This is a genomic window from Pantoea sp. S62, assembly GCF_016658625.1.
Taxonomy (GTDB): domain Bacteria; phylum Pseudomonadota; class Gammaproteobacteria; order Enterobacterales; family Enterobacteriaceae; genus Pantoea; species Pantoea vagans.
Window position 1 is genome coordinate 115343 of sequence record NZ_JACVVI010000013.1, and the last position, 46141, is coordinate 161483.

The window sequence follows — 46141 nt, forward strand, 5'->3', positions numbered from 1 at the left end:
GCGTCTGACTGAGAAAGGCCCGCACGAAGGAAAAATGGCACCGCCAGCAGAACCGGCTGAATAACCTTAATTAAGCCAACGGTCTGAGACCGCCGACGCTGTCCACTGAAATGAGTGGGCAGCATCGGCGGTTTTTTTATAGCGGAAGAATAGGGTAGGCACCCGACAGAATCGGGCGGCAGAGAATTTTGTAGCCGTCGTGGTCAAAACCGCCTTTGGGCCGCTGCAGTTTTCTGGCTTCATCCATGCTGCTGACCGAACCGAGATAGAACCAGTGGTCGATGACGTGGATCTGCGTCATCTCTTTGCCTTCCTCCACCAGACCTACGGCACCCTGCCACGGCCAGCAAAAGACCCGCACATTTTCCAGCGCTTCCAGCAGACGATCCTGATGATCGCTGACCGGCTCTTTACCGCAGCAGGCACCGGCGCAGCGGCGCAGTGCCGAACGGAAGCAGCCTCGTCCCGCACTCAGCGCTTCCAGACCCAGCAGGCCATGACAAAGCTGATACTCATCCGCAAGCTGCTTCAGTCGTTCAAGGGCGGCAAAGCGACTGCGATAGAGGCCAAAAAGGTTGGGAGACTGGCTGAAATCAAGATCTTTTGCGTAAACCACGTTTGGTTTGCCATCGGTAATCTGCAGCGAACAGAGCTGCCGGTTTTTGCGCAGTCGCTTATTAAACAGCGGTTGCTGGGTTTTGATCATCTGCGCTTCCAGCAGCAGTGCGCCGAGATCGCCTGCGGTAGGGATCCAGCTGACTCGCCGCGACTGACGCAGCATTTTCGCCTCATCAGGAGTGCGAAAATGGGACATTACCCGCGAACGCAGATTCACGCTTTTACCGATATAGAGCGGCAGCGACTCACTCTCGCCGTGAAAGGTATAGACGCCAGGGTGATTCGGCAGACCTTCCAGCCATTCACGCAGGTGTTCAGGATATTGATAAATTGTATTCGCGTCGGGTTCGGGGCGAAGAATGGCAGCACGTCTGGCCAAAATGGACTCCACTTACTGGTTGTCCATACAGCATAACAGGCAGGCGAAATGATCGCCAGCCGTCTGGTTAAAGACGCCGTGTCGCCAGCCAGCAGATCAGCGAACCCAACGTAATCATCGCGACCCCCTGCCAGAAGGCCAGCGGTGGCGTCAGGCCGAGCCATAGCGATCCCAGCAGGGCCGACAGCACCGGCGTAAAGTAGGAGGCAGTGGCCAGCAGCGTCAGGTTGCCCTGCTGAATCCCGTGGTTCCAGGCGGAGTAGGCGATGGCGGTAGAGAGGCCGACAAACAGCACCTCCAGCAGCGGGACCAGCGCAAAGGTCATCGGCGCAGAACGATCGCTGATGGCATATTTTATCCACAGTGCCAGCGCGGTCAGGATAAAAAACAGCGTAACGCCGTTCGAACCCCGGGCAAAGCGGCGGGTAACGTTGTTGTAGAGCGCCCAGGTCAGGGCGGCGATAAAGGCGAGTGCATAGGCGTCAGGATTGCGCAGCATGTTCTGCCATAGCAGCGCAGGCGAGCTGTTGCCGCTGCCTTTCATCACCCAGACGATACCCAGCAGCGACAGCAGCAGTCCGGGCCAGAGCCAGACGCGGAAACGTTGCTGATTAAATGGGATCGCCAGCACAATGGTGAGGCAGGGCCAGAGATAGTTAATCATCCCCAGCTCCAGCGACTGACTGCGATCACTGGCCAGCCCGATAGCCAGCGCCAGAGAAATTTCGTAGCCCACGAAGAGGATGCCGCCCAGCCATAAATAGATTGCAGGCATTGCGCCGGGCTTTGGCAGGCCGCGGGTCAGGCAGAGCAGCATGGCGGTAGTGCTGTAGATCAGCGCCGCGCCGCCGGTAGCGCCAAAGGCTTCACTGACGCTGCGCAGCAGGCCAACGGTGGTGCTCCAGAGCAGAATGGCGATAAGCCCGATAAGGGTGGCGCGCGAAACGGTGGCAGGCATACAGCGATCAACAAGGTGAGTGAGAGAAGCCTCCCTTGCCGGGGCAAAGGAGGCGCGGGATTACTTCCAGAAGTCGTCAAATACCGTGATCGGCGGGCGACGTTTGTGCTCGGTTTTCAGATACCAGCCTTCGATAATGCGGGCGTTATCAGGATTGATGGTTTTCCCTTCCAGATAATCATCGATCATCTCGTAGGTGACACCCAGCGCCACTTCATCCTGCAGGCCTGGACGATCATCTTCCAGATCGGCAGTCGGCTTCTTCAGGTAGAGATGTTCCGGGCAGCCAAGATGCTTCAGCAGCTGTTTGCCCTGACGCTTGTTCAGGCGGAACAGCGGGTTGATGTCAGTGCCGCCATCGCCATACTTGGTGAAGAATCCGGTGACCGCTTCCGCCGCGTGATCGGTGCCGACCACTACCCCTTTGGTCATGCCGGCAATGCTGTATTGCGCTTTCATTCGCTCGCGCGCTTTTTCATTGCCGCGCACGAAGTCGGAAAGCGTGATACCCGCGTCTTTCAGCGCGCGCTCACTGGCCAGCACCGACTCTTTGATATTGACCACCAGCGAACGGTCAGGCTTGATGAAAGCCAGCGCGTCCTGGCAATCCTGCTCATCCGCCTGCACACCATAGGGCAGACGCACGGCAATGAAGGTATAGTCGTTGTCACCGCTCTCCTGACGCAACTCGCTGATTGCCGTTTGCGCCAGCTTACCCGCCAGTGTTGAATCCTGACCGCCGCTGATCCCCAGCACCAGCGTTTTCAGTCCGCTGTGACGTTTCAGGTAGGCTTTCAGAAAATCGACGCTGACGCGCACTTCCTGGTCGGCGTCGATAGCGGGTTTCACACCCAATGCTTCAATAATTTCCTGCTGCAGTGACATGAACTTCTCCTCAGGTCAGTGGCCTGTCGGCTCGATGCGAACGTTTTAATAAAGCTAACGTGCCTTCGCCAAAACAACAAGCTTAAGCGGCAACTGATTACGCCTTAACATTGCGAAATCAGTGAGTTTTTACCTGCGGCAGCGGTTTTTTCGCCAGCACGCTGAACATCAGAATTGCCATCATAAAGCAGCCGAAAATGGTGGCACACATGCTCAGTACCGAGGTGCCGCCGATGCCGGTGATCGGCACAGTAATTGCGCCCAGCGTGAACATGGTGACGCCAATCACGGCAGAGGCGCTGCCCGCGCGGTGGCCCTGACTCTGCATCGCCAGTGATGAGGCGGTGGTGGCGATCACGCCATTACTGGCGATGGTAAAGAACAGTGCGACCAGCAGCAGTGCCAGCGGTGCATGGAGCAGCGCAGTCAACAGCAGCAGGCTGGAGGCGACAAAGGCCAGCGTCAGCCCGCCTTTCAGCACCCGATACTCGCCCCAAAGCGGACAGAGACGGGCGCTGGTCTGCGAGGCAATGATCAGACCAAAACCGTTGGCCGCAAAGCAAAAGCTGAAGGCCTGAGGCGACAGGCCATAAATCTGCTGCAGCACAAACGGTGAGGCACCAATGTAGGCGAACATCCCGGACATCATAAAGCCCTGCGTCAGGCAGAAGCCCATAAAGGGGCGATGGGTTATCACCTGACCCAGCGCGGCGTAAGCGGAGAAAATCGATCCTTTACTGCGCCGTTCTTCTGGCAGTGTTTCATGCAGCTTCCAGCGTGCCAGCAGGATCAGCAGAATGGCAATGCCGCCCAGCACCATAAAGATGCCGCGCCAGTTGACTATCGTCATTAGCACACCGCCCAGTACCGGTGCACCAATCGGCGCCAGACCGTTGACCAGCATCAGCAGCGCGAAGAAGCGCGTCAGCTCATGACCGCTATACATGTCACGCGCAATCGCCCGTGACAGCACGGCGCCGCCCGCACCTGCTAACCCTTCGAACAGTCGTGCCAGCAGCAGCTGGTTAATATCCTGCGCCAGCGCACAGCCCATCGAGGCGATAAATAGCAGCACCAGTGACAGGGTCAGCGGGCGCAGGCGACCAAACTTATCGCTCATCGGGCCAAACAGCAGCTGGCCAACGCCCAGACCCAGCAGGCCGGCGGTCAGACTCAGCTGCGCGGTTGCGGTTTCAGTGTGCAAATCCTGCGCCATTTGTGGCAGTGCGGGCAGATAGAGGTCAATGCAGAGCGGGCCAAGTGCGGCCAGCAGGCCGAGCGTAATGGCGTAAACCAGGCGGTTAGAATGTACAGGGGTCATTTATCCTCGGAGTCGTCAGCGGTGGGGTGAACAGAAAGCGGGCAAGGCAGTAAATTGCAGATACCCGTAACGCCGCTACCACACTGATCAACGCCCTCACTGATGATGGCCGATGAGTCTGAAAATGAATCGTTACAGGGTGTCTGTTTTGCGGGGAAGTATACGTCTGCGTTGACAGCAAAACAGCCTTCTTTACGATATCCTGACATTTGCTATGCGATGAATTGTTGCTCATAAACTTGATAAATCAGCATTTATGTTCCAGGCTTGTTTCCACATGGACAATCAATGAGGAACAACAAGATGAATAAAGTGATGGGATGTATCGCTGCGGCGCTGACGCTGGCTGCACTGTCTGGTTGTACGACTTACGATCGTGCTGAAAGCTACGTGACTAAGCCAGTCGTTAAGGATGTTAAAAAAGGTATGACCCGCGATCAGGTTCGTCAGATCGCTGGTACGCCGTCTACTGAAATCACCATGGTTCACGCGCGCGGCACCTGCCAGACTTACGTATTGGGTCAGCGCGACGGTAAAGCACAGACTTACTTCGTGAGCTATAACGACACTGGCCGTGTGATGAACTACGGCTTCCAGAGCTGCGCGGAATATGACACCGATCCGCAGGTTCAGCAGTAATACGTAGCACCCCTGAATAGCAAACGGCCCGTCGTCATGACGGGCCGTTTTTCGTTGCGGCGCGGACTACAATCCCGCCGGCCGCGGCACCTCAACATAATCACCGTCTATCTGCCGCTGGTAGTAGTGGCCGTCCTGCACATAGAAACGTTTACCATTAAAGTCGAGTACCCGCATTTCACTGCTGACCCGCGACTCTGCTGGCGGCTCGACCACCACATACTCTTCGCCATGACGCTGATAATAACTGCCGTTCAGCAGGTAGTAGGTCAGTCCGCCAATCAGCACCGCGGTAGCGGCTTCAGGTAAAAAACGCACCGGGCCAGGACCGCCCCAGTGGGGGCCAGGACCGCCCCAGTGGGGGCCGGGTCCGCCATGTCGGCCCCATCCACCCGGGCCCCAGTCGCCAGGGTGGGCGAAAGCCAGCGCGGGCGTCAACAGCGCCAGCGTCAGAAGCGAGGCAATAATTTTTTTCATCGGATGTCCTCCTCATAAGACTGGATGCAGAATTCGCTTTTTACCGGGTAAAGACAAGCACTAAAGCGGCGATTTTTCGCCTGTTTACCATGCTTAACGCTTTCTTAACGGCGTCGCCATCAATGGGGAGGATTATGGAGAGGAAGGGCAGAAATAACCTGGCGCGGGCGCGCCAGGCTTACAGCAGATTAACGGTGCGCCAGCTCGGCGTTGTCGTCACTTTCCAGTACGCGCTTATCGGTCAGACCTAACCAGCGGCTGGTCAGGGAACCCGCGGTCATCGAACCATTGACGTTCAGTGCCGTACGACCCATATCAATCAGCGGCTCAATGGAGATTAGCAGCGCCACCAGGGTGACAGGCAGGCCCATCGCAGGCAGAACAATCAGGGCGGCAAAGGTGGCACCGCCGCCGACGCCCGCCACACCTGCAGAGCTCAGCGTGACGATCCCGACCAGGGTTGCAATCCACAGCGGGTCAAACGGGTTGATCCCGACAGTTGGCGCAACCATTACGGCCAGCATGGTCGGATAGAGACCGGCACAGCCGTTCTGGCCGATAGTGGCACCGAAGGATGCCGCGAAGCTGGCAATCGACTCCGGCACGCCAAGACGACGGGTCTGCGTCTCTACGCTCAGCGGAATGCTCGCTGCGCTGGAGCGGCTGGTGAAGGCGAAGGTGATCACCGGCCACACTTTACGGAAGAAGCGCAGCGGGTTGATGCCATTCACCGACAGCAGCAGAGCATGAACACCAAACATGATGGCCAGACCGAGGTAAGAGGCGACCACAAAGCTGCCCAGCTTGATGATGTCCTGCAGGTTTGAACCGGCAACCACTTTGGTCATCAGCGCCAGCACACCATATGGCGTCAGTTTCATCACTAAACGCACCAGCTTCATAACCCATGACTGCAGCGTGTCGATTGCGACCAGCACGCGCTGACCTTTCACTTCATCATCTTTCAGCAACTGCAGGGCAGCCACACCCAGGAATGCGGCAAAGATGACGACGCTGATAATTGACGTTGGATTAGCGCCGGTCAGATCGGCAAACGGGTTTTTCGGGATAAAGGAAAGCACCAGCTGTGGCACGCTCAGGTCAGAGACTTTGCCGACATAGTTGCTCTGGATCGCACTCAGCCGCGCGGTTTCCTGCACACCCTGTACCAGACCTTCTGCGCTCAGACCAAACAGGCCGGTGACGAAGACGCCGACCAGCGCCGAAATCGCGGTGGTAAACAGCAGTACGCCAATGGTCAGTACGCTGATTTTCCCCAGCGACGAGGCGTTATGCAGACGGGCCACCGCACTCAGAATAGAAACGAACACCAGCGGCATCACCACCATCTGCAGCAACTGGACATAGCCATTACCGACGATGTTAAACCAGCTGATAGACTCTTTTACCACTGCGCTGTTTTCGCCGTAGATCAACTGCAAAACCAGGCCGAACAGCACGCCGATCACCAGACCGGTCAGCACTTTTTTCGACAGGCTCCAGTTCTGACGGCTGAAGCGGGAGAGCAATACCAGCAGCACCACAAAGGCCACGATATTGAGCGTAAGAGGAAGGTCCATACTGAAACTCCAGAGTAATGCGGCTTTCCCACCCGGGAAAGCCGCATAATGTTAATCACGAATTAAGACAGCGGGAATGGTAACAGCAGGCGGAGAGGGCACCTTATATCCAAATGGCATGGTTTATAACTTAATGACGTTTTGTGCGGCTTTATTGCGCAGTATGACTGGAAATTAACCGTCCGACGCCATTTTGTAGCGTATCAAACAGCTGAGCCGGCCAGCCGTTTGCACCAAAAGATGGCATGCCGACCGGGAACCACAGCGCATAGCCTACCAGTCCCAGACATAACGCCCGCTCAAGCTGATTTCCTTTCTGACTGCGCAGAATCGGCAGACGGAAGCGCCAGCGGCAGGGCCACAGCAGCGGAACCCCGGCGGGCGTCAGCATATCAGCCACAATATGGCTGAGGTAGCCCAGCGTCAGACCCTGTAGTACGTCTGCCGGTATCGGCGACGACTGGGGCAGGTTTATCTGAAAAAGCCATAAACCGGCCGCCACCGCCAGCAAACTATGGGTAAAGCCCCGATGGCCGAACGCGCGCGCAATAGGATGAGAAAGCCAGCGTAGTCGCTGTCCCAGCAGAGATTTGGGGTGATCGATATCGGGCAGGAGGCATGTCAGCAGGGCTGAAGGAACGAGATGCCACCAGTCGGCCTGCGCCAGTACGGGTGTCAGCTCAGCACGTTTGGCAAAAATAGCGCTGGCAATGGCAAAAATGATGTGGCCTTCGCCCGTCATGATAGAACCTGGTTGCAAAGAAAGCTGTCGATGCATCCAGTATAGGGATTTATCCAGTAAATGAGAACATGTGACGCTGTAACGAAGCATGAATATTTTTAACAAGGCGGACAGTGATGAAACACTGTCCGCCCGCTCTGCCAGAAAGATTAACGAGCCAGCCAGCCGCCATCTACCGCCAGTGTATAGCCATTAACGTAGTCAGACGCGGAAGAGGCCAGGAAAACTACCGGGCCCATCATGTCATCAGGCACGCCCCAGCGTCCTGCCGGGATACGCCCCAGAATCTCATCGCTTCGGGCCTGGTCTTTACGCAGCTGTTCAGTGTTATCGGTAGCCATATAGCCTGGGGCAATCGCATTAACATTAACGCCATGCTTCGCCCACTCGTTCGCCATCAGACGCGTTAAACCCATGACTGCGCTTTTCGACGCTGTATAGGAAGGCACGCGGATGCCGCCCTGGAACGACAGCATAGAGGCGATATTGATAATCTTGCCGCCGCTACCCTGAGCAATAAACTGCCGGGCTACCTGCTGTGACAGGAAAAAGACCGTTTTACTGTTGATGTTCATCACATCATCCCAGTCCTGCTCGCTGAAGTTCAGTGCATCTTCACGACGGATAATCCCGGCGTTGTTGACCAGAATATCAATTCTGCCCGCGGCTGCGACCGCCTGCTCAACAACCTGCGACGCAACATCAGATTTCATCAGGTCAGCCGATATCGACCAGAAACGGCGGCCAAGTGCTTCAACTTTACGCTGCGTTTCGTCAGGTTCGAAACGGTTAACGCCGACAATGTCGCAGCCAGCCTGAGCCAGCCCCAGAGCCATACCCTGACCCAGACCGGTATTACAACCGGTCACCATTGCCACTTTGCCTTTTAAATCAAACGTATTCAGTACCATTTATGCTTCTCCTCTGCTTAACGCAGTTCGCTGATTTTGACGTGGTCCATGTCATCAAAGACCTGATTCTCACCCACCATGCCCCAGATAAATGTGTAACGCTGGGTGCCGACGCCGGCATGAATTGACCAACTGGGTGAGATGACCGCCTGCTCGTTATGTACCAGCAGATGGCGGGTTTGCCGGGGTTCTCCCATCATGTGGAAGACCGCGCTCTCTTCGCTCATATCGAAGTAGAAATAGGCTTCCATGCGCCGTTCATGGGTGTGACAGGGCATGGTGTTCCACAGGCTGCCTTCATCCAGTCGGGTTAAGCCCATGGTGAGCTGGCAGGTGGGCAGCACATCCGGCACGATAAATTTGTTAATGGTGCGACGATTGGCAGTAGCAGCATCACCCAGCGTGGCAGTTGCGGCTTCCTGTAACGTTATCTTCTTATCCGGGAAGGTGCAGTGTGCGGGTGCGCTGTTGTAATAAAATTTAGCGGGCTGGGCCGGGTTCAGGCTGCGGAACAGCAGGTTGCGCGCACCTTTACCAATGTAAAGCGCCTCTTCATGACCGATCTCCCAGGCTTTACCGTCGACCTCAACCAGACCCGGGCCGCCAATGTTGATCATGCCCAGCTCGCGGCGCTCAAGAAAGTAACTGACGCCCAGCTGCTTTCCCATCTCATCACCGATAGTGACTGGCTTGTTAACCGGCATCACGCCGCCAATGATGATGCGGTCGATGTGACTGTAGGTCAGGGTGTAATTGTCAGCGGAAAAAATCGTCTCAATCAGAAACTCGCGGCGCAGCGCGTCAGTGTCGAGCTGTTTAGCGTGATCGCTGTGAATGCTTTGGCGAACGTCCATCTCAGGCCTCTCTGCAGGTCAGGTTATTCATGCCCCGAATGGGGACGCTTCGGGCATCTTAGGCAGAGCGAGATGGGAATTCAATAAAAATGAAACGTTGTTTTATTTTTTTGCGGAGCAGATCAACCGGCAGGCGCAGCGGGCAAAAAAAAGCCCGCTATGCGCGGGCTGTTTATCATCCCTGCAGATGCTGCAGGCTAAGCTGGGTCAGATTGTCCAGCCGGACATCCGCCAGCGCCCAGCGCGGGTCATTGCGGTGTTCAGCGGCAGGCACCACAATCGACCGCATGCGGGCCGCTTTGGTGGCGATCATGCCATTGAACGAGTCTTCCAGCGTGACGCAGTTGAGTGGATCAATTGCCAGGCTGGCGGCGGCGTTAAGGTAGACCTGCGGATGGGGCTTGCTGTAGGGCAGTGCTTCTGCTGAAGCCAGCACATCGAAATAGTGGCGCAGGTTGAAGATCTCCAGTACCTGTTCCAGCATCATGAGCGGCGATGCTGAGGCCAGGCCGATTTTCATTCCCTGCTCCTGGCACAGCTGCAGCGCCGTTTCCACGCCAGGCAGAAGCGGCCGCGTCTGATCCACCAGCGTCATGGCGCGCGCAATAATACGGTCAGTAACCTCCTGCTGAGAGGGGCCCTGCCAGGGCAGCGTTTCGTACCACATCCGCACAGTCTGGTCGATACGCAGGCCAAGGGTATCGGGCATTTCACTGCGTCGTGACAGGTCGACGTCCAGCGTTGAAAAGATATCCAGTTCAGCCTGATCCCACAGCGGTTCAGAATCGATCAGTAAGCCATCCATATCAAACAGGGCAGCAAGGACAGGGCGGTGCCAGGTCATCAGCGGTCTCCTTATAAATAAAGTCGGTTTAACCATAACATCATTCTCTGCTGACGCATGCTTCATCCGATTGACCACGCTTTATTTGGGAAATTTCTTCGTTGGCAGGTAGACTGACGGCAAATTGGATTCCAGGTTCAGGAGATATTATGACCTATCAACAGGCTGGCCGTATCGCCATCCTTAAGCGCGTGGTGGGCTGGGTGCTCTTTTTAGTGGCACTGTTGTCGACCATTATTTCGGTATTGAGCTTTATGTTTAAGCACAGCGAGAAGCAGCCGGGCATTGACGCCGTTATGCTTGATTTCGTCCATGTCATTGTCGATATGCTGCGCTTCAACACGCCATTCCTGAACGTTTTCTGGCATAACTCGCCGGTACCGGAATTTAACGGTCAGATGAATCTGGGTTTCTGGCTGATCTACATTCTGATTTTTGTCGGGCTGGCGCTGGAATCATCAGGCGCGCGGATGGGACGGCAGGCACGTCACGTCAAAGAGGGCATTGAAGATCAGATGATTCTGGAGCAGGCAAAGGGCAGTGAAGGACGCAGCCGTCAGCAACTGGAAGAGAAGGTGCGCGTTCCTCGTCACACCATCTTCCTGCAGATCTTCCCGCTTTATATCCTGCCAGTGGTGATTGCGATAGCCGGATATTTTGCGCTGTCGCTGCTGGGCTTTATCTGACCGTGAACGCCGTCAGGCCGGTCTGGCCTGACGGGTGCCGAGCGCATCCTCATCCAGCAACTGGCCAATGGCGAACTGCGCATCGCCAGGCCAGTGCCCGCCAAACACGTTAGCCCGGTTCAGCAGATAGTAGAGCTGGTAGACCGGCAGACGCTGCGAAAAACCATCCGGCAGGGGCCACACAGCCTGATAACCGTCATAAATCTGGCGGGGCAGGTCAGGGTACCAGCTCAGCATGGCTAAATCGCACTCACGGTCGCCCCAGTAGCAGGCGGGATCGAACAGCCAGGGGCCATTGCCGCTGCTGGCGCAGTTAGCAGGCCAGAGATCGCCATGCAGCAGCGACGGCTGCGGATGATGTGACGCAAGCACCCGCTGCACGGAGGCGATAATCAGCTCGGTATCCCCGTACTGAATTCCCTTTTCGGCCGCCAGTTGCAGCTGCCAGCCAATGCGCTGTTCGGCAAAAAAGACCGACCAACGCCGCAGCCAGCTATTGGGCTGGGGCGTGGTGGTGATGTTGTTGTCGAAATCGAGGCCGAACTGCGTCTGTTCGCTCCACTGGTGCAGGTGCGCCAGCTGCTGACCCAGCTGATATGCACTCTGCTCATCAAGCGGCTGTGGCCTGATGTATTCCAGCAACAGAAAGCTCTCCTCGCGATGATGACCCACACCATACACTTCTGGCACCCGAACCGTGCCGGTGCGCGCCAGCAAGGCAAGCTGGTCGGCTTCCCAGGTAAAAAGCGACAGCATCTCGCGGCTGTTACTTTTGACAAAGACATCGTGATCACCGTAGCGAATATGCCAGGTGGGATGGATATCACCACCCGCAAGGGCGTGACGTTGAGTGATTTCGGCGTTGCCTAACTGCTCGCTTAACAGACGACTGATGGCTGACCACATAGGGCTATCCTCGTTGTTCGCTGCGTAAGTCCGATGCTGATGCCTGAATATTCACCAAAACCAGCGTGATTGCACCTTTTTATTCCGGCGCTGAGGTGGCGGGGCGATGACTGGCAGTGTCCCGCAGATACTCTTCAAAGGTAATGACAGTCACATCCGGTTTCTGACCCAGGGCGTTTTCACCGGCAGCCGCAACCTGCTGTCGCAGATCCTCAGCGTCCAGCGTACTGACAATGCCATAACTGTTCGTGCCCAGCTCATGGGGATGGCCATTTTCATCGGCCAGTGTGGTGGTGAAACCGGCGGCGGTCATCGCGCTGGTCAGCTCCAGGATGTCACTTAATCCCGACTCCTGATAATGAAAGGTCACGATATAGCGGGTCAGGGCAGTGTTGCTCATAAGGCACCTCCGGGAAAGAGAAACTGAACTGAGCGTAGACTATGGTGAAAATTCAGGCGAATTATGAAAGAGATGCTGGGTGTCTGTCGTGACGCATAGCGTAAATCAGTGTCAGGAGTACTGCCCATGACGTAAAAATCTTTCTGCCGTTACGTCTGGCTTTTCATTTGGGCAGCACTATAATGCGCGACGTTAATAAGATGAGTCCCAATTAACATGGGTTGTCAGGGTGATTCCAGGCATTTTGTGTAAGTTAATAATTTTTTACAAAACTTACCGTAAATTGCATTGAATGCCCGGCAAAACGCTTCAGACTCTCCGTTTTTTAAACAGTCGCACGGATCACATTTAATGAAAGCCTATAACAAGCTGTCTGCTGTTCTTTTGCTCTCCGCCGGAGCGTTTTGTCACCAGGCACTGGCCGATAACGCCGTATTCACCTCAATGGATGACCCTTCCACGGCTAAAAAGCCATTTGAAGGTTCTGCTTCTGCGGGATACCTGGCGCAAACCGGTAACACCACCAGTTCATCGCTGACTGCTCAGACCAATATGACCTGGTATCAGTCATCTATGGCCTACAGCTTGTGGGGTAACGCAGCGAACACCTCGTCAAATGATGAACGCTCTTCAGAGACGTACAACATCGGTGGTCGTTCACGCTATAACCTCAACTCCTATGACTACCTGTTTGGCCAGGCGAGCTGGTTAAGCGATCGTTTCAATGGTTACGATTCACGTGACGTGCTGACTGCCGGTTACGGTCGTCAGATCCTGAACGGTCCAGTGCACTCGCTGCGTGCGGAATTTGGTCCGGGTGTACGTTATGACGATTACCACGCTGGCGGTCATCAGACCAAGGCGCTGGGCTATGGCGCTGTGAGCTATCAGTGGCAGCTGACCGATACCACCAAATTTATTCAGGGCGTATCCGTGCTGAGCAGCTTCGGTGAAGACACCACGGTGAACTCTGAAACCGGCCTGCAGGTCGCTATCAATAGCCACTTCGCGCTGAAGCTGGCTTACAACGTCACCTGGAACAACAATCCGGCTGAGTCTGCGCCAGATCGCACCGACACCAAAACCTCAATCATGCTCTCTTACGCGATGTAAGCGCATTTTTGCCTGCGGCAAGCCCGGCGGTCTGACACTGTGTGTCAGGCCGCTTTTTTTTTTCGCTCCATGGCTTAGCGAAAAGGGGATGGTTTTTCTCGTCGGCGAAAACTGCTATCATCTGCTCCGCACTGCAATCCTGGCGACATTCCGACAATGTGGGTCTGATATCACGCCAGGTCACTCATTTTACATTACGTTGCATGTAAGCTTTCGTGTGGCTTACCACTGCAAATAAGGACATGAAATGCCTGTAATTACGCTTCCTGATGGCAGCCAGCGCGTGTTTGACCGCCCTGTCAGTGTCATGGATATTGCGCTGGACATCGGTCCAGGTCTGGCGAAAGCCTGTATCGCTGGCCGCGTTAACGGTGAACTGGTTGATGCTGCTGATCCCATCACCGACGATGCCGCTGTTGCGATCATTACCGCAAAAGATGAAGCGGGTCTGGAAATTATCCGTCACTCCTGTGCGCACCTGTTAGGGCACGCAATTAAACAGCTGTGGCCGGATACCAAAATGGCGATCGGCCCGGTCATTGATAACGGCTTCTATTATGATGTCGACATCGATCGTACCCTGACCCAGGAAGATATCGACCTGCTGGAAAAACGCATGCATCAGTTGGCTGAAACCAACTACGATGTGGTGAAGAAAAAGGTCAGCTGGCAGGAAGCACGCGACGTCTTTGCGGCGCGCGGCGAAATCTACAAGACCACTATTCTTGATGAAAACATCAGCCATGACGATAAGCCTGGCCTGTATCATCACGAAGAATATGTCGACATGTGCCGCGGTCCGCACGTGCCGAACATGCGGTTCTGCCATCATTTTAAACTGCAGAAGATCTCCGGTGCCTACTGGCGCGGCGACAGCAGCAACAAAATGCTGCAGCGTATTTATGGCACCGCATGGGCAGACAAAAAGCAGCTGGCAGCCTATCTGCAGCGTCTGGAAGAGGCGGCGAAGCGTGACCATCGTAAGATTGGTAAGCAGCTGGATCTCTACCACATGCAGGAAGAAGCACCCGGTATGGTCTTCTGGCATAATGACGGCTGGACCATCTTCCGCGAGCTGGAAGTGTTTGTCCGCAGCAAATTAAAAGAGTACCAGTACCAGGAAGTGAAAGGTCCGTTCATGATGGACCGCGTCCTGTGGGAAAAAACCGGGCACTGGGAAAACTATAAAGAAGCAATGTTCACCACCTCATCTGAGAACCGTGAATACTGCATCAAACCGATGAACTGTCCTGGACACGTTCAGATCTTTAATCAGGGTCTGAAATCCTACCGTGACCTGCCGCTGCGTATGGCAGAGTTTGGTAGCTGTCACCGTAATGAGCCATCAGGTGCGCTGCACGGTCTGATGCGCGTTCGCGGCTTTACCCAGGATGATGCACACGTCTTCTGTACAGAAGAGCAGGTGCGTGACGAAGTGAACAGCTGTATCCGCATGGTTTATGACATGTACAGCACCTTCGGCTTTGAAAAGATTGTGGTGAAGTTATCCACCCGTCCTGAGAAGCGCATCGGTACAGATGAGATGTGGGATCGTGCCGAGGAAGACCTGGCCGCTGCGCTGAACGAAAACAACATTGAGTTTGAGTTCCAGCCAGGTGAAGGCGCGTTCTACGGCCCTAAAATTGAGTTCACTTTGTACGATTGTCTTGATCGCGCCTGGCAGTGCGGAACAGTTCAGCTAGACTTCTCCCTGCCAAAACGCCTTGAAGCAACCTACGTGGGTGAAAACAACGACCGTCAGACGCCAGTGATGATTCACCGTGCGATTCTGGGATCGATGGAGCGCTTCATCGGTATTCTTACCGAAGAATTCGCCGGTTTCTTCCCAACCTGGCTGGCACCGCTGCAAGTTGTGGTAATGAATATTACCGACGGACAAGCGGAATATGTTGAGTCTTTGACGCGTAAGCTGCAGAATGCTGGCATTCGTGTGAAGGCAGACTTGAGAAATGAGAAGATAGGCTTTAAAATCCGCGAGCACACATTACGTCGCGTCCCTTATATGTTGGTCTGCGGTGATAAAGAGGTGGAATCTGGCAAAGTTGCCGTTCGCACCCGCCGTGGTAAAGACCTGGGATCGATGGATGTCGATCTGTTTGTTGAGAAACTTCAACAAGAGATTCGCAGCCGAAATCTTCACCAATTGGAGGAATAAAGTATTAAAGGCGGAAAACGAGTACTACCGACGCGTCCGAACAAAATTAACAGTGAAATCCGCGCAACTGAAGTGCGCTTAACGGGCATGGATGGCGAGCCGATTGGCATTGTCACATTACGCGAAGCTCTGGAAAAAGCCGAGGAAGCGGGCGGCGACTTAGTCGAAATCAGCCCGAATGCCGAACCGCCGGTCTGCCGCATTATGGATTACGGCAAGTTCCTCTATGAAAAAAGCAAATCTTCTAAGGAACAGAAGAAGAAGCAAAAAGTTATTCAGGTTAAGGAAATCAAATTCCGTCCTGGAACCGATGATGGCGACTATCAGGTCAAACTACGCAACCTGATTCGCTTTCTGGAAGATGGCGATAAAGCCAAAATCACGCTCCGCTTCCGCGGTCGTGAGATGGCGCACCAGCAGATCGGTATGGAAGTGCTTAACCGCGTCCGTAAAGACCTGTGTGAAGATCTGGATTTGGCCATTGTCGAATCCTTCCCTTCGAAGATCGAAGGCCGCCAGATGATCATGGTGCTCGCTCCTAAGAAGAAACAGTAGGCTTTCAAGTAGCAATGACCGCGCAGCGTTCGCGCAGTGCGGTTATCTGTTCGCCTGTCTGGGTCATGTTATTAACAATGCGAAGTGGATATTTTTAAAATGCCAAAGATTAAAACTGTACGTGGCGCGGCTAAGCGCTTCAAGAAGACCGCTTCTGGCGGCTTCAAGCGTAAACACGCAAACCTGCGTCATATTCTGACTAAAAAATCTACTAAGCGTAAACGTCACCTGCGCCCTAAAGGCATGGTGTCAAAAGGCGATCTGGGTCTGGTTATTGCCTGCCTGCCGTACGCATAAGTAAATTTTTTTCATTAATTCAGAATATTAAACAGGAGAGCTAAATGGCTCGTGTAAAACGTGGTGTAGTTGCTCGCGCACGTCACAAAAAAATCTTAAAACAAGCTAAAGGCTATTACGGTGCACGTTCACGTGTTTACCGTGTTGCTTTCCAGGCTGTTATCAAAGCTGGTCAGTATGCTTACCGTGACCGTCGTCAGCGTAAGCGTCAGTTCCGTCAGCTGTGGATCGCGCGTATCAACGCAGCGGCGCGTCAGAACGGCATGTCTTACAGCCGTTTCATCAATGGTCTGAAAAAAGCAGCCATTGAGATTGACCGTAAGATCCTGGCCGACATCGCCGTATTCGACAAAGTGGCATTCTCTGCACTGGTCGAAAAAGCGAAATCAGCCCTGGCGTAAGTCAGATGGAAAAGGGAGCTTGCTCCCTTTTTTATTGCCTGTAACTTACGCAAAAGATTGACATTTTCGTCGCTGAGCTTTTCAATAGACCCCCTGTATCGCATGACAAGGTAACCGCAAGCATGAATGCTGCTATTTTCCGTTTCTTTTTTTACTTTAGCGCCTGACATTCGGGGGCTTTTGCGCATAAGAGAAGAAACGAAAAATCGCGCTAAAAGCCTCCCTCGTGGAGGCTTTTTTGTTTCTGGCGCTAGCATATTGGACCGGCAGGTCCCAACGAGAACTGACCAGCCTGACTGGAAAAAGAGGAAACTATGTCCCAACTCGCAGAACTGGTGGCCAGCGCCACGGCGGCCATCGACGGGGCGACGGATATCGCCGCCCTTGACGCGGTGCGCGTCGAATACCTGGGTAAGAAAGGACATCTGACACTGCAGATGACGACGTTACGCGAGCTGCCAGCAGAAGAGCGTCCTGCAGCGGGTGCGGTAATCAACGAAGCGAAGCAGCAGGTCACCGATCGACTGAATGCCCGTAAAGATGCACTGGAAACCGCGGTGCTGAATGCCCGTCTGGCTGAAGAGACCATTGATGTTTCTCTGCCGGGTCGTCGTATCGAGAATGGCGGTCTGCATCCGGTCACCCGCACCATGGATCGCATTGAGACCTTCTTTGGCGAGTTAGGCTTTGGCGTGGTAACAGGGCCCGAAATTGAAGATGATTATCATAACTTCGATGCGCTGAATATTCCTGCGCACCACCCGGCGCGTGCCGATCACGATACCTTCTGGTTCGACGCCACGCGTCTGCTGCGTACGCAGACCTCTGGCGTGCAGATCCGCACCATGCAGGCTCAGCAGCCGCCTATCCGTATTATTGCGCCAGGCCGCGTCTACCGTAACGATTATGACCAGACGCACACGCCGATGTTCCATCAGATGGAAGGGCTGATCGTGGATAAAAACATCAGCTTTACCAACCTGAAAGGCACGCTGCACGATTTCCTGAACAACTTCTTCGAAGAAGATTTGCAGATTCGCTTCCGTCCTTCTTATTTCCCGTTCACTGAGCCATCGGCAGAAGTGGATGTTATGGGTAAAAACGGCAAGTGGCTGGAAGTGCTGGGTTGCGGCATGGTGCACCCTAACGTGCTGCGCAACGTCGGCATCGATCCGGAAGTTTATTCCGGTTTCGCCTTTGGTATGGGCATGGAGCGTCTGACCATGTTGCGTTATGGCGTGACCGATCTGCGTGCTTTCTTCGAAAATGATTTACGTTTCCTCAAACAATTTAAGTAAGGGCAGGATATCCAATGAAATTCAGTGAACTCTGGTTACGCGAATGGGTAAATCCAGCCCTGGACAGCGCTGCGCTGTCTGAACAAATCACCATGGCCGGTCTGGAAGTGGACGGCGTTGATGCCGTCGCCGGTGCGTTCCATGGCGTTGTGGTTGGTGAAGTCGTGGAGTGCGGTCAGCACCCCAATGCCGACAAGCTGCGTGTCACCAAAATCAACGTCGGTGGCGATCGCCTGCTGGATATCGTCTGTGGCGCGCCGAACTGCCGTCAGGGACTGAAAGTTGCTGTCGCGACCGTCGGCGCTGTGCTGCCAGGTGATTTCAAAATCAAAGCGGCTAAACTGCGTGGCGAGCCCTCTGAAGGGATGCTCTGCTCGTTCTCCGAGCTGGGTATTTCCGACGATCACAACGGCATCATCGAATTGCCTTCTGACGCGCCCGTTGGCACCGATATCCGCGCGTACCTGCAGCTGGACGACAACACCATTGAAATCAGCGTCACGCCTAACCGCGCCGACTGTCTGGGTCTGATCGGTATCGCCCGTGATGTTGCCGTGCTCAACGGCCTGCCGCTGAAGGTGCCGGAGATGCAGCCGGTCGCGGCGACGCTTAACGACACGTTCCCGATTCAGGTTGACGCGCCAGAAGCCTGTCCGCGCTATCTGGGCCGTGTCGTGAAAGGAATTAACGTTAAGGCAGCTACGCCACTGTGGATGAAAGAGAAGCTGCGTCGCTGCGGCATTCGCTCTATCGATCCTGTCGTCGATATCACCAACTACGTTCTGCTGGAGCTGGGTCAGCCAATGCACGCCTTCGACCTTGACCGTATTGATGGCGGTATCGTGGTGCGCATGGCGAAAGAGGGCGAAAAGCTGACGCTGCTGGATGGCACTGAAGCCACCCTGCAGAGTGATACTTTAGTGATCGCCGATCATCAGAAAGCGCTGGCGATGGCCGGAATCTTTGGTGGCGAACATTCGGGTGTGAACGGCGAAACGCAGAACATCCTGTTCGAGTGTGCGTACTTTGATCCGCTCTCTATCACTGGCCGCGCCCGTCGTCACGGTCTGCATACCGACGCGTCTCATCGCTACGAGCGTGGCGTTGACCCGGCGCTGCAACATACCGCGCTGGAGCGTGCTACCCAACTGCTGCTGTCCATCTGCGGCGGTGAAGCAGGCCCGATCATCGATCAGACCCATCAGGCAGCCCTGCCTGTACCCGCCACGATCACGCTGCGTCGCGAAAAGCTGGACCGTCTGATTGGTCACGTGATTGCGGATGAGCAGGTTACCGACATTCTGACGCGTCTCGGCTGTGACGTGACGGCAGGTGAAGGGCAGTGGCAGGCCGTCGCGCCGAGTTGGCGCTTCGATATGGCCATTGAAGAAGATCTGGTCGAAGAAGTGGCCCGTATTTATGGCTACAACAATATTCCTGATGTACCTGTTCAGGCTGGTCTGGTCATGACCCGTCACCGTGAAGCGAATCTGTCGCTGAAACGCGCGAAAAACCTGCTGGTGGATAAAGGTTATCAGGAAGCGATTACCTATAGCTTCGTCGATCCGAAAATCCAGCAGCTGCTGCATCCGGGTGAAGAGGCGCTGTTACTGCCAAGCCCGATCTCCAGTGATATGTCGACCATGCGTCTGTCACTCTGGACCGGTCTGCTCAGTGCGGTGGTCTATAACCAGAACCGTCAGCAGAGCCGTGTACGTCTGTTCGAGAGCGGCTTACGCTTTGTGCCAGATACACAGGCGGATTTAGGCATCCGTCAGGATCTTATGCTGGCTGGCGTCATCAGCGGCAACCGTGTTGAAGAGCACTGGGATCTGGCGCGTCAGACAGTTGACTTCTATGATTTGAAAGGCGATTTAGAGTCGCTGCTCGATTTAACCGGCAAACTGGATGAGATTAGCTTCCGGGCTGAGGCGAATCCGGCGTTGCATCCAGGACAGAGCGCGGCGATTTATTTGCATGATGAACATATCGGATTTATCGGCGTTGTACATCCTGAGCTGGAACGTAAGCTTGATCTCAATGGCCGCACCTTAGTCTTTGAACTGCTTTGGAATAAGGTCGCAGACCGCGTCCTGCCTGACGCGCGCGAGATTTCTCGCTTCCCGGCGAACCGCCGTGATATTGCCGTTGTAGTGGCTGAAAACGTCCCTGCAGCAGATATCATTGCGGAGTGTAAGAAAGTTGGCGTAAATCAGGTAGTTGGCGTAAACTTGTTTGACGTGTACCGCGGTAAGGGCGTTTCTGAGGGCTACAAGAGCCTCGCAATCAGCCTGATTTTGCAGGATACCAGCCGGACACTCGAAGAAGAGGAGATTGCCGCGACCGTTGGCAAATGCGTTGCGGCATTAAAAGAGCGATTCCAGGCAACCTTGAGGGATTGAACCTATGGCGCTTACAAAAGCTGAGATGTCAGAGTACCTGTTTGAGAAACTCGGGCTGAGCAAACGCGATGCCAAAGAGTTAGTAGAGCTGTTTTTCGAAGAGGTACGTCGCGCTTTGGAAAATGGAGAACAGGTAAAACTGTCTGGGTTTGGTAATTTTGACCTGCGTGACAAGAACCAGCGTCCTGGCAGAAACCCGAAAACGGGTGAAGATATTCCGATTACTGCGCGTCGCGTAGTAACGTTCCGTCCAGGACAGAAGCTGAAAAGCCGCGTAGAGAACGCTACACCCAAAGAGACTGACTGAATTTCAGCGTTTCAAAAAGGCCGCGAAAGCGGCCTTTTTTCATAATGACAGCATGCAGCATTGCCGCTCATCCTATCCTTTAGAGTCCAGGCCATCCCGGCGCAGACCGCCTCATCAGCCTTTCTTTTTTCACCAATCCCTCTACAATCAAATCACTGTTTTCTCAGCTAATCCCGCTTATGTCTCTGCTCGATACGTTCGCGCGCCAGGCCGATCAACGCGGCCAGAAATGGCTGGTTGCGCTCGCCCTTATGCTCTCTGCACTGCTCTGTCTCAGCCTCTGTGCCGGGGACAGCTGGATCGCGCCCTCTGCGTGGTTCAGCGATAGCGGACAGCTCTTTGTCTGGCAGTTGCGGCTGCCCCGCAGTCTGGCGGTCGTCCTGGTGGGGGCGTCGCTGGCGGTATGCGGCGTGGTGATGCAGGCGCTGTTTACCAATCCGCTGGCGGAGCCAGGCCTGCTCGGCGTTTCGAACGGCGCAGGTATCGGCCTGGTGCTCGGCGTGCTGCTGGGCAGCGGCTCGCTGTGGAGTCTGGGGCTGGCGGCGATGGCCGGTGCGCTGATAATTACGCTAATCCTGCTGCATTTTGCCCATCGTCAGCTCTCGGTCACCCGGCTGTTGCTGACCGGCGTGGCGCTGGGGATTATCTGCAGTGCCATCATGACCTGGGCGGTCTACTTCAGCACCAGTCTCGATCTGCGTCAGCTGATGTACTGGATGATGGGCGGATTCAGCGGCATTGACTGGCGCTATGGCTGGATGATGCTGGCACTGCTGCCGGTGATGCTCGCGCTGGGGGCGACCGGGCCGATTCTCAATCTGCTGGCCCTGGGCGAGACGTCCGCCCGTCAGCTCGGGCTGTCACTTTTCTACTGGCGTAACCTGCTGGTACTGGCGATGGGCTGGCTGGTGGGCATCAGCGTCGCGATGGCCGGCGCCATTGGCTTTGTCGGGCTTGTTATCCCGCATCTGCTGCGTCTGAGCGGCATCAGCGATCACCGCTATCTGCTGCCAGCATCGGCGCTGGCGGGCGCGGCGGTGCTTCTGGCCGCCGATATCGTGGCGCGGCTGGCACTGACGTCAGCGGAGTTGCCGATAGGCGTCGTGACGGCGACACTGGGCGCGCCACTGTTTATTATTTTACTGGTGAAATCTTCGCGCTAGCTTCGGCTGGCTACTCTGCATCCACAACCGCATCCATTACAGGAAAAAGCATGAACATTTATGAGACTGAACTGGTTACGCTCGACGGGGAAAAAACCACGCTGTCACAGTGGCAGGGCAAAGTTCTGCTGGTCGTCAACGTTGCCTCGAAATGTGGTCTGACGCCGCAATACGAAGAGCTGGAGAATCTGCAGAAAGCCTGGCAGGATCAGGGCTTCAGCGTCCTCGGTTTCCCCTGCAATCAGTTTCTGGAACAGGAACCGGGCAGCAGTGAGGAGATCAAAACTTTCTGCAGTACCACTTATGGCGTAACGTTCCCGCTGTTTGCCAAAACCGAGGTTAATGGCCCGGCGCGTCATCCGCTCTATGCGCAGCTGATCGCGGCCCGGCCTGACGCGGTGCGTCCGGAAGGCAGCGGTTTTTACGAACGTATGGAGAGTAAAGGGCGCGCGCCGAAAGAGCAGGGCGACATCCTGTGGAACTTTGAAAAGTTCCTGATTGGCCGTGACGGCAGTGTGATCCAGCGTTTTGCACCTGACATGACGCCGGAAGATCCCATCATTCTGGAAACGATTAAACAGGCGCTGGCAAAATAGATGCTGTTGCGCCTGCAACAGGCCGCCGTCCCCGGACGGCTGCTTCCTCTGACCGGCGAGCTTGCCGCCGGTCAGCTGCTGCACATTGCAGGCCCGAACGGAGCCGGTAAAAGCACCTTACTGAGTGTGATTGCCGGACTACAACCTGCCTCCGGCACGGTGCTGCTGGACGAAAAGGCGCTGAGTGACTGGAACGGCGCGGCACTGTCAAGGGGGCGCGGCTGGCTGCCACAGCAGCAGGCCCCACTGAGTCAGATGCCGGTCTGGCACTATCTGCGTCTGCACCTGAAACCGGTGGGGCCACAGGCCGATGCCTGTCTCAGCATGCTGCTGCAGCGGCTTCAGCTGCAGGATAAGTTATCGCGTTCACTAACCCGGCTCTCCGGCGGGGAATGGCAGCGCGTCCGGCTGGCAGCCGTCTGTGCCCAGATCGATCCTTACATCAACCCCTGCGGGCGGCTGCTGATTCTTGATGAGCCGTTGACGGCGCTGGATATCGGGCAGCAAAAAGCGGTGGACGATCTGATTGCGGCGCTGTGCGCGTCGGGTGTTAGTGTTGTCGCCAGCAGTCACGATCTTAACCACAGTCTGCAGCAGGCAGACAGGGTCTGGCTGATGGATAGCGGGCAGGTGATCGCGCAGGGCGAACCTTCAGAGGTTCTGACGCCGCAGCGCCTGACACTGCTCTACCAGATTGCTTTCCGGCAGATTGAACTTGAAGGACGCACGCTGCTGACCGTTCTGCCCTGACACTTGCTACCTGGCGGGCTTTACCGCTACATTATGCCGGTTGCAACTTATGATAAGGACATTTGGCGATGCGCCTGGGTTTGCTGATTTTAGTTCTGCTACTGACGGGATGCAGTCATCACGCCCCGCCGATTAATGGCCGTCTTTCCGATTCAATCACCGTGATAGCGGAACTGAACGATCAGCTCGGTCACTGGCGCGGTACGCCTTATCGTTATGGCGGCATGAGTCGTAACGGCGTTGACTGCTCCGGCTTTGTCTATCTGACCTTCCGCGATAAATTTGCATTGCAACTGCCGCGCACCACCTCAGCCCAAAGCGATATTGGCACCCGCATCAGCAAAGATGAACTGCTGCCAGGCGATCTGGTCTTTTTCAAAACCGGACGCGGTGAAAATGGCCTGCATGTGGGCATCTATGATACCGATAACGCTTTTATCCACGCCTCGACCAGTCAGGGCGTCATTCGCTCCTCACTCGACAATGTCTACTGGCGAAAAGTGTTCTGGCAGGCTCGCCGTATTTAACAGCACCTTCGCGAAATCAGACTTAAGTCCAATTTTAAATAGAGTTAAAACAACGAGTAAAAGTTTTATTTTAAATGAACGTTTAGGACGAGTATTTTAATAAACAGAATAATGGCTGATTTAATTCCACTAATAACCGGTGTTTTATCACTACTATTTGGCTTAAGCGCGATCGGTTGTTGCCAAACGGAAATGGAAGGGTAAAGAAGTTCGTCTCTTCAATGATTTGGCACTATTGCCTGCGGCTGACCATTCCTATACGATATCCCTATCGCCGCATATTCTGGCATTAAAATGAAAATTCATTTCTCGGCCGACTATCAGTCGGAAATCTGGTTTTATCCTGTCTGTGATGTTGATGGACGGTTGACCGCTGTCGAGCTGGTAACGCAGTTTGTGCATGAAAGTGCGCCCATCACCCTGCCTCAGGATCTGCTGCTTCCCCAGCTTGATGAGTCGCAGCAGTTACGTCTGCTGCAAAGCCAGATTGGATTGCTGGAGCAGAATCGCGGATTATTTGAAGCGCATTCCGTGTCAGCTTTTATCCGTATTGATGAAGGCATGGCCCGGACGCTGCTTGCCAGTGAATTAGTCATGCGCAAAATAAAACAGCTGCCTTTCATTCTATTGAATATCACTGAAACGTTTCTGCAACTCAAGCTGGGCAAAAATAATCCGCTGCTGGCGAGCCTGCATGCTGAGTTTAATTTAGCGCTTTCACATTTTGGCGCGGGCAAAACACCCTCTAATGCGGTCTACGATAATTTATTCAGCTGCATCTGTCTCGACAAAGAATTTATTCACTCGCTGGCAAAACGCGCTTCATTTGTGCCATTTATTCAGAGCATTATTGATAATTTCCGCGCCCATTGTGACCGGCTGATTATTTGCGGCATTGATGACGAAGTGCTGTTCGATAAAGTCAGCCAGCTGAATGGTGCCGATTTTCAGGGTGCGCTCTTCCCGGTGGTAAAATCTGACGCACTGCGTTCACTGCTCTGTGCCGACGAGCGCATGCCTTCCTCTCAGCATCCCGGCTGACAGAACCTGTTAATCCCTGCTATCAGCGTTACACTAAAGGACTAACCTACGTATCGCTGAGTATCGCATGGGAGAAACAATGTCCGCAGGCAAGGCCTCTTTTGACAACACCTGGTTCCGTGAGCTGACCGGATGTTATACCGCGCTGAACCCCACGCCGCTGGCAGGCGGACGCCTGCTGTATCACAACGCACCGCTTGCAACCTCAATGGGGCTGGATAGCGCGCTCTTTGAAGGTCACGGTCACGATGTCTGGCACGGTGCGGCACTGCTGCCCGGCATGCAGCCGCTGGCGCAGGTCTACAGTGGCCATCAGTTTGGTGTCTGGGCGGGTCAGCTCGGTGACGGGCGCGGTATCCTGCTGGGTGAACAGCGTCTGGATGATGGCAGCAAACTTGACTGGCATCTCAAGGGGGCAGGCCTGACGCCTTATTCCCGCATGGGCGATGGTCGTGCCGTAATCCGTTCCAGCGTCCGTGAGTTTCTCGCCTCGGAAGCGCTGCACCATCTGGGTATCCCCACCACGCGCGCACTCACTCTGTCGATAGGCGATGAGCCGGTCTACCGCGAAACCACTGAGCGTGGCGCGATGCTGATGCGCATTTCACCGAGCCACCTGCGTTTCGGTCATTTCGAGCATTTCTTTTACAGTCAGCAGCAGGAGAAAGTGCAGCAACTGGCTGACTACGCCATTCGTCATCACTGGCCCCATCTGGAAGAGGAAGCGGACCGCTATCAACAGTGGTTTACCGACATTGTGTTACGCACCGCGCGCCTGATTGCGTTGTGGCAGAGCGTGGGTTTTGCGCATGGCGTCATGAATACTGACAATATGTCGCTCCTTGGCCTGACCATCGACTATGGCCCGTTTGGTTTTCTGGATGATTATCAGCCTGACTTTATCTGTAATCACAGCGACTATCAGGGGCGCTACAGCTTTGAAAATCAGCCGATGATTGGCATGTGGAATCTCAACCGTCTGGCACATGCGCTGTCGGGTCTGCTGACCACTGAGCAGTTGCGGACGGCGCTGAGCGCCTATGAACCTGAACTGATGCGGGTCTGGGGTGAGAGGATGCGGGCAAAACTCGGCCTGCTGACACAACAGAGCAATGACAATCAGATTCTGACCGATCTACTGGCGCTGATGACGCAGGAGCACACTGATTACACCCTGACGTTCCGGCTGCTGAGTGAAACCCAACAGGCTGAAAGCCGTTCAGCGCTGCGCGACGAGTTCATCGATCGTGAGGCGTTTGATGGCTGGTATCAGCGCTACCGCAACCGTCTCGTGGATGAGCAGGTTAGTGATGAAGAACGACAGGCTGTGATGAAGGCGGCTAATCCGGCTGTCATTTTGCGCAACTATCTGGCGCAGCAGGCGATTGAAGAGGCGGAGCGGGGAGAGCAGGGGGCGCTGGCCCGTCTGCATCAGGCGTTACAGCAGCCCTTCAGTGATGAGACAGCCGCTGAGTATCGTCAGCGGCCGCCAGACTGGGGCAAAACCTTAGAGGTGAGCTGCTCCAGCTGATTCAGACTCAGAAGCGGTGAGAAACCGCCTCGGCCAGCAGGGCGAGCACCTTCTCGCTCTCCTGCCAGCCAAGGCAGGGATCGGTAATCGACTGGCCGTAAACCAGCGGTTCACCGCTTACCACTTTCTGATTGCCTTCTTCCAGGAAGCTTTCAATCATTAAACCGGCAACGGCCCGCGATCCTGATTTAATCTGCTCTGCTACCTCTGCCGCCACATCCATCTGACGACGATGCTGCTTCAGACAGTTGCCGTGACTGAAATCGATCACCAGCTGCTCTGGCAGATTAAAGGCCGCCAGACTCTCCGCGGCGGCGGCGACATCGCTGGCGTGATAGTTAGGCTGTTTACCGCCTCGCAGGATCACATGACCATGCGGGTTGCCACTGGTCTGGTAGATAGTCATCTGACCCAGTTTATCCGGCGACAGGAACATGTGGCTGGCGCGTGCGGCGCGAATCGCATCCACCGCGATCTGCACGTTTCCATCGGTGCCGTTTTTAAAGCCGACCGGGCAGGAGAGGGCTGAGGCCATTTCGCGGTGGATCTGGCTTTCGGTGGTACGTGCGCCAATCGCGCCCCAGCTGATGAGGTCAGCAATAAACTGGCCGATCACCATATCCAGAAATTCTGTGGCGGTGGGCAGGCCCAGCGCGTTGATATCAATCAGCAGCTTGCGGGCAATGCCGATACCCCGGTTCACATCGTAGCTGCCATCCAGGTCCGGATCGGAGATTAACCCTTTCCAGCCTACGACGGTGCGTGGCTTCTCGAAGTAGGCACGCATCACAATCTCCAGCCGATCTTCATAGCGGATGCGTAACGCGTTCAGACGCGCAGCATACTCCAGGGCTGCTTTCGGGTCGTGCAGCGAACAGGGCCCGATCACTACCAGCAGGCGCGGATCGTCACCCGTCAATATACGGGCGATACGTTTACGGGCAACGGTGACGTTGTCTGCAATCGCTGGAGAGACAGGATGTTCAGCCGCCAGGCTGGCGGGGGTAATCAGACTACCAATGCGTGCGGTACGCAGTTCGTCGGTTTTGTTCATGAGTTTCTCGAAAACGGTTCTTCGCAGCGGTGAAATACCGGGAAGTGATGGTGGTCACAATAAACCATTAGTCTGCGAATTCAACCCGTGGTTTGATAATGAAATCAAAACCCACGGCAGCGGCGCTTTACATTTTCAACCCGATTCCCCTTCAGTACATACGGCGCGTCAGGCCCATAATGTCGAGAATTTTGGTGGCAATCTCTTCGACCGAGTAGTTAGTGCTGTTGAGATAGCGGATCTGATGGGTGCGAAACAGCGCTTCGACTTCGCCTACTTCCAGCCGGCACTGGCGCATTGAGGCGTAGCGGGTATTTTCCGCCCGTTCCTGCCGTATTGCTGCCAGCCGTTCCGGATCGATGGTCAGCCCGAACAGTTTATTCTGATGGGCGCGCAGCGCGGGCGGCAGTTTAAGATTATCCATATCGTCGGCAATAAAGGGGTAGTTGGCGGCACGAATACCAAACTGCATTGCGAGATAGAGGCTGGTGGGTGTTTTGCCACAGCGCGAGACGCCTAACAGGATAACCTGCGCATCTTCCAGCCCGCGCAGCGAGATGCCGTCATCATGCGCCAGGGCGTAATCGATCGCCGCAATACGTGCGTCATATTTCCCCAGATTACTGGCGTCCAGTCCGTGGGTGCGGTGTGCCACCGGCGCAGGCGATAAGCCCAGCTCCTGCTGAAGGGGAGCCACCAGCGCCTGCACGATATCCTGACAAAAACCCTCACTCTGCACGATAATGTCGCGCACCTCTGGCGTGACAATGGAGAAGAACACCAGCGGCCGCACGCCGCTCTGCTGATAGAGCGCGTTAATCTGGGCTTTAACCGCCAGCGCCCGCTGGACGTTTTCCACAAATGGCAACGTCAGGCTGGTGATATTGACTGGAAACTGCGACAGCACCGCATGGCCCAGGACTTCAGCTGTAATCGCTGTGCCATCGGAGATATAAAAAACGCTTCTGTCAGTTGTCATAATGAATTCAGCCTCAGCCAGGAGTGAGCCATCAGCATGAGCGATGCGACTTAATAAATCATCTCTGATTTTAATTTCTGGAATGTCTGTCCGGATTATTTGTCTGCAGTTTCATCACGCTAATAAAAATGAAAAGGCGTTTCGAGTCGCCGGAATTCTTTTCAAACCGCGAACGGGCCACAAATAGCCCTGCGTCTGTTGCGCAACAAAAAGGAATGCTTAAGTGGCTGAAAATGTGACATTTCCTGTCAAATCAATCAGTTAGATAAAAATAGCGACTTTGCGCAACAGCATAATAATCCGCTCACAATTCCGAAACTGCGGCTGAAATTCTGCTTTAACGATTCAACAGATCGTTATTGATGGGGTGATATGCCAGGCTGAAAAAAGCTCACTCTCTGTGTCCATTCATTGATAATTGATAAAGGATAAGCGCGATGTCCACTCAGGAACAGCCATTGGTGCTCTGGTATAACCAGCTTGGTATGCATGATGTTGATCGGGTAGGCGGTAAAAACGCCTCTTTAGGTGAAATGATAACGAATCTGTCGTCGCTGGGCGTTTCCGTGCCAAATGGTTTTGCGACCACGTCGTACGCCTTTAACCTGTTTCTCGATCAAAGCGGGCTGAACCAGCGAATTTATGCGCTGCTGGATGAGACGGATATTGATGATGTTGATGCGCTGGCAAAAGCGGGTAAACAGATTCGTCAGTGGGTGGTGGAAACGCCGTTTCTGCCGGAACTGGAGTCCGCCATTCTGGACGCTTATCAGCAACTCTCTGCCGATGATGCGGCCGCGTCGTTTGCCGTCCGCTCCTCTGCCACCGCCGAAGATATGCCCGACGCCTCCTTTGCCGGCCAGCAGGAAACCTTCCTGAATGTGCAGGGCATCGACGCCGTGATGGTGGCGGTCAAGCATGTCTTTGCTTCACTGTTTAATGACCGTGCTATCTCCTACCGCGTGCACCAGGGCTACGACCATCGTGGCGTGGCGCTCTCTGCCGGCATACAGCGCATGGTGCGTTCGGACCTGGCCTCGTCAGGTGTGATGTTCACCATTGATACCGAATCCGGCTTTGATCAGGTGGTCTTCATCACCGCCGCCCTGGGACTGGGTGAGATGGTGGTGCAGGGCGCTGTTAACCCGGATGAGTTCTATGTTCACAAGCCAACACTGGCGGCGGATCGTCCCTCTATCGTGCGTCGCAATATGGGCTCGAAAAAGGTGCGCATGGTGTATGCCGATTCTCAGGCGCATGGCGAACAGGTACGCATCGAAGATGTGCCTGAGGCCGAACGCGACCGATTCTGCCTGAACGATGAGGAAGTGCAGGCGCTGGCGAAGCAGGCAGTGCTGATTGAACAGCACTATCAGCGGCCGATGGATATTGAGTGGGCGAAAGATGGACACACCGGCAAACTGTTCATTGTTCAGGCGCGTCCTGAAACCGTGCGCTCAAATGGCCAGGTAATGGAGCGTTATACGCTGCAGGGTCAGGGCAGCGTCGTCGTTGAAGGGCGTGCCATCGGTCATCGTATCGGCGCAGGCGTGGTGAAGGTCATCCACGATATCAGCGAAATGAACCGCATTGAAAAAGGCGATGTGCTGGTGACGGACATGACCGACCCGGACTGGGAACCGATCATGAAAAAGGCGTCAGCCATTGTCACTAATCGTGGCGGACGAACCTGCCATGCGGCGATCATCGCGCGTGAATTGGGTATTCCGGCGGTAGTAGGTTGTGGCGACGCCACCGATCGGCTGAGAGAGGGCCATCAGGTCACCGTCTCCTGCGCCGAGGGCGACACCGGCTACGTCTATGATCAGCTGCTCGACTTCGACGTCACCAGTTCGCAGGTCGATTCGCTGCCTGAGCTGCCGCTGAAGATTATGATGAACGTAGGTAACCCCGATCGTGCTTTTGATTTCGCCTGTCTGCCGAACGAAGGTGTTGGCCTGGCGCGGCTGGAATTTATTATTAACCGAATGATTGGCGTTCACCCGAAAGCGCTGCTTGAATTTGAACAGCAGACGCCGGAACTGCAGCAGCAGATCCGTAAAATGATGAAAGGATTTGATAATCCGGTGGAGTTTTACATCGCTCGCCTGACGGAGGGAATTGCCACGCTTGGTGCGGCATTTGCACCGAAACGCGTAATTGTCCGACTTTCCGATTTTAAAACCAATGAATATGCCAACCTCGTTGGCGGCGAACGCTATGAGCCGGAAGAAGAAAACCCGATGCTCGGATTCCGTGGCGCAGGTCGCTATGTGGCGGATAACTTCCGCGACTGCTTTGCGCTGGAGTGTGAAGCGGTAAAGCGCGTTCGCAACGAGATGGGTCTTACTAACGTCGAAATCATGGTGCCGTTTGTGCGCACGGTGGATCAGGCGCAGGCCGTGGTGGAAGAGCTGGCCCGTCAGGGCCTGAAGCGCGGTGAGAACGGGCTGAAGATCATCATGATGTGCGAGATCCCGTCAAATGCGCTGCTGGCAGAGCAGTTCCTGCAGCACTTTGATGGCTTCTCAATCGGCTCCAACGACATGACCCAGCTGACGCTGGGGCTGGATCGCGATTCCGGCGTCGTCTCCGCGCTGTTTGACGAACGTAACGAAGCCGTGAAAGCCCTGCTCTCCATGGCGATCAGGGCCGCGAAGCAGCAGGGTAAATATGTCGGCATCTGTGGTCAGGGGCCGTCCGATCATCAGGATTTTGCCGCATGGCTGATGGAAGAGGGCATTGATAGCCTGTCGCTGAACCCGGACACTGTAGTGGAAACGTGGGTGAGTCTGGCACAGTTAAACAAAACCGCCTGACGACGCTTACAGAAATGATGAAAGGCCCGCACTGCGGGCCTTTTTCTGTTTATAGCTGGTCATATTCAGGCAAAAAAAAAGCCCATCACAGGGGATGGGCAAAGACTACACACAGCAATTCTTTACTCTACTCAGGGGAATCAGGTTGTCTGAAAATCATTAGCTTGATTTCGAACATAGGAAACATGTTATTCATACCGCTGGCTGGCGTCTTTAAGAATCCTCTTATTAGTTAAAGCCGATAATCTTTTGTCACCTTTACTTCGCCGTTTGACTTAAGAAACAGTGCAGAAAGTAATCTTTTTTAGGCCAGAAAGGTCAAATAAAGGCCAAAGATGGCTTTTTTCTTAAAAATCGCTAATGGAAAACAAAATCTGGCGAGTCTCTGAGAAGGGGTGCGGCTAATCATCATTAACCGCACTAATCAATGCTCACAGGATAGAGTGACACAGCGTGTCATTGCTGTGAATCAGACGGCTGGTGGGGTACCCTCATGATCGGCCAGGGCTTCAGCCACGGCCAGTGGGTCATTATCGGGAGCTGGCGCTTCATGAACCCAGACGGAAACCAGACGGTAGGAAACAGCCAGCACCACTGGCCCGATAAACAGACCAATCATGCCGAAGGCAAACAGGCCACCTATTACGCCAGAGAGGATCAGGATCATCGGCAGGTCTGCACCCATCCGGATTAACATCGGACGCAGGACGTTATCCATCGTGCCCACCACACAACTCCAGACCAGCAGCACGGTTCCCCAGGTGGTATCGCCGCTCCAGTAGAGATAGATAATAGCCGGGACCAGCACCAGAAGCGGGCCGAGCTGAACCAGACAGCAGAGGATCATCAGCACCGTTAACAGCGTGGCATAGGGGATACCGGAGATCGCCAGACCGATACCGCCCAGCACGCCCTGCACCAGCGCCGTCACCACCACGCCAAGCGCCACGGCACGAATGGACTGTGCCGCCAGCAGCACGGCGGCATCACCGCGTCGTCCCGCCATGCGGAAAGCAAAATGACGAATGCCCTGTGCAGCCTGCTCGCCGCGCCAGTAAAGCAGCACACTGAACAGCAACATCACGCCCAGATGGATCATAAAGCGGCCGAAATGACCGGCCTGCGCGACAAAAAAGCCGGTAGTACGGCCAATGTAGGGCTGGATTTTAGCCATGATGCCGGCACCGCCGCTCGCCACCAGCGTGTCATAACTGACATAAAGCTTTTTGCCGACCATCGGCACATCCCTGAGCCACAGCAACTGCGGCATCGTATGCCCCTGGGTAACCCAGGCGATGACCGGGGCACTGTTATCGATCAGGCTGCTGACCAGCAGTGCGATAGGGATGATAAACAGCAGCAACAGCAGCATGGTCATCACGATCACCGCCAGCGAACGGCGTCCCCACAACAGGCGCTGGAATTTCAGCATCAATGGCCAGGTCGCAATTACCACCATGCTGGCCCAGGCAAAGCCCAGAATAAACGGCTGCACCACCCATAAACAGGCGACAATCAGCAGCAGAATGAACATCAGGGTAAAGAGTATTTGCGGTAAATCCATATCCCGGTACTGGCTTTTCATCATTGACTCATAACCTCGTCTTAATCCTTCATTTCAGGGCATTCGGATGCCCGTTTTTATCATGATCTATTTGCCAGGGTTTAAACAGCGTCGCGGAGAAAGGTTTTTGTCTTTTCTGAAAAAAGGGCAGCCGCAGAAAAAATATGATAAAACGAGAAATCGCTCACGTATAAACGCAAACGTTTACAACACCTTCGGTCAGACAATCATGATCCCACAGATTTCGCAGGCACCGGGCCTCGTTCAACTGGTGCTGACGTTCCTTGAGTCGCTGAAAGAGCAGGGTTTTACCGGCGACATGGCGACCAGCTATGCCGATCGTCTTTCACTCTCCACCGATAACAGCATCTATCAATTGTTGCCCGACGCGGCGCTCTTTCCGCGTTCGACGGCGGACGTTGCGCTGCTCGCCCGCGTGGCCGGAGAAGCACGCTTTGCCAGCCTGGTATTTACCCCGCGCGGCGGCGGCACTGGCACTAACGGTCAGTCACTGAATCAGGGCATTGTGGTGGACATGTCGCGCTACATGAACCGCATCCTGGAGATCAATACCGATGAGGGCTGGGTGCGGGTCGAAGCTGGCGTCATCAAAGATCAGCTGAATGCCTGGCTGAAGCCTTTCGGCTTTTTCTTTTCGCCTGAACTGTCCACCAGTAACCGCGCCACGCTGGGCGGCATGATCAATACCGACGCGTCGGGTCAGGGTTCGCTGGTCTATGGTAAAACCTCAGACCATGTACTGGGCCTGCGCGCCGTGCTGCTGGGCGGCGATATTCTTGATACGCGACCAATGGCCACCGCGCTGGCTGAAACGCTGGCGCAGACGGCAACCCCCGAAGGCCGTATTTATCAGCAGGTGCTGACGCGCTGCCGCGAGCACCGGGATCTGATTCTGGAAAAGTTTCCCAGGCTGAATCGCTTCCTTACCGGGTACGACCTGCGCCACGTCTTCAGCGACGATATGCAAACCTTCGACCTGACGCGCCTGCTCTGTGGTGCCGAGGGCACGCTGGCTTTTGTTACTGAGGCACGTCTCGATATCACCCCGCTGCCGAAAGTGCGGCGGCTGGTAAACATTAAATATGACTCCTTCGATTCCGCCCTGCGTAACGCACCCTTTATGGTGGACGCGCAGGCGCTGTCAGTTGAGACCGTTGACTCCAAAGTGCTGAACCTGGCGCGGGAAGATATCGTGTGGCACTCGGTGCGTGAAATGATTGCTGACGTACCCGATAAAGAGATGCTGGGTCTGAACATCGTTGAGTTCGCCGGTGACAATGCCGCACTCATCGATCAGCAGATCGAAAAACTCTGTGCCCGGCTTGATGCGCTGATGCAGCAGCAGCAGGGCGGCGTGATTGGCTATCAGTTCTGTAACGATCTGGCGGGCATTGAGCGCATCTATAACATGCGTAAAAAAGCGGTGGGCCTGCTGGGAAATGCGAAAGGCCGGGCTAAACCAATTCCGTTTGTCGAAGATACCGCTGTTCCGCCGGAAAAACTGGCGGACTACATTGTCGAGTTTCGCGCGCTGCTTGACAGCCACGGCCTGAGCTACGGCATGTTTGGTCACGTCGATGCTGGCGTCCTGCACGTGCGTCCGGCGCTGGATATGTGTGATCCGCAGCAGGAGATGATGATGAAACAGATCTCCGACGAAGTGGTGGCGCTGACCGCGCGCTATGGCGGCCTGCTGTGGGGTGAACATGGTAAAGGGTTCCGCGCCCAGTACAGTCCGGCATTCTTCGGCGAGACGCTTTTTAATGAGTTGCGCCGCATCAAAGCGGCCTTTGACCCGCTTAACCGCCTGAATCCGGGTAAAATCTGTACGCCCTTTAACAGCAACGACGAAATGATGCAGGTCGATGCGGTGAAGCGCGGAACATACGATCGGCAGATTCCGTTAACGGTCCGGGATGAATGGCGTGGAGCGATGGAGTGTAACGGCAACGGGTTATGTTTCAATTTTGATGCCCGCAGCCCGATGTGCCCGTCAATGAAGATCACCCGCAACCGTATTCACTCGCCAAAAGGGCGGGCAACGCTGACGCGGGAGTGGCTGCGACTTCTGGCCGGGCAGGGCGTCGATCCGCTGGCACTGGAAAAGCAGCTGCCGGAAAACAGCCTGTCGCTACGCGGGCTGATCGCCCGTACCCGCAACAGCTGGCACGCCAGTAAAGGGGAGTATGACTTCTCGCACGAGGTGAAAGAGGCGATGTCCGGCTGTCTGGCCTGTAAAGCCTGCTCCACCCAGTGTCCGATTAAAATTGACGTGCCCGCATTCCGCTCGCGCTTTCTGCAGCTCTATCACACCCGTTATCTGCGCCCGGTCAGCGATCACCTGGTGGCGGCGGTCGAAGGCTATGCGCCTCTGATGGCGAAGGCGCCAAAAATATTTAACTTTTTCCTGCGCCAGCCGTGGGTGAAAGAGTTAAGCAAAACACATATCGGCATGGTCGATCTGCCGCTGCTTTCGTCTCCTAACCTGAAACAGCAGCTCAGTGGCCATCCCGCCATGAACATGACGCTGGAACAACTGGAAGGACTGTCAGCCACGGAGCGCGCCAGCTGTGTGCTGGTGGTACAGGATCCCTTTACCAGCTTCTATGAGGCACAGCTGGTTAACGATTTTGTCAGGCTGATTGAGAAGCTGGGGCATCGCCCGGTGCTGCTGCCTTTCTCGCCAAACGGTAAAGCGCAGCACGTGAAAGGCTTCCTGCAACGTTTCGCCCGCACGGCAGCCCGTACCGCCGATTTTCTTAATCGGGTCGCCAAACTGGAACTGCCGATGGTGGGCGTCGATCCGGCTACCGTGCTCTGCTATCGCGATGAGTATCGTCAGACGCTGGGTGAATCGCGCGGCGACTTTAGCGTATTGCTGGTGCATGAATGGTTAGAGCGTGCTGTGGCAGAACGTGAGGTGCAGGCCACGGGCGGGGAGTCCTGGTATCTGTTTGCGCACTGCACCGAGGTAACCGCGCTGCCTTCAGCGCCCACCCAGTGGCAGGCGATTTTCTCCCGTTTTGGCGCAAAGCTGGAGAACATCAATGTAGGTTGCTGCGGCATGGCGGGCACGTATGGGCACGAAAGTCAGAACCTCGAAAACTCGCTGGGGATCTATGCGCTCTCCTGGCATCCGCAGCTTCAGCGACTGCCGCGCCAGCGCTGTCTGGCCACCGGCTATTCATGCCGCAGCCAGGTCAAGCGTGTGGAAGGCAACGGCATGCGCCATCCGCTTCAGGCATTGTTAACGCTAATGTAAAAAAATTGTGCGCGACGTCACGCCGTGGCTGGATTAGAATATCCAGCCAGCGTGACGCACGAAGTCACTTTGCAGCACGGTGGCTTTGTTCCACTCTCCGACCATAGCCAGTTGATGGCAGAGGCGGGTCAGGGACAATCGCGCCAGTTGATAGGCCTGAAGGCGAAACAGGCGATCGCGATCGTTGTTTCCCATCTCCTGCACCAGCCGGTGATGCAGTTTACCCATCGCATGAAGGTAACTCTGGTCGTCACCGTTCAACTGGCAGACTTCTGCCATATCCTGACAGGCATCGTTAAACTGACGCAGCTGATGAATCGTGCAGTCGGCCCGGTCGAGTTTTGCCTGCGCCATATAAAAGTCGACGGTGATATCACGCACCGAAAACTGGTATTCGTCGATTTTATGCTGCAGCCAGGCGGAGACAGAAAGCATCATGGCGTCACCCTGAATGTTAATGATAATAATTATCATATTCATCCATGCCGGGATTGCAATTGCAGGACAGAAAAATTTATCGATTTATCCTGCCTGTCGGTATAATCGGAAATAACAATCTGTTTACATCGGAGAAAGGCGTAACCTATCAATAAGCATTTTTATCAAAAATGGTTATTTCAAATAGAGTGATTTATTAATAGGTTATCACTGGCTTATTGAGGCTGACTCTGTTCACGCAGGATGAACGGAAGCAGCTATGCTTAATAATTGAGCAAATAAAACAGCACAAGATGATTATCCCTGCAAAACAAGAGGTTGAAGTGATTGGTCAGATCACTACCATAGGGGGATAGCCTGAAAAGGTCCGGACTCAAGAGGTATCAACATGGCATCTGTTAATACAGACTCTTTCTCACCCGACGATTTTGTCTGGAAAGGTCTGACGCTGACTGAAACCGCAGCGCAACAAATTCTCAATCTGGCGGCTCAGGACCCTGACGTCAAGGGTCTGCGTCTGGGCGTAAAACAATCCGGCTGTGCCGGGTTCGGCTACGTCATGGATCTGGTGAAAGAACCCGTCGAAGACGATCTGCAGTTCTCACTCCACGGCGCAACACTGTTTGTGCCGCTACAGGCGATGCCATTCGTTGATGGCACTGAACTGGATTATGTTCGTGAAGGCCTGAATCAGATTTTTAAATTCAATAACCCTAAAGCTCAGCACGCCTGCGGGTGCGGTGAGAGCTTTGGCGTCGAGTAAGTGAAATATGTCACGACACAGCGAAACATCTGACGATGTACAAATCTGGGAAGGCAAGCTCAACTACAAAGAGGGCTTCTTTACCCAACTGCAGACCGAAGAATTTGCCAACGGCATCAATGAAGATGTGGTGCGGGCGATCTCGGCCAAGCGTAACGAGCCAGAGTGGATGCTGGAGTTTCGTCTTAAAGCGTTTCGTGCCTGGCTTGAAATGGAAGAGCCACACTGGCTGAAAGCCCACTACGAAAAACTCGACTATCAGGATTACAGCTACTACTCCGCGCCCTCCTGCGGTAACTGCGATGACACCTGTGCCTCAGAGCCGGGTGTGACCCAGGCTTCCGGCAGCGCGCCAGCCAGCGACTACCTGACGCAGGAAGTGGAGAACGCCTTTAATCAGCTGGGTGTGCCTGTACGTGAAGGGCGGGAAGTGGCGGTTGACGCCATTTTTGACTCCGTTTCTGTGGCAACCACCTATCGCGGCAAGCTGGCGGAGCAGGGGATTATCTTCTGTTCATTCGGCGAAGCGATTCAGGAACACCCGGAGCTGGTGAAGCAGTATCTCGGTACGGTGGTTCCGGCTAACGATAATTTCTTTGCGGCACTGAACTCGGCGGTCGCCTCTGACGGCACCTTCGTTTATATCCCGAAAGGGGTTCGCTGCCCGATGGAGCTGTCGACCTATTTCCGCATCAACGCGGCGAAAACTGGTCAGTTTGAACGCACCATCCTGATTGCCGATGAAGACAGCTACGTCAGCTATATCGAAGGTTGTTCAGCCCCCGTGCGTGACAGCTATCAGCTGCATGCCGCCGTGGTGGAAGTGATCATCCATAAAAATGCTGAAGTGAAATATTCGACCGTTCAGAACTGGTTCCCTGGCGGCGAAGGCGAGGGCGGTATCCTCAACTTCGTGACCAAGCGTGCGCTGTGTGAAGGTGACCACAGCAAGATGTCCTGGACCCAGTCTGAAACCGGTTCAGCGATCACCTGGAAATACCCGAGCTGCATTCTGCGCGGGGACTACTCGGTAGGTGAGTTCTATTCGGTGGCACTGACCAGCGGTCGTCAGCAGGCCGATACCGGCACCAAGATGATCCATATTGGTAAAAACACCAAATCGACCATTATCTCTAAAGGGATTTCGGCCGGTAAAAGTCAGAACACTTATCGTGGTCTGGTGAAAATCATGCCAACTGCCACCAATGCCCGTAACTTTACGCAGTGTGACTCAATGCTGATTGGCCCTGATTGCGGCGCACATACCTTCCCGTATGTCGAAACCCGCAACAATACCGCCCAGCTTGAGCATGAAGCCACGACCTCACGTATCGGCGAAGATCAGATGTTCTACTGTCTGCAACGCGGTATCAGTGAAGAAGACGCCATCTCGATGATCGTGAACGGCTTCTGTAAAGACGTATTCTCGGAGCTGCCACTGGAATTTGCTGTGGAAGCCCAGAAATTGTTAGCCATCAGCCTTGAGCACAGTGTGGGCTGATGCCGTCACACGCCTTGCCGGAAGCAATGTGAAGGAATAAGAATGTTAAGCATTAAAGATTTGCAGGTCAGTGTTGAAGATAAAGCCATTCTGCGTGGCCTGAATCTCGAAATTAAACCGGGCGAAGTGCATGCCATCATGGGGCCGAACGGCTCCGGTAAAAGTACGCTGTCAGCGACGCTGGCAGGCCGTGAAGATTATGAAGTGACCGGCGGTTCAGTCAGCTTCAAAGGTAAAGATCTGCTGGAACTGGCCCCTGAAGAGCGTGCCGGTGAAGGCATCTTTATGGCCTTCCAGTATCCGGTAGAGATTCCGGGCGTCAGCAACCAGTTCTTCCTGCAAACCTCGGTCAACGCGGTACGTAAATATCGTCAGCAGGACGAGCTGGATCGCTTTGATTTCCAGGACTTCATTGAAGAGAAAATTCATCTGCTGAAGATGCCGGAAGATCTGCTGACCCGTTCCGTTAACGTTGGCTTCTCCGGTGGTGAGAAGAAGCGTAACGACATTCTGCAGATGGCGGCGCTTGAACCTGAGCTTTGCATCCTGGATGAAACTGACTCTGGTCTGGATATCGATGCGCTGAAAATCGTCGCGAATGGCGTAAACAGCCTGCGTGATGAGAAACGTGCCTTTATCATCGTGACCCACTACCAGCGTATTCTGGATTACATCAAGCCAGACTTCGTTCATGTTCTGTATCAGGGCAAAATCGTGAAATCTGGCGACTTCTCGCTGGTGAAACAGCTGGAGGAGCAAGGTTATGGCTGGCTTACCGACGAAGAGTGATTCTGCGCTGCAACAGTGGCATCACCTGTTTGAATCGCGCGGTGACGTGCGCTCTTTACAGGCACAGCAGCACTGGCAGCAACTGATGCGTGTTGGTCTGCCAACCCGCAAGCATGAAAACTGGAAGTACACGCCGCTGGACACGCTGCTGTCCCAGCAGTTTGTGCTGCCCGATGCGCCGCAGACCCTGAGCGCTGAACAGGTTGATGCACTGGCCCTGCCGCTGGATGCAATCCGTCTGGTGTATGTGGATGGTCAGTTCCAGCCCGCCTTCAGCAGCCGCGACGTCGAACTGTTTGAGGTCCAGCACAGCGTGGCCGCCGAGCGCCGTCCGCTGCCCGCTGCGGTTCAGCCGGAAGTCTTCCTGCATCTGACCGAGAGCCTGGCAGAAGAGGTGACGACCCTGCGTCTGGCACGCGGTAAAGCCGCTGCCCGTCCGGTCTATCTGCTGCACATCACCAGCGGTCAGCATACGGGCATGAACACCGTTCATTATCGCCATCATCTGCAGCTGGAAGAGAGTGCCGAAGCGGAAGTCATTGAGCACTACGTCTCTCTGGATGAGCGCGCCCATTTCACCGGCACGCGCTTTACCTTTGCGATTGGTGACAATGCGAAACTGACTCACACCAAGCTCGCCTTTGAAAGCAGCGCCAGCTATCACTTTGCGCATAACGATCTGGTGATTGGCAACGATGGCCAGGTCAGCAGCACCAGCTTCCTGCTGGGTGCGGGCCTGTCGCGTCACAACACCAGTACGCAGCTGAATGGCGAAAATACCACGCTGGCAATTAACAGCCTGGTACTGCCGGTGAAACAGGAAGTGGCGGATACCCGTACTTACCTGGAGCACAACAAAGGCCACTGTGTCAGCCGCCAGATGCATAAAACCATCGTGCGTGACAAAGGGCGTGCGGTGTTTAACGGTCACATCAAAGTGGCACAGCATGCGCTGAAGACCGACGGGCAGATGACCAATAACAACCTGTTACTGGGCAAGCTTTCTGAAGTCGACACCAAACCGCAGCTCGAGATTTACGCGGATGACGTTAAATGCAGCCACGGTGCTACCATTGGTCGTATCGACGATGAGCAGATGTTCTATCTGCGTTCTCGCGGTATTGAGCAGGATGCGGCACAGACCATGATTATTCATGCGTTTGCAGCTGAACTCACCGAGACACTTGAAAATGAAGTGATGCGTCAGGCCGTACTGCAGCGTATCGCACAACGTTTTCCCGGAGGCGACGTATGATGAACTTCGATCTCGAACGCATCAGGGCTGATTTTCCTATCCTGAAGCGTGAGGTCAACGGTCATCCGCTGGCCTATCTTGACAGTGCAGCCAGCGCACAGCGTCCACTCTCGGTGATTAACGCCGAGAGTCATTTCTATCAGCACGGCTATGCGGCCGTGCATCGTGGTATTCATACGCTGAGCCAGCAGGCGACCAGCGATATGGAGAACGTGCGCGATCAGGCTGCCCGTTTCATTAATGCCGGGTCCCAGGAAGAGATTATCTTCGTTAAAGGCACCACCGAAGGTATCAACCTGGTGGCGAATACCTGGGGCAGCAGTAACCTCAGGTCTGGCGACAACCTGATCATCACGGAGATGGAGCATCACGCCAACATCGTGCCGTGGCAGATGCTGGCGCAGCGTACCGGCGCAGAAGTGCGTGTGCTGCCCTTAAATGACAACGGTGAACTGGCGCTGGAGCAACTGGCGGGGCTGATCGACAGCCGCACGCGGTTGCTGGCCGTGACGCACGTGTCAAACGTGCTCGGCACCGTGAACCCGGTTAAAGCCATCGTTGCCCAGGCAAAAGCCGCTGGCGTGATTACGCTGGTGGATGGCGCGCAGGCCGTGATGCATGACAAAGTGGATGTGCAGGATATCGGCTGCGACTTCTACGTCTTCTCCAGCCATAAACTCTACGGTCCGAATGGCGTCGGTATTCTCTATGGGCGCAAGGCGCTGCTGGATGACATGCCACCGTGGGAAGGTGGCGGTTCGATGATCGGTCAGGTCATGCTGCCCACCGGCACCACCTGGAACAGTGCGCCGTGGCGTTTTGAAGCAGGCACACCGAACACCGGGGGCATAATCGGCTTTGGCGCGGCGATGGCCTATGTGCAGGCGCTGGGACTGGATACCATTCATCAGCGCGAGACGGCACTGATGAACTATGCGCTTGATAAGCTGGGCACCGTTCCGGATATTCAGATTTACGGTCCGCAGTCACGTGCCGGTGTTATTGCCTTCAACCTGGGCAAACATCATGCCTTCGATGTCGGCAGTTTCCTGGATCAATACGGTATTGCCATCCGCACCGGACATCACTGTGCGATGCCGCTGATGCAGCACTACAATGTCCCGGCGATGTGCCGTGCCTCCTTCACCTTCTACAACAGTGAAGAGGAAGTGGATCGTCTGGCTGCCGGTTTGACGCGCATTCATCGTCTGCTGGGCGGCTGAACAGTTTTAACGGAGTCACTGATGGCGAATTTGCCTGAAAAAGAGAAACTGGTTCGCAACTTCAACCGTTGCGCTAACTGGGAAGAGAAGTACCTCTACATTATCGAACTGGGTTCAAAGCTTCCGGAATCTTCTGAAACATTACACCAGCCGGAAAACGCGATTTCGGGTTGTCAGAGTCAGGTGTGGATCAGAATGACCCCGCAGGCAGATGGCACCATCGCATTTGAAGGTGACAGCGATGCCGCTATCGTTAAAGGTCTGATTGCTATTGTATTTAGTCTGTATCAGAACCTGCCACCCGCCGAAATTCTGGCGCTGGATGTTCGCCACTGGTTTGGCGAACTGGCCCTGGTGCAGCACCTGACGCCCACCCGGTCGCAGGGGCTGGAGGCGATGATTCGGTCTATTCGCCATACCGCTCAGAACCTCAGCTAAGTTACACTCGACAGACGCCATCCGGCGTCTGTTTTTTTATCTGACGAGAAAATTGCATGAAACCTGCTTTACGTTTAGCCGGTGCATTGCTGCTGACCTGCTTTGGGCTCTCTGCACCCGCATTCGCCACCGAATACCCGCTGCCACCGCCTGACAGTCGCCTGATTGGCGAAAACGTTCTGACTCAGGTTCCTGATGATAAACAACCCCTGGAATCAATCGCGGCCCGCTACCAGGTCGGGCTACTGGGCATGCTGGAGGCGAATCCCGGGACCGATCCCTGGTTGCCCAAAGCGGGTACCCAGCTGACGGTGCCGCTGCAGATGATCCTGCCTGATACGCCGCGCGAAGGGATTGTGGTGAATCTGGCCGAACTGCGTCTCTACTACTATCCCAAAGGGGAAGATAAGGTCATCGTCTATCCTATCGGCATTGGTCAACTGGGGGCGGCAACACCAGTCATGGTGACGCAGATCAGCCAGAAAATCCCGAATCCCACCTGGACGCCCACCCCGAACATCCGCAAGCGTTACGCCAAAGAGGGCATTACATTACCTGGCGTGGTACCCGCTGGACCGGATAACCCGATGGGGCAGTTTGCCATGCGTCTGGCGCGTGGCACCGGCCAGTATCTGATCCACGGTACCAATGCGAAGTTTGGCATCGGCATGCGGGTCAGTTCAGGCTGCATCCGTCTGCGTTCTGAGGACATAGAAGCGCTGTTTAACGCAGCCCCAAAAGGGACGCGGGTTCAGATCATCAATCAGCCGGTGAAGTATGCTGTGGAGCCGGATGGGAAACGCTACGTGGAAGTGCATCAGCCGCTGTCCCGTAATGATAAAGACGATCCGCAGACTATGCCCATTGCGATCGGCAGTGACCTGAAGAAATTCATGAAGAGTGAGAAGAGTGATAGCGCGCTGATTAAAGCCAGCTTAACGCGACGCTCAGGCATGCCTGTACTGGTCAGCAGTGGCGAGCCGGTGCAGAGTGATACCGTGCCGCCTGCGGGGCTGGAGAGTGCCTCTGCGGGCGCGAATAGCCCGGATGGGCAGGCCGAAGGTAAAGCTGCGCAGCCCTGAAAGGATGAGTGCCTGAAAGGGCACTGAATTTTGCGCAAAAAAAATGGCGCCTTAAAGGCGCCATTTTTAAACCAGAACTCTTACTTACGGTAAGAGTGAGCCTGGTTGTCCAGACGCTGGTTAGCGCGAGCTGCGTCATCTTTAGCAGCCTGAACGTCTGAACGCACTGCGTTCACGTCGTTGCTCAGCTGGTCAACTTTAGCGTTCAGAGTCTGAACGTCTGAAGACAGCTGGTCGATTTTAGCGTTGCTTGAGCAACCAGCCAGCAGAGTTGAAGCCAGAACTACCGCGCCCAGTACCAGTTTAGTACGATTCATTATTTATACCCTCTAGATTGAGTTAATCTCCATGTAGCGTTACAAGTATTACACAAAGCTTTTTAAGTTGAGAATAAATTTTTGATGAGAAGATGCTTAAATTTGATCGTTCGCTCAAAGAAGCAGCGAATCCCAGAATATGATAAAAAAATTTAGCGAAAACAGAGAGATTTAATCGGATTAACCTTAATATTAAGAGTATTTGAATAGTTATTTTCGATTGGAATTTTCCGGGATTTGGTTTAAGCAGAAATAAAAAAAGCGCCTCGTTAAGGCGCTTTAAAATAATGGCAAAAAAGAGTTTTACAGTACGTGTACAGAGGCGGTGTTGGTAGTTCCGCTTGGTACTAATGCACCTGATACCAGCACCACAACATCACCTTTCTGACCATAACCACTTTCCAGCGCCGCTTCTTTACCCAGACGATAGAAATCATCGGTTGAGGCGATTTCAGTGACCAGACGCGTCTCAATCCCTTTGCTCAGGATCAGCTGACGTGCGGTGGTCTGATTGGTCGTCAGTGCCAGAATGGTGGCGTTCGGGAAATATTTACGTACGGCTTTAGCAGACTTACCGCCTTCGGTCGCGACCACAATCAGTGGTGCTTCCAGCTTCTCAGCTGTCTCTACCGCACCACGGCAGACTGCTTCAGTGATACGCAGTTTGCGGGTGTCGCTCTGGCTGTCAATGCGTGACTTCATGACGCGGTCGGTACGCTCACAGATGGTCGCCATGATGGTGACCGACTCCAGCGGATAACGACCCTTAGCGCTCTCACCAGACAGCATGACTGCATCGGTACCGTCGAGGATGGCGTTCGCCACATCACCGGCTTCTGCGCGGGTAGGGCGCGGGTTCTTGATCATTGAATCAAGCATCTGCGTCGCGGTGATTACCACTTTGCGTGCTTTATTACATTTTTTGATCATCATCTTCTGCGCGAAGATCACTTCTTCAACCGGGATCTCAACACCCAGGTCACCACGCGCAACCATGATGCCGTCAGACGCTTCGAGGATTTCGTCGAAGTTATTCAGGCCTTCCTGGTTTTCGATTTTAGAGATGATCTGGATATGCTCGCCGCCGTGCTGTTTCAGGTGCTCACGAATTTCCAGCACGTCTGAACGCTTGCGGATGAACGAGGCGGCAACAAAGTCTACGCCCTGCTCACAACCAAAAATCAGGTCGCGCTTGTCTTTTTCAGCCAGTGCAGGCAGCTGAATGGAGACGCCCGGCAGGTTAACGCCTTTGTTCTCACCCAGATCGCCATTGTTCAGGACTTTACACACGACGGTATTTTCGGTGACTTCGGTCACTTCCATGCCAATCAGGCCATCATCGACCAGCACGGTGTTACCAATTTTCAGGTCGGCTGTGAAACCCGGGTAGGTCACCGCAACGCGCTCGCTGTTGCCGATCACACTCTGGTCGGTGGTGAAGGTAAAGGTCTGGCCTGCTTTCAGCGCCGCATCGTTGCCGCCTTCCAGCTTCATGGTGCGGATTTCAGGGCCTTTGGTGTCCAGCAGGATAGCCGCCTGACGACCGGTTTTTTGCATGACAGCACGCATATTAGTAATGCGTTGACCATGCTCGGCGTAGTCGCCGTGAGAGAAGTTAAGACGCATAACATTCATGCCCGCTTCAAGCAGTTGAGTCAGCATCTCTTCGGATTCGGTTTTCGGGCCGATTGTACAAACGATTTTAGTCTTTTTCATGACGGATTTTCTGTAAGTTGTGATGGATGAATAAGGGCGAAATCCGATGGCAGCGCATCGAAGTGAAAATTCTGATTGAGACTGAAATGGGCAGTACTGAGTAAGAATAGGTGACGAAGGCCAGGCGTGCAGGGAAGTTGTGCGGTTACGGTTGGTAACCACCACGCTGTTGTTGCGCAAATCATTTGAGTTATCGCAGTAAGCACGTGATCGCTGAAACCTTTCAAGTAAGCAACGCGGGACAGTATAGACGCTAAGTATGCGAAAACCAATCAAAAAGCAGAGGGGGAAGCGATGCAGATCAATAAAAGGGAGAGTTGCGCAAGCTGAAGAAATTCTGAAAGTGGTGCGCTCTAATGGACTCGAACCATCGACCCCCACCATGTCAAGGTGGTGCTCTAACCAACTGAGCTAAGAGCGCATACTGAATATTGGTGCGTCCGAGTGGACTCGAACCACCGACCCCCACCATGTCAAGGTGGTGCTCTAACCAACTGAGCTACGGACGCACTTGGTGCGCTCTAATGGACTCGAACCATCGACCCCCACCATGTCAAGGTGGT

The 46141-nt window shown here is 54.6% G+C and carries 45 protein-coding genes, 2 tRNA genes, 1 other RNA gene and 1 other annotated feature (1 of these 49 only partly in view); of the genes, 27 read left to right on the plus strand and 21 right to left on the minus strand.

The window, feature by feature from the left end; genetic code table 11:
• Positions 1-64: the end of an ATP-independent periplasmic protein-refolding chaperone Spy gene (spy, locus tag IBT54_RS17800; RefSeq protein ID WP_033732453.1), read on the plus strand. It extends 431 nt beyond the left edge of the window; only the last 64 of its 495 coding nucleotides appear in the window; the start codon falls outside the window, past its left edge; its stop codon occupies positions 62-64.
• 72 nt (positions 65-136) lie between these two features.
• Here the strand turns inward: spy and cho are convergent, their stop codons facing one another.
• The 4 genes from cho to IBT54_RS17820 all read right to left on the minus strand — a co-directional run bounded on the left by cho (position 137) and on the right by IBT54_RS17820 (position 4161).
• On the minus strand, positions 137-997 hold the full coding sequence (gene cho / locus IBT54_RS17805; RefSeq protein WP_033782915.1) for an excinuclease Cho: 861 nt from the start codon (positions 995-997) through the stop codon (positions 137-139).
• A 67-nt stretch (positions 998-1064) separates the two neighbouring features.
• A complete protein-coding gene (gene yddG, locus IBT54_RS17810; protein WP_201252608.1) occupies positions 1065-1955 on the minus strand; it encodes an aromatic amino acid DMT transporter YddG in 891 nt (296 codons plus the stop codon).
• 60 nt (positions 1956-2015) lie between these two features.
• Complete coding sequence (gene nadE / locus IBT54_RS17815; RefSeq protein ID WP_013357668.1) at positions 2016-2840, minus strand: ammonia-dependent NAD(+) synthetase; 825 nt, start codon at positions 2838-2840, stop codon at positions 2016-2018.
• Positions 2841-2958: 118 nt separating this feature from the next.
• Complete coding sequence (locus IBT54_RS17820; protein ID WP_095707285.1) at positions 2959-4161, minus strand: multidrug effflux MFS transporter; 1203 nt, start codon at positions 4159-4161, stop codon at positions 2959-2961.
• Positions 4162-4464: 303 nt separating this feature from the next.
• On the opposite strand from IBT54_RS17820, the gene osmE reads away from it, so the two are divergent.
• On the plus strand, positions 4465-4800 hold the full coding sequence (osmE, locus tag IBT54_RS17825) for an osmotically-inducible lipoprotein OsmE (protein WP_010245718.1): 336 nt from the start codon (positions 4465-4467) through the stop codon (positions 4798-4800).
• 66 nt (positions 4801-4866) lie between these two features.
• Here the strand turns inward: osmE and IBT54_RS17830 are convergent, their stop codons facing one another.
• The 6 genes from IBT54_RS17830 to hxpB all read right to left on the minus strand — a co-directional run bounded on the left by IBT54_RS17830 (position 4867) and on the right by hxpB (position 10208).
• The gene (locus IBT54_RS17830) at positions 4867-5277 is read right to left on the minus strand and encodes a DUF6515 family protein (protein ID WP_195857054.1); all 411 of its coding nucleotides are present in this window, start codon (positions 5275-5277) and stop codon (positions 4867-4869) included.
• 188 nt (positions 5278-5465) lie between these two features.
• A complete protein-coding gene (locus IBT54_RS17835; RefSeq protein WP_033732462.1) occupies positions 5466-6857 on the minus strand; it encodes an L-cystine transporter in 1392 nt (463 codons plus the stop codon).
• Positions 6858-7008: 151 nt separating this feature from the next.
• Complete coding sequence (locus IBT54_RS17840) at positions 7009-7599, minus strand: metal-dependent hydrolase (RefSeq protein ID WP_033782918.1); 591 nt, start codon at positions 7597-7599, stop codon at positions 7009-7011.
• Between the two features lie 149 nt (positions 7600-7748).
• Positions 7749-8510 carry a 2-dehydro-3-deoxy-D-gluconate 5-dehydrogenase KduD gene (gene kduD / locus IBT54_RS17845; protein ID WP_013357673.1) on the minus strand — a complete coding sequence of 254 codons (762 nt, stop codon included), beginning with the start codon at positions 8508-8510 and terminating at the stop codon, positions 7749-7751.
• Positions 8511-8527: 17 nt separating this feature from the next.
• A complete protein-coding gene (kduI, locus tag IBT54_RS17850; RefSeq protein WP_201252609.1) occupies positions 8528-9364 on the minus strand; it encodes a 5-dehydro-4-deoxy-D-glucuronate isomerase in 837 nt (278 codons plus the stop codon).
• A 175-nt stretch (positions 9365-9539) separates the two neighbouring features.
• Positions 9540-10208, minus strand: a complete 669-nt coding sequence (gene hxpB, locus IBT54_RS17855; protein WP_147788260.1) for a hexitol phosphatase HxpB — start codon at positions 10206-10208, stop codon at positions 9540-9542.
• A gap of 149 nt (positions 10209-10357) precedes the next feature.
• Here hxpB and IBT54_RS17860 point away from each other — a divergent pair, with 149 nt between their 5' ends.
• Positions 10358-10894: a YniB family protein gene (locus IBT54_RS17860; protein ID WP_147788259.1), complete on the plus strand. Its 537-nt coding sequence runs from the start codon at positions 10358-10360 to the stop codon at positions 10892-10894.
• Between the two features lie 12 nt (positions 10895-10906).
• On the opposite strand, the gene IBT54_RS17865 is transcribed toward IBT54_RS17860, so the two are convergent.
• Positions 10907-11800, minus strand: a complete 894-nt coding sequence (locus IBT54_RS17865; RefSeq protein ID WP_147788258.1) for a fructosamine kinase family protein — start codon at positions 11798-11800, stop codon at positions 10907-10909.
• Positions 11801-11879: 79 nt separating this feature from the next.
• Positions 11880-12200: a type V toxin-antitoxin system endoribonuclease antitoxin GhoS gene (ghoS, locus tag IBT54_RS17870; protein ID WP_013357678.1), complete on the minus strand. Its 321-nt coding sequence runs from the start codon at positions 12198-12200 to the stop codon at positions 11880-11882.
• A gap of 351 nt (positions 12201-12551) precedes the next feature.
• Here ghoS and IBT54_RS17875 point away from each other — a divergent pair, with 351 nt between their 5' ends.
• The 15 genes from IBT54_RS17875 to IBT54_RS17945 all read left to right on the plus strand — a co-directional run bounded on the left by IBT54_RS17875 (position 12552) and on the right by IBT54_RS17945 (position 26357).
• On the plus strand, positions 12552-13313 hold the full coding sequence (locus IBT54_RS17875) for a YdiY family protein (RefSeq protein WP_013357679.1): 762 nt from the start codon (positions 12552-12554) through the stop codon (positions 13311-13313).
• A 247-nt stretch (positions 13314-13560) separates the two neighbouring features.
• Positions 13561-15489, plus strand: a complete 1929-nt coding sequence (gene thrS / locus IBT54_RS17880; protein ID WP_013357680.1) for a threonine--tRNA ligase — start codon at positions 13561-13563, stop codon at positions 15487-15489.
• Between the two features lie 3 nt (positions 15490-15492).
• Positions 15493-16044: a translation initiation factor IF-3 gene (gene infC / locus IBT54_RS17885; protein ID WP_033732471.1), complete on the plus strand. Its 552-nt coding sequence runs from the start codon at positions 15493-15495 to the stop codon at positions 16042-16044.
• Positions 16045-16143: 99 nt separating this feature from the next.
• A complete protein-coding gene (rpmI, locus tag IBT54_RS17890) occupies positions 16144-16341 on the plus strand; it encodes a 50S ribosomal protein L35 (RefSeq protein WP_004157374.1) in 198 nt (65 codons plus the stop codon).
• 44 nt (positions 16342-16385) lie between these two features.
• A complete protein-coding gene (rplT, locus tag IBT54_RS17895) occupies positions 16386-16742 on the plus strand; it encodes a 50S ribosomal protein L20 (RefSeq protein ID WP_003853267.1) in 357 nt (118 codons plus the stop codon).
• 117 nt (positions 16743-16859) lie between these two features.
• Positions 16860-16985 (plus strand) — a sequence feature (Phe leader region).
• Complete coding sequence (gene pheM, locus IBT54_RS17900; protein WP_106120997.1) at positions 16865-16909, plus strand: pheST operon leader peptide PheM; 45 nt, start codon at positions 16865-16867, stop codon at positions 16907-16909. Its footprint overlaps the feature before it by 45 nt.
• Positions 16986-17056: 71 nt before the next feature.
• Complete coding sequence (pheS, locus tag IBT54_RS17905; RefSeq protein ID WP_013357682.1) at positions 17057-18040, plus strand: phenylalanine--tRNA ligase subunit alpha; 984 nt, start codon at positions 17057-17059, stop codon at positions 18038-18040.
• Positions 18041-18054: 14 nt separating this feature from the next.
• Positions 18055-20442 (plus strand): phenylalanine--tRNA ligase subunit beta, encoded by a 2388-nt coding sequence (pheT, locus tag IBT54_RS17910; RefSeq protein ID WP_195857052.1) that lies wholly within the window; start codon positions 18055-18057, stop codon positions 20440-20442.
• Positions 20443-20446: 4 nt separating this feature from the next.
• Positions 20447-20749, plus strand: a complete 303-nt coding sequence (gene ihfA, locus IBT54_RS17915) for an integration host factor subunit alpha (protein ID WP_003853259.1) — start codon at positions 20447-20449, stop codon at positions 20747-20749.
• 179 nt (positions 20750-20928) lie between these two features.
• The gene (gene btuC, locus IBT54_RS17920; protein WP_201252610.1) at positions 20929-21912 is read left to right on the plus strand and encodes a vitamin B12 ABC transporter permease BtuC; all 984 of its coding nucleotides are present in this window, start codon (positions 20929-20931) and stop codon (positions 21910-21912) included.
• Between the two features lie 50 nt (positions 21913-21962).
• A complete protein-coding gene (locus IBT54_RS17925; RefSeq protein WP_013357685.1) occupies positions 21963-22508 on the plus strand; it encodes a glutathione peroxidase in 546 nt (181 codons plus the stop codon).
• Positions 22509-23258, plus strand: a complete 750-nt coding sequence (gene btuD, locus IBT54_RS17930; RefSeq protein ID WP_195857051.1) for a vitamin B12 ABC transporter ATP-binding protein BtuD — start codon at positions 22509-22511, stop codon at positions 23256-23258.
• Between the two features lie 68 nt (positions 23259-23326).
• The gene (locus tag IBT54_RS17935; protein WP_013357687.1) at positions 23327-23785 is read left to right on the plus strand and encodes a C40 family peptidase; all 459 of its coding nucleotides are present in this window, start codon (positions 23327-23329) and stop codon (positions 23783-23785) included.
• A 294-nt stretch (positions 23786-24079) separates the two neighbouring features.
• Complete coding sequence (locus tag IBT54_RS17940) at positions 24080-24826, plus strand: EAL domain-containing protein (protein ID WP_201252611.1); 747 nt, start codon at positions 24080-24082, stop codon at positions 24824-24826.
• A gap of 79 nt (positions 24827-24905) precedes the next feature.
• On the plus strand, positions 24906-26357 hold the full coding sequence (locus tag IBT54_RS17945) for a YdiU family protein (RefSeq protein WP_201252622.1): 1452 nt from the start codon (positions 24906-24908) through the stop codon (positions 26355-26357).
• 7 nt (positions 26358-26364) lie between these two features.
• On the opposite strand, the gene IBT54_RS17950 is transcribed toward IBT54_RS17945, so the two are convergent.
• Positions 26365-27411, minus strand: coding sequence for a 3-deoxy-7-phosphoheptulonate synthase (locus tag IBT54_RS17950; RefSeq protein WP_201252612.1), 1047 nt, complete (start codon positions 27409-27411; stop codon positions 26365-26367).
• Positions 27412-27562: 151 nt separating this feature from the next.
• The gene (locus tag IBT54_RS17955) at positions 27563-28390 is read right to left on the minus strand and encodes a pyruvate, water dikinase regulatory protein (protein WP_013357691.1); all 828 of its coding nucleotides are present in this window, start codon (positions 28388-28390) and stop codon (positions 27563-27565) included.
• A gap of 437 nt (positions 28391-28827) precedes the next feature.
• Here IBT54_RS17955 and ppsA point away from each other — a divergent pair, with 437 nt between their 5' ends.
• Positions 28828-31209 carry a phosphoenolpyruvate synthase gene (gene ppsA, locus IBT54_RS17960; protein WP_201252613.1) on the plus strand — a complete coding sequence of 794 codons (2382 nt, stop codon included), beginning with the start codon at positions 28828-28830 and terminating at the stop codon, positions 31207-31209.
• A gap of 70 nt (positions 31210-31279) precedes the next feature.
• On the opposite strand, the gene rprA is transcribed toward ppsA, so the two are convergent.
• An RNA gene (gene rprA / locus IBT54_RS17965) (antisense sRNA RprA) lies at positions 31280-31387 on the minus strand.
• A gap of 291 nt (positions 31388-31678) precedes the next feature.
• Positions 31679-32797, minus strand: coding sequence for an AI-2E family transporter YdiK (gene ydiK, locus IBT54_RS17970; protein ID WP_013357693.1), 1119 nt, complete (start codon positions 32795-32797; stop codon positions 31679-31681).
• Positions 32798-33002: 205 nt separating this feature from the next.
• Here ydiK and IBT54_RS17975 point away from each other — a divergent pair, with 205 nt between their 5' ends.
• The gene (locus IBT54_RS17975) at positions 33003-36056 is read left to right on the plus strand and encodes an FAD-binding and (Fe-S)-binding domain-containing protein (RefSeq protein ID WP_201252614.1); all 3054 of its coding nucleotides are present in this window, start codon (positions 33003-33005) and stop codon (positions 36054-36056) included.
• 33 nt (positions 36057-36089) lie between these two features.
• Here IBT54_RS17975 and IBT54_RS17980 read toward each other — a convergent pair whose 3' ends face one another.
• The gene (locus IBT54_RS17980) at positions 36090-36494 is read right to left on the minus strand and encodes a hypothetical protein (protein ID WP_013357695.1); all 405 of its coding nucleotides are present in this window, start codon (positions 36492-36494) and stop codon (positions 36090-36092) included.
• A gap of 388 nt (positions 36495-36882) precedes the next feature.
• Between IBT54_RS17980 and sufA the strand changes: the two genes are divergently transcribed.
• The 7 genes from sufA to IBT54_RS18015 are packed head-to-tail and all read left to right on the plus strand — an operon-like array spanning position 36883 to position 43545.
• Entirely contained in the window at positions 36883-37257 is a 375-nt protein-coding gene (gene sufA, locus IBT54_RS17985) for a Fe-S cluster assembly scaffold SufA (protein WP_201252615.1), read from the plus strand.
• A gap of 7 nt (positions 37258-37264) precedes the next feature.
• On the plus strand, positions 37265-38758 hold the full coding sequence (sufB, locus tag IBT54_RS17990) for a Fe-S cluster assembly protein SufB (RefSeq protein WP_013357696.1): 1494 nt from the start codon (positions 37265-37267) through the stop codon (positions 38756-38758).
• 42 nt (positions 38759-38800) lie between these two features.
• The gene (gene sufC, locus IBT54_RS17995) at positions 38801-39547 is read left to right on the plus strand and encodes a Fe-S cluster assembly ATPase SufC (RefSeq protein WP_013357697.1); all 747 of its coding nucleotides are present in this window, start codon (positions 38801-38803) and stop codon (positions 39545-39547) included.
• The gene (gene sufD / locus IBT54_RS18000) at positions 39522-40802 is read left to right on the plus strand and encodes a Fe-S cluster assembly protein SufD (protein ID WP_201252616.1); all 1281 of its coding nucleotides are present in this window, start codon (positions 39522-39524) and stop codon (positions 40800-40802) included. Before sufC ends, sufD begins: the two co-directional genes overlap by 26 nt.
• On the plus strand, positions 40802-42025 hold the full coding sequence (gene sufS, locus IBT54_RS18005; protein ID WP_095707732.1) for a cysteine desulfurase SufS: 1224 nt from the start codon (positions 40802-40804) through the stop codon (positions 42023-42025). The genes sufD and sufS overlap by 1 nt, the downstream gene beginning before the upstream one ends.
• A 21-nt stretch (positions 42026-42046) precedes the next feature.
• Positions 42047-42463, plus strand: a complete 417-nt coding sequence (sufE, locus tag IBT54_RS18010; protein WP_033732484.1) for a cysteine desulfuration protein SufE — start codon at positions 42047-42049, stop codon at positions 42461-42463.
• 56 nt (positions 42464-42519) lie between these two features.
• Positions 42520-43545: a L,D-transpeptidase family protein gene (locus tag IBT54_RS18015; protein WP_013357701.1), complete on the plus strand. Its 1026-nt coding sequence runs from the start codon at positions 42520-42522 to the stop codon at positions 43543-43545.
• A gap of 80 nt (positions 43546-43625) precedes the next feature.
• On the opposite strand, the gene IBT54_RS18020 is transcribed toward IBT54_RS18015, so the two are convergent.
• From IBT54_RS18020 to IBT54_RS18035, 4 genes are all read right to left on the minus strand, one after another.
• Positions 43626-43862, minus strand: coding sequence for a major outer membrane lipoprotein (locus IBT54_RS18020; protein WP_009090492.1), 237 nt, complete (start codon positions 43860-43862; stop codon positions 43626-43628).
• Between the two features lie 303 nt (positions 43863-44165).
• On the minus strand, positions 44166-45578 hold the full coding sequence (pykF, locus tag IBT54_RS18025; protein ID WP_013357702.1) for a pyruvate kinase PykF: 1413 nt from the start codon (positions 45576-45578) through the stop codon (positions 44166-44168).
• 344 nt (positions 45579-45922) lie between these two features.
• A tRNA-Val gene (locus tag IBT54_RS18030) sits at positions 45923-45999 on the minus strand.
• Between the two features lie 11 nt (positions 46000-46010).
• Positions 46011-46087: transfer RNA gene (locus IBT54_RS18035), tRNA-Val, on the minus strand.
• Positions 46088-46141 lie beyond the last annotated feature (54 nt).

Excerpts from the sequence above, each read along its gene's own strand:
- yddG (WP_201252608.1), bottom strand. The coding sequence starts at position 1,955 with ATGCCTGCCACCGTTTCGCGCGCCACCCTTATCGGGCTTATCGCCATT.
- nadE (WP_013357668.1), bottom strand. The coding sequence starts at position 2,840 with ATGTCACTGCAGCAGGAAATTATTGAAGCATTGGGTGTGAAACCCGCT.
- IBT54_RS17820 (WP_095707285.1), bottom strand. The coding sequence starts at position 4,161 with ATGACCCCTGTACATTCTAACCGCCTGGTTTACGCCATTACGCTCGGC.
- osmE (WP_010245718.1), top strand. The coding sequence starts at position 4,465 with ATGAATAAAGTGATGGGATGTATCGCTGCGGCGCTGACGCTGGCTGCA.
- IBT54_RS17830 (WP_195857054.1), bottom strand. The coding sequence starts at position 5,277 with ATGAAAAAAATTATTGCCTCGCTTCTGACGCTGGCGCTGTTGACGCCC.
- IBT54_RS17835 (WP_033732462.1), bottom strand. The coding sequence starts at position 6,857 with ATGGACCTTCCTCTTACGCTCAATATCGTGGCCTTTGTGGTGCTGCTG.
- IBT54_RS17840 (WP_033782918.1), bottom strand. The coding sequence starts at position 7,599 with ATGACGGGCGAAGGCCACATCATTTTTGCCATTGCCAGCGCTATTTTT.
- kduD (WP_013357673.1), bottom strand. The coding sequence starts at position 8,510 with ATGGTACTGAATACGTTTGATTTAAAAGGCAAAGTGGCAATGGTGACC.
- kduI (WP_201252609.1), bottom strand. The coding sequence starts at position 9,364 with ATGGACGTTCGCCAAAGCATTCACAGCGATCACGCTAAACAGCTCGAC.
- hxpB (WP_147788260.1), bottom strand. The coding sequence starts at position 10,208 with ATGACCTGGCACCGCCCTGTCCTTGCTGCCCTGTTTGATATGGATGGC.
- IBT54_RS17860 (WP_147788259.1), top strand. The coding sequence starts at position 10,358 with ATGACCTATCAACAGGCTGGCCGTATCGCCATCCTTAAGCGCGTGGTG.
- IBT54_RS17865 (WP_147788258.1), bottom strand. The coding sequence starts at position 11,800 with ATGTGGTCAGCCATCAGTCGTCTGTTAAGCGAGCAGTTAGGCAACGCC.
- ghoS (WP_013357678.1), bottom strand. The coding sequence starts at position 12,200 with ATGAGCAACACTGCCCTGACCCGCTATATCGTGACCTTTCATTATCAG.
- IBT54_RS17875 (WP_013357679.1), top strand. The coding sequence starts at position 12,552 with ATGAAAGCCTATAACAAGCTGTCTGCTGTTCTTTTGCTCTCCGCCGGA.
- thrS (WP_013357680.1), top strand. The coding sequence starts at position 13,561 with ATGCCTGTAATTACGCTTCCTGATGGCAGCCAGCGCGTGTTTGACCGC.
- rpmI (WP_004157374.1), top strand. The coding sequence starts at position 16,144 with ATGCCAAAGATTAAAACTGTACGTGGCGCGGCTAAGCGCTTCAAGAAG.
- rplT (WP_003853267.1), top strand. The coding sequence starts at position 16,386 with ATGGCTCGTGTAAAACGTGGTGTAGTTGCTCGCGCACGTCACAAAAAA.
- pheS (WP_013357682.1), top strand. The coding sequence starts at position 17,057 with ATGTCCCAACTCGCAGAACTGGTGGCCAGCGCCACGGCGGCCATCGAC.
- pheT (WP_195857052.1), top strand. The coding sequence starts at position 18,055 with ATGAAATTCAGTGAACTCTGGTTACGCGAATGGGTAAATCCAGCCCTG.
- ihfA (WP_003853259.1), top strand. The coding sequence starts at position 20,447 with ATGGCGCTTACAAAAGCTGAGATGTCAGAGTACCTGTTTGAGAAACTC.
- btuC (WP_201252610.1), top strand. The coding sequence starts at position 20,929 with ATGTCTCTGCTCGATACGTTCGCGCGCCAGGCCGATCAACGCGGCCAG.
- IBT54_RS17925 (WP_013357685.1), top strand. The coding sequence starts at position 21,963 with ATGAACATTTATGAGACTGAACTGGTTACGCTCGACGGGGAAAAAACC.
- btuD (WP_195857051.1), top strand. The coding sequence starts at position 22,509 with ATGCTGTTGCGCCTGCAACAGGCCGCCGTCCCCGGACGGCTGCTTCCT.
- IBT54_RS17935 (WP_013357687.1), top strand. The coding sequence starts at position 23,327 with ATGCGCCTGGGTTTGCTGATTTTAGTTCTGCTACTGACGGGATGCAGT.
- IBT54_RS17940 (WP_201252611.1), top strand. The coding sequence starts at position 24,080 with ATGAAAATTCATTTCTCGGCCGACTATCAGTCGGAAATCTGGTTTTAT.
- IBT54_RS17945 (WP_201252622.1), top strand. The coding sequence starts at position 24,906 with ATGTCCGCAGGCAAGGCCTCTTTTGACAACACCTGGTTCCGTGAGCTG.
- IBT54_RS17950 (WP_201252612.1), bottom strand. The coding sequence starts at position 27,411 with ATGAACAAAACCGACGAACTGCGTACCGCACGCATTGGTAGTCTGATT.
- IBT54_RS17955 (WP_013357691.1), bottom strand. The coding sequence starts at position 28,390 with ATGACAACTGACAGAAGCGTTTTTTATATCTCCGATGGCACAGCGATT.
- ppsA (WP_201252613.1), top strand. The coding sequence starts at position 28,828 with ATGTCCACTCAGGAACAGCCATTGGTGCTCTGGTATAACCAGCTTGGT.
- ydiK (WP_013357693.1), bottom strand. The coding sequence starts at position 32,797 with ATGATGAAAAGCCAGTACCGGGATATGGATTTACCGCAAATACTCTTT.
- IBT54_RS17975 (WP_201252614.1), top strand. The coding sequence starts at position 33,003 with ATGATCCCACAGATTTCGCAGGCACCGGGCCTCGTTCAACTGGTGCTG.
- IBT54_RS17980 (WP_013357695.1), bottom strand. The coding sequence starts at position 36,494 with ATGATGCTTTCTGTCTCCGCCTGGCTGCAGCATAAAATCGACGAATAC.
- sufA (WP_201252615.1), top strand. The coding sequence starts at position 36,883 with ATGGCATCTGTTAATACAGACTCTTTCTCACCCGACGATTTTGTCTGG.
- sufB (WP_013357696.1), top strand. The coding sequence starts at position 37,265 with ATGTCACGACACAGCGAAACATCTGACGATGTACAAATCTGGGAAGGC.
- sufC (WP_013357697.1), top strand. The coding sequence starts at position 38,801 with ATGTTAAGCATTAAAGATTTGCAGGTCAGTGTTGAAGATAAAGCCATT.
- sufD (WP_201252616.1), top strand. The coding sequence starts at position 39,522 with ATGGCTGGCTTACCGACGAAGAGTGATTCTGCGCTGCAACAGTGGCAT.
- sufS (WP_095707732.1), top strand. The coding sequence starts at position 40,802 with ATGAACTTCGATCTCGAACGCATCAGGGCTGATTTTCCTATCCTGAAG.
- sufE (WP_033732484.1), top strand. The coding sequence starts at position 42,047 with ATGGCGAATTTGCCTGAAAAAGAGAAACTGGTTCGCAACTTCAACCGT.
- IBT54_RS18015 (WP_013357701.1), top strand. The coding sequence starts at position 42,520 with ATGAAACCTGCTTTACGTTTAGCCGGTGCATTGCTGCTGACCTGCTTT.
- IBT54_RS18020 (WP_009090492.1), bottom strand. The coding sequence starts at position 43,862 with ATGAATCGTACTAAACTGGTACTGGGCGCGGTAGTTCTGGCTTCAACT.
- pykF (WP_013357702.1), bottom strand. The coding sequence starts at position 45,578 with ATGAAAAAGACTAAAATCGTTTGTACAATCGGCCCGAAAACCGAATCC.